The following is a 56,513-nucleotide window of genomic DNA, read 5'->3' as shown; positions in this document are numbered from 1 at the left end:
GGGTGCCGGTGGCCTACGGCTACCGCTGGCCGACCGGTGCCGAGAACGCCGGTGCCGAGGCGTCCGCCCAGGCCATCGACCAGATCAGCAAGCAGATCGGCGCCGAGAACGTCGCCGCGATCATCATCGAGCCGGTTCTGGGCGAGGGTGGTTTCATCGAGCCGGCCAAGGGCTTCCTGCCGGCCATCGCGCAGTTCGCCGAGGACAACGGGATCGTGTTCGTCGCCGACGAGATCCAGTCCGGTTTCTGCCGTACCGGCCAGTGGTTCGCCTGTGAGGACGAGGGCATCGTCCCGGACCTGATCACCACCGCCAAGGGCATCGCGGGCGGTCTGCCGCTGGCGGCCGTGACGGGCCGCGCCGAGATCATGGACGCCGCGCACGCGGGCGGCCTCGGCGGCACCTACGGCGGTAACCCGGTCGCCTGCGCCGGCGCGCTCGGCTCCATCGAGACGATGAAGGAGCTGGACCTCAACGCGAAGGCCCGGCGTATCGAGGAGGTCATGAAGGCCCGCCTCGCGGCGATGGCCGAGAAGTACGAGGTCATCGGTGACATCCGGGGCCGCGGCGCGATGATCGCCATCGAGCTGGTGAAGGACCGCGCCACCAAGGAGCCGGCCGCGGCGGAGGCCGGGGCGCTCGCCAAGGCCTGCCACGCCGAGGGCCTGCTCGTGCTGACCTGCGGCACCTACGGGAACGTGCTGCGCTTCCTGCCGCCGCTGGTGATCGGCGAGGACCTGCTCAACGAGGGCCTGGACATTCTGGAGCAGGCGTTCGCCGCGCTCTGAGCGGCCGGCCCCGGACCGCCGGCCCCGATGCGCTGTCGGTACCCGGTCCACCGGCCCCGGAACGGCCGCCGGTCATGGGCCGGCCGCCCCGGCCCCAGGCCGTGGGCGTCCGGCGGACAGCCCCGTGACCAGCGGCTGAAGGCCCTGGCGAGCCCCGCTCGCCAGGGCCTTCGCCACGGCCGCGCCCGCCGCGGACCGCAACCGTCAGGGCCTGTGAAGAAGCTGTGGCGGGATCGCGATCCGCCTGTCCCCCGTCCGACCACTGCCGTACGGTTTCTGCAGGATGAGAGAAACACCCCGCCCACGGTTCTCCGCGGGCGACCCGGGAACGGCGCATCCCCAGCACCGTTTCCCGCGTGCCTCTGCGCACGGCACCGGAGCCCTCGGTTCCGGGACTCCTCACCGATCGGATGGCCGCTCGCCCCAAACCCCCCGGGGCGCGCGGCGGCCCGGTCCGGCCGGCTGTTTCGGAACTACCCCCCCTGTTCCGAGGCAGCCGGCCTTTCCGCGTCTGCCGCAGCTGCCGCGCCTCCCCGGTCTCCCGGGTGCCTCCCGGCCCCGGCGCCTCGCCGCCGCCCTGGCGCTGCTGCTGCTCTTCGCCGTGGTCACCTGGCAGGTCGCGGCCGGCGGGCCGCTGCGCTCGCTGGACGAACGGATCTCGCGGGCCGTCGCCGGGCGCGGGCCGCGCCCGCTCACCGAACTCCTCGCCGACCTCGGCAGCCTCGGGATCGCGCTGCCGGTGCTCGCCGCGGCCCTGCTGTACACCGCGTGGCGCCCGCACCCCGCCGCCCCCGGGCACACGGCACCGCACGGAGGCCGGAGGCACGGGATGCCGCGCGGCGAGCAGGGGTACGCGATGCTCCGCGCCGTCCTCGCGATCGCCGCCGTACCGGCCCTGGTCGTCCCGCTGAAGGCGCTCCTCGACCGTCCCGGGCCGCTGACCGAGTCGACCGGCTACTACCCCTCCGGGCATGCGGCCACCGCCCTCGTCGCCTTCGGCGCCGCGGCCCTGCTGCTGCGCCCCGCGCTGCCGCCCGCGGCCCGGGCAGTGGCGATGCCCGCCGCCGGGCTGCTGACCCTGGCGACGGGCATCGGTCTGGTGCTGCGCGGCTATCACTGGCCGCTGGACGTCATCGGCAGCTGGTGCCTGTTCGGCGCGCTGCTCCTGCTGCTGTTCCCGCCGGCCGACCCACCGGCCGACCCGCCGCGTTCAGGGGGTCAGCTCCAGCGGTAGGCGTCGAAGTTCCGGGAGAACTCGAACTGGTTGAAGCGGTCCCAGTTGATCGACCAGGACATCAGTCCGCGCAGCGCGGGCCAGGTGCCGTGGGTCTGGTAGGAGCCGCAGTTGACCCTCTTGGTGAGGCAGTCGAGGGCCTTGTTGACCTCGCCGGGCGGGGTGTGTCCGTTGCCCGCCTGGGTGGACGCGGGCATCCCGATGGCGAGCTGTTCGGGCCGGAGCGGCGGGAAGACCCGCGCGGTGTTCCCCGCCACCGGGAAGCCGGTGAGCAGCATGTCGCTCATCGCGATGTGGAAGTCCGCGTTGCCCATGGTGTGGTACTGGTTGTCGAGCCCCATGATCGGGCCCGAGTTGTAGTGCTGGACATGGAGCAGGGTGAGGTCGTCGCGCAGGGCGTGGATGACCGGCAGGTACGAGCCGGCCCGCGGGTCCTGGCCGCCCCAGGGTCCGGAGCCGTAGAACTGGTAGCCGAGCTGGACGAAGAAGGTCTCCGGCGCCATGGTGAGCACGAACTTGGCGCCGTACCTCGCCTTCAGCGTCTTGACTGCCGAGATCAGATTGACAATCACGGGGGTGGTCGGGGCGCGGAAGTCGGTGTCCCCGGTGTTCAGCGAGAGGGAGTGGCCCTCGAAGTCGATGTCGAGGCCGTCGAGGCCGTACTCGTCGATGATCCGGGAGACGGAGGTGACGAAGGCGTCCCGGGCGGCGGTGGAGCCGAGCTGCACCTGGCCGTTCTGGCCGCCGATGGAGATGAGGACCTTCTTGCCCGCGGCCTGCTTCGCCTTGACGGCGGTCTTGAAATCGGCGACGGACTCCACGTTCGGGCACTCGGTCACCGGGCAGAGGCTGAAGCGGATATCGCCGGAGGTGACGGAGGTCGGCTCACCGAAGGCGAGGTTGATGACGTCCCACGAGTCGGGGACGTCGGCCATCCGGGTGTAGCCGGAGCCGTTGGCGAAGCTGGTGTGCAGATAGCCGACGAGCGCGTGCGGCGGGAGTCCGCCGTCGCCGCCCCCGCCGCTGGTGGTGGTCACCCGTACGGCCGCCGACCGCGGGGATTCACCCGCGCTGTTGACGGCGGTGACCTCGAAGTCGTATGTCGTGGCGGGCGTCAGCCCGGTGACGTAGGCGGAGGCCGAAGCGGAGGACGCGACCCGGTCGGCGCCCCGGTAGACGTGGTAGCCGGTGGCTCCGGAGACGGGGTTCCAGGCCAGGGGTACGGAGGTGGAGGCGGGCGATCCGGCGGTCAGGCCGGTCGGGGCGGTGGGGACCGTGACCGGCCCGCCGGAGGGGCCGAAGAGGGAGATGTCGTCGGCGTGGTAGGCGGGCGTGCCGTACCAGCCGTGGGTGTAGAGGGTGACGGAGGTGGTCGCCGGGCCGGTGCGGAAGGTGGTGGTGAGCTTCTGCCAGCTCGCCGCGGCGGGGGTCCAGGTGGATACGTCGGTGGTTCCGGTGCCGGTGACACCCAGGTAGACGTAGCCGCCCTGGACCCAGCCGCTGAGCGAATACTGCGAGCCCGGCTGGACGTTGACGGTCTGGCTGCACCGGGCGTTGTCGGAGCCCGCGGGGGTGGCCTTGAGGGCGGCAGCGCCCGTACGGACCGGGGTGGCGACGGTGGTCCCGGTGTTAGCGGAGCAGGTCCAGTTGCTGAGTCCGGCCTCGAAGCCGCCGTTGACGGCGAGTTCGGCGTCGGCCGCGCGGGCCGTGGTCGCCGAGGTGACCAGGGCGGTGACGGTGAGGGCGGCCGCCGTGGTGGCGGCGAGGAGTCTGCCGAGCCTGGTGCGGGCCCGGCGTCTGGCGCGACTGCTCCCGGTGGTTCCGACGCGTGCGCGTACCACAACTGCCTCCAAGGAGTGGGGGGATGGAAGCGGGGCGAGGGAGGGCCAATTTGGTCCAGACCAATAGTCTTGTCAAGGCCTCCGGCACGAAGGGCCCGAAGTCGACCCGCGATCAGGGGGCGGCAGGGGGAGCGGTACGGGGCGGCCGCACCCACTCGGGACCGCACCCGCTCAGGACTGCCCCCGGGATCACGCCCGTCCGGACCCGCACCCGCACCCCGGGGCGGCCGCCCGGCCCGCACATGCCGCGCCGCCCCGCCCCCCTTCTCACCTCTCTTCCCGCTCCTGCCCGGGCGCCGACGGCCCCGGCACCCGGCCCGGCTTCCCCTCCGCCGCCTCCCGCCCGCCCCGGGCGAGCGCCGACGCCGCCTCGCCCACCGCGAGTTCGAGCAGCTCCGGATCGTTGAGGGCGCCCGAACCGTCCGGCCGTACCAGCCAGCGCATCCCGCCGCCGGTGCCCCGTGCCGGGTGCGGGACGACGATCCACGTTCCGCGGCCGGCGCCGCGCATTCCGCTGCCGACCCAGCGCCCCGAGGTCCCGGCGGGCACGAAGAACCCCATCCGGACGTCTCCGAAGTCGGCGAGTACGGGTCCCGGCCGGTCCGTCAGCCGGACGAGTACGTCGAGGGCCGGACGGCCCAGCTCCCCGGGGACGATCAGCACGTCCCAGCGCCGCCCCGCGGGCAGCAGCGCCACTCCCAGCGGGTTGCGCTCCCACTCCCAGCGGCAGACCTCGGGGTCCGGTGCCGCCGACACCAGCCACTCCACCGCCGTTTTGTCCCGTGAATCGGTCATCGTGCCGCCTTCCTCTCGTCTGCGTCGTCCGGGCGGACGCTGTTTCACGAGGGAGAAGGGGACGGGCCCCGGCTATGACGCGACTTTGGCTACCAATCAGTAGTGAACTGCGTCACCCGGCTCGGAATCGGCTTCGGCGGCGGCCGTACCGTCAGCTGTCGAAGCCGAGTCCGAGCCGGTCCATGGTCCGCAGCCAGAGATTGCGCCGCCCGCCCCGGGCGTCGGCCCGCGCCAGCGACCACTTGGTGAGCCCGATCCCGGCCCAGGCCACCGGCTCCGGCGGGAACGGCAGCGGCTTCGTGCGCACCATCTCCAGTCCGGTCCGCTCGGTCCGCCGCCCCGAGAGCAGGTCGAGCATCACCTCCGCGCCGAAGCGGGTGGCCCCCACCCCGAGGCCCGTGTACCCGGCGGCGTACGCCACCCGGCCGCCGTGCGCCGTGCCGTAGAACGCGGAGAAGCGCGAGCAGGTGTCGATGGCCCCGCCCCAGGCGTGGCTGAAGCGGACCCCCTCCAGCTGCGGGAAGTACTGGAAGAAGTGTTCGGCGAGTCTGAGGTACGTCTCCGGCCGGTGGTCCATCTCGGCGCTGATCCGGCCGCCGTACGGATAGACCGCGTCGTAGCCGCCCCACAGGATCCGGTGGTCGGCGGTGAGCCGGAAGTAGTGGAACTGGTTGGCCGCGTCACCGAGCCCCTGGCGGCCGCGCCAGCCGACCGAGGCGAGTTGCTCCTCGGTGAGGGGCTCGGTGGTCAGGGCGTAGTCGTAGACCGGGACGGTGTACGGGCGCACCCGCTTGACCAGCGAGGGGAAGACGTTGGTGCCGAGGGCGATCCGCCGGGCGAAGATCCGGCCGTACGGGGTGCGGACCGCCATCCGGGGGCCGGAGCGGGCCGGGGCGAGCCGGAGGCCGGGGGTGTTCTCGTAGATCCGTACACCCGCCTCCAGGCACGCCCGCTTCAGCCCCCATGCCAGCTTCGCCGGGTGGAGCATCGCCGTACCGTCGCGGTCCCGCAGCCCGCCGAGGAAGAGCGGGGAGTCGACCTCGGCCCGTACCGCCGCCGCGTCGAGCAGTTCCAGTCCGCCGATGCCGTGCCGCCGCGCCTCCTCGTACGCCTGCTCCAACTCCTCGACCTGGTACGGCTCGGTGGCGACGTCGATGGAGCCGGTGCGTTCGAAATCGCAGTCGATGCCGTATCTGCCGACGGCCTCCTCGATGGCGTCGAGGTTGCGGGCGCCCAGCTCCTCCAGCCGGTGGATCTCGCCCGGCCAGCGGGCGATTCCGTTGCCGAGGCCATGGGTGAGGGAGGCGGCGCAGAAGCCGCCGTTGCGGCCGGAGGCGGCCCAGCCCGTCTCCCGGCCTTCGATCAGGACGACGTCCCACTCCGGATCGCGCTCCTTGGCGATCAGCGCGGTCCACAGCCCGCTGTAGCCGCCGCCGACGACCAGCAGATCGCACTGTTCGTCGCCGGTGAGCGCCGGGAGGGCGGCGGGCCGGGCCGGATCGTCCAGCCAGTACGAGACGGGCCGGGCGCCGGCCAGGGACCGGGCCGCCCGCGCGGTGGCGGCACGGTCGCCGGGGGCGGCCTGGGGTACTGCGGTCATGGCACCAGGGGCCATGGTTTCCACTCCTTAGGGAACATCAGACGGTTTTACGCCGCCGGCCGGCGACGAACTGGCCGACGACGACGATCAGTACGGCGATGGCGAACATGGCCGTACCGATGACGTTGATCTGGACCGGCGTACCGCGCTGGGCCGATCCCCAGACGAACATGGGGAAGGTCACGGTGTTGCCGGAGTTGAAGTTGGTGATGATGAAATCGTCGAAGGAGAGCGCGAAGGCCAGCAGGGCGCCCGCCGCGATACCGGGCGCGGCGATCGGCAGGGTCACCCGGAGGAAGGTCTGCACCGGCCCGGCGTAGAGATCGCGGGCGGCCTCCTCCAGTCTCGGGTCCATCGACAGCACCCGGGCCTTGACCGCGACGACCACGAAGCTCAGGGCGAACATGGTGTGGGCGATCAGGACGGTCAGCGGTCCCAGCTCCGCCCCCAGGTTGAGGAAGAGGGTGAGGAGCGACGCGGCCATGACGACCTCGGGCATCGCCATCGGCAGGAAGATCAGGGAGTTGACGGCGCCCCGGGCCCGGAAGCGGTAGCGCACCAGGGCGAAGGCGATCATCGTGCCGAGGACGGTGGCGCCGAGGGTGGCGAAGAACGCGATCCGCAGCGACAGGGTGAGCGAACCGCAGAGGCCGGCCACGCCGCACGGGTCCTGCCAGGCGTCGGTGGAGAACTCGCGCCAGGAGTAGTTGAACTTCCCGGCGGGCTTGTTGAACGAGAACACCATCACGACGACGTTGGGCAGGATCAGATAGCCGAGGGTGGCCAGGCCCGCGAGGACCACGGCGTTCCGCCGCAGCCAGGCGCCGATCGCCCTGGGGCCGCCGCCCGTCTTCCGGGGGGTCGTCACAGCAGGTCCTCCGTTCCGGCCCGCCTGATGTAGACCGAGACCATGATGAGCACGACGGCCATCAGCAGGAACGACAGCGCGGCCGCGGTCGGGTAGTCGAGCACCCTCAGGAACTGCGACTGGATGACGTTGCCGACCATTTTGGTGTCGGTGGAGCCGAGCAGTTCGGCGTTGATGTAGTCGCCGCTGGCGGGGATGAAGGTGAGCAGGGTTCCGGAGACCACGCCCGGCAGGGACAGCGGGAAGGTGACCTTGCGGAAGGTGGTGGCGGGGGTGGCATAGAGGTCCCCGGCGGCCTCGTGGAGCCGGGTGTCGATCCGTTCCAGGGAGGTGTAGAGCGGCAGGATCATAAACGGCAGGAAGTTGTACGTCAGACCGGTGACGACGGCGAGCGGGGTGGCGAGGACCCGGGAGCCGTCGGTCATCCCCAGCCAGTCGGTGACGGCGAGGAAGCCGACGGTGTCGAGGACGTCCACGACCGGGCCGCCGTCGGCCAGGATCGTCTTCCACGCCAGGGTGCGGATCAGGAAGCTGGTGAAGAACGGGGCGATGACGAGGACCAGCAGCAGATTGCGCCAGCGGCCCGCCCGGAAGGCGATCAGATAGGCGAGCGGGTAGCCGAGCAGCAGACAGAGCAGGGTGGCGGTGCCCGCGTAGAGCACGGAGCGCACGAAGTGCGGCCAGTACTCGCCGAACGCGTCCCAGTAGGTCGCGAAGTGCCAGGTGACCCGGAAGCCCTCTTCGAGGGAGCCGGTCTGGACGGAGGTGGAGGCCTGGTAGACCAGCGGCAGGGCGAAGAAGACCAGCAGCCAGAGGATGCCGGGGAGCAGCAGCCAGTACGGGACGAGCCGGCGGCGTACGGACGGCTTGTGGACAACGGGCCCCGGGTCCGCGGCGGGGTCTCCCGGCGGCGCCCCGGCTGCGGAGGGTGCGGTGGTGGCGCTCATCCGGCGGCCTCCGCCGCCTCGACGGTGCGGGAGGTGCCCTCGTCGGTGCCCCGGTCCGGGTCGAGCCCGAAGGTATGGGCCGGGTTCCAGTGCAGGACGACCTCGGCGCCCGGGGTGAGCCGGGTGTCGTGTTCGAGGTTCTGGACGTAGACCTCCAGGGTGCCGCCCGCCGGGCTGTCGACGATGTACTGGGTGGAGACCCCGATGAACCCGGCCGCCCGGATGGTTCCGGTGAAACGATTCCGCGAAGCGTCGATCCCGGCCGCGTCGTCGGCGTGGACCAGGGACATCTTCTCGGGCCGCACACCGACCAGCAGCCGCTCCCCCGCGGTGGGTGCGGCGGAGCAGCGGTCGGCGGGCAGGCGCAGCTTCGTTCCTCCGGCGGTGACGGCGATCTCGCCGCCCGCCGTCGAGGTGACCTTCGCTTCGATCAGGTTGGAGCTGCCGAGGAAGTTGGCGACGAAGGTGGTGCGCGGCAGTTCGTACAGCTCGGCGGGGGCGCCCAGCTGTTCGACCCGGCCGCCGTTCATCACCGCGACGGTGTCGGCCATGGTCATGGCCTCCTCCTGGTCGTGGGTGACATGGATGAAGGTGATCCCGACCTCGGTCTGGATGCGTTTGAGCTCCAGCTGCATCTGGCGGCGGAGTTTGAGGTCGAGGGCGCCCAGCGGTTCGTCGAGGAGGAGCACCCGGGGATGGTTGATCAGTGCGCGGGCGACGGCGACGCGCTGCTGCTGGCCGCCGGAGAGCTGATGCGGTCTGCGGGCGGCGAAGTCACCGAGCTGGACGAGTTCCAGCATCTCGCCGACCTGCTTCTGCACCGACCGGATCCCGCGGCGGCGGAGGCCGAAGGCGATGTTCTCGAAGATCGTCAGATGCGGGAAGAGGGCGTAGCTCTGGAAGACGGTGTTGACCGGGCGCTTGTGCGGCGGGAGGCCGGTGACGTCCCGGTCGCCGAGCCGGATGGTGCCGGTGGAGGGGTCTTCCAGTCCGGCGATCATCCGCAGGGTGGTGGTCTTCCCGCAGCCGGAGGCGCCGAGGAGGGCGAAGAAGGAACCGTTCGGGACGGTCAGGTCGAGCGGGTGGACGGCGGTGAAGGAGCCGTACGCCTTGCTGATCCCCGTCAGGCGGACGTCGCCGCCGGTGGTGTCGGTGGTGTCTGTCATGGGTCGCGGTCCCAGGGGTCGTCGGAGAGCGGGTGGTTCGGGGCCGGGTGTTCGCCGGGGCCGTCGGCGGTCCGGGGGCCGTCGGCCGGGGCCGGGGCCCGGGAGCCGTCGGCCGGGCCGGGGTGCGCCGGGGCCGGTCGGCCCGGGAGCCGGGGCGCCCGGGTGCGGCGGCGGGCGTCAGGCGCCGATGAGCTTGGCGAACTTCTCCTCGTACGCCTTCTCCTCCTCGCTGCTGAGGGAGCGGAAGGCCTGGGACTTGGCCGCCATGGCCTTGTCCGGGACGATCAGGGTGTTCGCGGCCAGCGCCGGGTCGATCTTCGCCAGCTCCTCGCCGACGCCCTCCACCGGGCAGACGTAGTTGATGTAGGCGGCGAGCCGGGCGGCCACGGGGCGTTCGTAGTAGTAGTCGATCAGCCGGGTGGCGTTGGCCCGGTGGGTGGCGCCCGCCGGGACCAGCAGATTGTCGGTGGAGGTGATGTAGCCGGCCGCGGGGATGGAGAACCGGATGTCCGGGTTGTCGGCCTGGAGCTGGATGACGTCACCGGCCCAGGCGACGCAGGCGGCGAGATCGCCCTTGGACAGGTCGGCGGTGTAGTCGTTGCCGTGGAAGCGCCGGATCTGCTTCCGGTCGACCCCCTTCTGGAGCCGTCCGACGGCCTCGTCGAAGTCGGCGTCGGTGAAGCTGCCGGGTTTCTTGCCGAGGTCGAGGAGGGTCATGCCGATGGTGTCGCGCATCTCGGTGAGGAAGCCGACGCGTCCCTTGAGTGCCGGGTCGTCCAGGAGCTGGCTCACCGAGTCGACCTTCTTCCCGCCGGTCGCCTTGTTGTTGTAGGCGATGACGGTGGAGATACCGGTCCAGGGGTACGAGTGGGCCCGGCCCGGATCCCAGTCGGGGCGGCGGAACTGCGGGGAGAGGTTGGCGTAGGCGTTGGGCAGCAGCGCGGGGTCCAGCTTCTGCACCCAGCCGAGCCGGATCATCCGGGCAGCCAGCCAGTCGGTGACGCTGATCAGATCGCGGCCGGTCGGCTGGCCTGCGGCGAGCTGCGGCTGGATCTTGCCGAAGAACTCGACGTTGTCGTTGATGTCCTCGGTGTACTTGACCGATATCCCGGTGCGGCGGGTGAAGGCGTCGAGGGTGGGCCGGGACTTCTTGTCGTCGCCGATGTCCATGTACTCGGTCCAGTTGGAGAAGACGACGGTCTTCTCCTTCGCCGAGCGGTCGTCGGTGTCCTCCGCCCCGCCTTCCCGTTTGGCGGGCGGGATACCGCAGGCGCCGAGGGCGGCGGCGCCGCCTGCGGTGAGTACTCCGGCGCCCAGTGCCCGGAGCGTCGAGCGCCGGGTCAGGGCGCCCCGGCCGCTGCTGAGCGTGCGCCGTATCGCCGCCAGTTGAGGGGCGGACAGGCCCTCGGGCTCGTGGTGGTTCATACGCTGTGCCCTTTCCCATGGGTCAGCCGGGCTCGGAACCCGGCTATCTGTCCCCGAAGACCGTGCGGTGCCAGTCCTTCGCCGCAACCGCCGTGTTGTCGAACATGACGTGTTTGACCTGGGTGTACTCCTCGAAGGAGTACGACGACATGTCCTTGCCGAAGCCGGAGGCGCCGAAGCCGCCGTGCGGCATTTCGCTGATGATCGGGATATGGTCGTTGATCCAGACGCAGCCCGCCCTGAGGTCCCGGGTGGCCCGGTTCGCGCGGAAGACATCGCGGGTCCAGGCGGAGGCGGCGAGCCCGTAAGGGGTGTCGTTGGCGAGGGCGATGCCCTCGTCGTCGGAGTCGAAGGGCAGGATCGCCAGCACCGGTCCGAAAATCTCGGACTGGACGATCTCGCTGTTCTGCGGCGCGTCGGCGATCAGCGTCGGCAGATAGTAGGCGCCCTCGTTCTTGGGTGCCTCGCCGCCCGTGACGACGGTGGCGTAGGCGCGGGCACGGTCCACGAAGCCCGCGACGCGGTCGCGCTGGATGTGGGAGACCAGGGGCCCGAGATCGGTCGCGGGGTCGAAGGGATCACCGAGGCGGACCCCGGCCATGGTGTCCGCGATGCCCTCGCGGAGCTGCTCGTACAGCGGGCGCTGGACATAGACCCGGGTGGCGGCGGTGCAGTCCTGGCCGGAGTTGATCAGGGCTCCGGCGACGGCTCCCTGGATCGCGGCCTCGGGGTCGGCGTCGTCGAAGACGACGAACGGGGCCTTGCCGCCGAGTTCGAGGTGGAGCCGTTTGACGGAGGAGGTGGCGAGTTCGGCCACCCGCCTGCCGACGGCGGTGGAGCCGGTGAAGGACACCATGGCGACGTCCGGGTGGCCGACGAGATGTTCACCGGCGTCGCGGCCGGACCCGGAGACCACATTGACGACACCCGGGGGAATACCCGCTTCGGTCGCGGCCCAGGCGAACATCAACGAGGTCAGGGGGGTGATCTCGGCGGGCTTGAGCACCACGGTGTTGCCCGCGGCGATCGCCGGGAGGATCTTCCACGCGGCCATCTGGAGCGGATAGTTCCAGGGGGCGATCGAGCCGATGACCCCGATGGGTTCCCGGCGGACGTACGAGGTGTGGTCACCGCTGTACTCACCGGCGGCCTGGCCCTGGAGGTGCCGGGCGGCGCCCGCGAAGAACGCCGTGTTGTCGATGGTGCCGGGCACGTCGAACTCGGTGCAGAGTTTGATGGGCTTTCCGCACTGGAGGGACTCGACCCGGGCGAAGTCGCCCGCCCGCTCGGTGAGGACGGCGGCGAAACGGTGCAGTGCGTCGGAGCGCTCCGCGGGGGACGCGCCCGCCCAGACCGGCAGCGCGGCGCTCGCGGCGGCGACGGCGGCGTCGACGTCGGCGGGCCCGGCGAGCCCGTACCGGTGGACGGTGTCTCCGCTGGCCGGGTCGACGATCTGCTGGGTACGCCCTGAGCTGCCGGGCCCGCACTGCCCGCCGATGTACTGCGCGCCGTCCGCGAAGCGGTCCAGCACCTGGAATCGGTTACCCATGACGCTCTCCGTAAGTCCCGGCCCGAATGCCGTCGAGTGAATACCGTCGTATGTCGCTGGCGTGCAATTGCACGCGCTCCGTCCGCCGTTGTCCACTCCATCACCGCTCGAATGTTGAACAAGCGGGAGGTGAGTGCCGATCCTGACAGAGCCATACGTCGCCAACAAGGGATTCCGTAGTTGCCTTTTGATTACGCGACGGAATCGGTCGACCATGTGTCGTGTCCCGCGCGTAATACCGCTACGCACTGTCCGTGGTGTCCGGCAGACTTGCGTGCATGGACAGGGACAAGCTGATCGCGCAGGTCAGAGCAGGTGAGCAGGTCAAGTACATGTTCTTCTGGGGTGCCGTACCGCGCCCCGACGGGCAGGTGTCGGCGAGCTGTCTCAGCCAATGGGCGCACTCACCCTTCGTGGTCGACGGAGTGCGTTACGCAACCGCGGAACATTGGATGATGGCGTCGAAGGCCCGGCTGTTCGGGGATCCGGAGGCCGAGCGGATGGCGCTGGACGCCTCGCATCCCGCGGAGGCGAAGCGGGCCGGCGGGCTGGTGCGCGGTTTCGACGAGGGGGTGTGGCGCCGTGAACGCTCCGGCATCGTCCGTGACGGCAATGTGCACAAGTTCGCCCAGCACCCCGGGTTGCGGGCCTTTCTGCTGGGCACCGGGGAGCGGGTGCTGGTGGAGGCGAGCCCGAAGGACCGTATCTGGGGCATCGGGCTGACGGCCGACGACGAGCGCGCGGCGGATCCCGTGCGCTGGCGCGGGCTCAATCTGCTCGGATTCGCGCTGATGGAGGCCCGGGAGGAGCTGCGCGCGCGGCAGCCCGCGGCCTGACGTACGCGGGGCCGCTCTCTTCCGGGACGCCGCGGCCGGAGCCGGAAGGGGCCGCGGGGGCGCGCAGGGCCGGTGGGGCCTGCGGGCCGTGCGCCGCGCCGCGGGCTCCGCCGCCCGACTCCGGCGGCCGTCCGTGTGATCACACCGATCGGACGCGACCCGCATCCGCCCGCGGCCTACGATGAACCCGGCCCCGCCGGGGCCCGTACCACCGATCAGCCGATCACAGGAGAAGATGCGCCGATGTCCGATCTGCGCCCGTTCATCGCCGGGCTCCCCAAGGCCGAGCTGCACGTCCACCACGTGGGTTCGGCGTCACCGCGCATCGTCGCCGAACTCTCCGCCCGGCACCCGGACTCCCGGGTCCCCACCGACCCCGAGGCCCTCGCCGAGTACTTCACCTTCACCGACTTCGCGCACTTCATCGACGTCTACCTCTCCGTCGTCGACCTGGTCCGCACCCCCGAGGACGTCCGGCTGCTGACCTTCGAGGTCGCCCGGGACATGGCCCGGCAGAACATCCGCTACGCCGAGCTGACGATCACCCCCTACAGCTCGGTCCGCCGGGGCATCGACGAGAAGGCCTTCATGGCCGCCATCGAGGACGCCCGGACGGCCGCCGAGGCCGAGCTGGGGGTCGTCCTGCGCTGGTGCTTCGACATCCCGGGCGAGGCCGGTCTGGAGGCCGCCGAGCTGACCACCCGGCTCGCGGTCGACCTGCGGCCCGAGGGGCTGGTCTCCTTCGGTCTCGGCGGCCCCGAGATCGGGGTGCCCCGCCCCCAGTTCAAGCCGTACTTCGACCGGGCGATCGCGGCCGGTCTGCGCTCGGTTCCGCACGCGGGCGAGACCACCGGCCCGCAGACGGTCTGGGACGCCCTCAGGGAGCTGCGCGCGGAGCGCATCGGCCACGGCACCAGCGCGGTCCACGACCCGGAGCTGGTCGCCCATCTCGCGGAGCACCGCATCCCGGTGGAGGTCTGCCCCACCTCCAACATCGCCACCCGGGCCGTCACCGATCTCGAACTCCACCCGATCCGGCAGCTCGCCGAGGCCGGGGTGCTGGTGACGGTCAACAGCGACGATCCGCCGATGTTCGGTACGGATCTCAACACCGAGTACGCGGTGGCCGCCCGCCTCCTCGGCCTCGACGAGCGCGGTGTCGCCGAGCTGGCGAAGGACGCGGTCACGGCGAGCTTCCTGGACGAGGCGGGCAAGGCCGGGATCGCCGGGGAGATCGACGCCTACACCGCCTCCTGGCTCGCGGCCCCCCGCGTCTGACCCGGGCCGGCGGCAACCGATGACGACCAGCACCCGGCCGCCGGGGACCGCGGACGGAGCCCGGCGGCGCGCCGTGGCCGCCGTCGCGCACCGGGGCGACCCGTACCGCGTCCGTGAGAACACCCTCCTGTCGCTCCGCTCCGCCGTGGCGCACGGAGCGTCGGCCGTGGAGGTCGATGTGCGGCTCACCTCGGACGGGGTGCCCGTGCTGCTGCACGACGCCACCCTGAAGCGCCTGTGGCGGCACGAGGTCCGGCTCGCCGGGCTGACCCGGGCCCGGGTAGCGGAGCTGACCGGCGGCGGGGTGCCAGCGCTGGCCGAGGCGCTGGAGCTGCTCGGGGCGGACGGCGGCTGCCGGGTGATGCTGGACCTGCCGGGCGCCGACCGTGCCGCGGTGCGCGCGGTGGTGGACACCGTGCGGGCCTGCGGTGCGGCGGAGCGGGCGTACTACTGCGCGGGCCCGGCGACGATGCTCGCGGTCCGGGAGGCGGATCCGGCCGCGGAGATCGCCCTCACCTGGACCTCGCTCGCCCCGCCGCGCCGGGTGCTGCTGGACGCGCTCCGGCCGCGGACCCTGAACTACCGCTTCGGTCTGGTGAGCCGGGCGCTCACGGACCGGGTCCATGCGGACGGGCTGCTGGTCTCGGCGTGGACCGCGGACACCCGCCGGACGATGCGCGCGCTGGTCGCGGCGGGCGTGGACTCGATCACCACCAACCGGGTCGCCGTGCTGCGGTCGGTTCTCGACGGCCCCCCGCCGGGCGCCGTGGACCGCCGCGGTACGCGATGATCACAGCACCGTAGGGACAGGCACCGTAGGGACAGGCACCGTAGGGACAGGCACCGTAGGGACAGGCACAGTACGGACAGCACCGCACAGCGGGACAGAGCAGGACAGAGCAGGAGAAGGACCGGCCCGGGACCCCGCGACGGCCCCCGGGCACCGCAGCCAGCAGCCGACAGCCAGCAGCGAGGAGCACGATGAGCCCGAACAGCCCCCAGGTCCCGCAGAACCCCGGCGGCGACCCGCGGATCCGTACCGATGTGGCGCACAACGCCCGGGTGTGGAACCACTGGCTGGGCGGCAAGGACAACTATCCGGTCGACCGTGCGGTCGGCGACCGTGTCACGGGCCTGTATCCGAGCATCGGCGAGGTCGCCCGCGCCGACCGGGCGTTCCTCGGCCGGGTGGTGACCTTCCTGACCGCCGATGCGGGCATCCGCCAGTTCCTCGACATCGGTACGGGCCTGCCGACGGCCAACAACACGCACGAGGTCGCCCAGGGCATCGCCCCGGACTCCCGGATCGTGTACGTCGACAACGACCCGATCGTGCTGACGCACGCCCGCGCCCTGCTGACCTCGTCGCCCGAGGGACGTACGGAGTACCTGGACGCGGACGCGCACGATCCGCGGTCCATCGTGGGTTCGATGCGCCCGACGCTGGACCCGGACCGGCCGATCGCCGTGATCATGCTGGGGATCCTCAACTTCGTGCTGGACACGGAGGTGGCGCGCGAGGTCGTGCGGACCCTGATGGACGCGGTGCCCCCGGGCAGCTATCTCGTGCTGACGCATCCGACGCTGGAACTCGGCGGCGAGGGCAACGCGGAGGCGATGGCGTTCTGGAACGAGAACGCGACCCCGCCGATCCGGGCCCGCACGGGGGCCGAGATCGGGTCGTTCTTCGACGGTCTGGAGCTTCTCGACCCGGGTCTGGTGTCCTGCTCCCGCTGGCGCCCGAGGCCGACCGCCGACGGCTCGCTGCCGCCGGTGGTCGCCCAGTACGGCGCCGTCGGCCGCAAGCCCTGACCAGGGGACGGACAGCGGTGGAGCGGGCGGGGCGGCTCGGAGGGCACGATCTGAGCCCCCGGGCGGTGGACGCGGGCGCGGTGCTGCTGGTGATGGCGGCGACCACGATCCCGTTCGTCGTCCCGCGGGCACCGCATCTTCCGGCGGCGACGTGGACGGCGTATCTGGTCACCCTGCTGACGGCGGTCCCGCTGCTGTGGCGGCGCCGCCGTCCGGTGGGGGCGCTGGCCGGGGTGCTCGCCGTGGGGGCGGTGTACGGTACGGCAGTCGACGGCCCGGGGCAGCCCTTGCCGTACGCCGTGCTGATCGCCTTCTACACGGTCGCCGCGCTCTGTCCGCCGCGGGTCCGTCTGGTGACGGCCGCCGCCACGGCCGCGGCGGTGGTGGCGTCGGTGGCGGTGCTGCGCGGGGGTGATCCCCGCGAGTTGCTGTTCACCCTCTTCGTGCTGGGGGCGGCCTTCGTCTTCGGCCGGTTCGCGGACACCCGCCGGGCGTATCTGGCGGCGGTGGAGGACCGGGCGGCCCAGTTGGAGCGGGCCAACCGCATCGAGGCGGAGCAGGCGGCCGCCCGGGAGCGGGCCCGGATCGCCCGGGAGATGCACGACATCCTCTCCCATGCGGTGAGCCTGATGGTCGTTCAGGCCGAGGCGGGGCCGGTCGCGGTCCGTACGGCCCCGGAGCGCGCCGAGGCGGCGTTCGATGCCATCTCCGGGACGGGGCGGGACGCGATGGTGCAGTTGCGGCACATGCTGGGGGTGCTGCGGGACGGGCCGGACGGCGGACCGCGGGCGCCCCTGCCCGGTGCGGGCGCGCTGCCGGAGCTGGTGGCGCGGGTCCGGGAGAGCGGACTGCGGGTGTCGTACGAGGACGGGGGTGCGGCCGCGGGGCTGCCGGCCGCGGTCGGGGCGACGGTGTACCGGGTGGTGCAGGAGGCCCTGACGAACACGGTCCGGCATGCGGGGGCGGCCTCGGCCGTGGTCCGGCTGGTGCCGGCCGGACCGCTCTTGACGGTGACGGTCACCGACGACGGCCGCGGACCGTCGCCGGGCGGCGGCGGGCAGGGCCTGATCGGGATCCGGGAGCGCGCGGCGGCCCACGGCGGCACCGTCCGTACCGGGTCCGGCCCCGGTGGCCGCGGTTTCGAGGTACGGGTGCGGCTGCCGCTGCACCCCGCGGAGGAAGGGGTGCCGGGGTGACGATCCGGGTGGTGGTCGCCGACGACCAGGAGCTGGTGCGCAGCGGGTTCGCGATGATCCTGGAAGCCCAGCCGGATATCGAGGTGGTCGCGGAGGCGGGTGACGGAGCGGCCGCGGTGGCGGCGGTCCGGGCCCACGGCGGTGACGTGGCGCTGCTGGATGTGCGGATGCCGGGCACGGACGGCATCGCCGCCTGCCGGGAGATCGTTTCGGGCACGGATTGCCGGGTCGTGATGCTGACGACCTTCGATACGGACGAGTACGTGTACGAGGCACTGCACGCGGGTGCGAGCGGATTCCTGCTGAAGGACGTCCGGCGGGACGATCTGGTGCAGGCGGTACGGGTGGTGAGCGCGGGCGAGTCGCTGCTGGCGCCCTCGGTGGCCCGCCGTCTGGTCGAGGCGTATACGCGTGTGCCGGGGCCGGGCGGGCCCGCCGCCGGGGCCGGCCGGAGGCTGGCGGCGCTGACCGTCCGGGAGCGGGAGACTCTGCTCCGGCTGGCCCGCGGGCTGTCGAACGCGGAGATCGCGCGGGAGCTGTCGGTCAGCGATCACACCGTGAAGACGCATGTGGGGAATGTGCTGGCGAAGCTGGGGCTGCGGGACCGGGTGCAGGCGGTGATCTGCGCCTATGAGACGGGGCTGGTGCGGGCGGGGACGGCGGGGGTGCCCTCGGCTCCCCCGGGCGGGTGAGCCGCGGACGCAGGGTCTCCCCCGCGCGGGCGAGAGGATCCCCCGCGCAACTCCCCCGGAGCGGGGATCCGTACGGGCGCTCCGGTCAGCAGGATGGTTCCGACCGCGGAGAGCGGTCCCGGACCCGTCCTGAAGCCGTCCCGAAGCAAGGAGTCGCCCATGAATCCCGTCCGTCCGCGGCCCGGCCGCGGCTCGACCCGCCGGACCGTGCTCGCCGGTGTGCTCGCCCTCGCGGTCGCGGGCGGTACGGCGGGGGCACCGCCCGTATCGGCGGCCGCCGGTCCGCCGGTGGCGGTGGGCCGGGCTTCCCCTCCGGACGGCGCCGCGCTCTCCGCCGCGCTCCGTGGTCTCCCGGCGCCGCATACGACGGCCGCGCTGGTCCGCGTCGGCGGCCGGGGCGGGGTCTGGTACGGCGGCGCGGGCGTCCGCGATCTGGAGAGCGGACGGTCCGCCGATCCCGGGGGCCGGTTCCGGGCCGGGTCGGTGACGAAGGTGTTCGTCGCCGCGGCCGTCCTCCAGCTGGCCGGGGAGGGCCGGATCGGCCTGGACGCCCCGGTCCGCACATATCTGCCGGAGCTGATCCCCGCGGGATACGGGACGGTGACGGTACGGCAGTTGCTGAACCACACCCATGGCATCCCCGGCTCCGGGGAGGGTCCGGGCACTCCGGAGGAGGCGTACGCGCGCCGCTTCGAGGTGCGCGATCCGCGGGAGGAGGTCCGCCGGGGTGTGGCGCAGCGGCCCGAGTTCGCCCCGGGGACCCGGCAGAAGTACCACAACATGGGGTACACGATCGCCGGTCTGCTGATCGAACGGGTCACCGGTGACAGCTATGAACGGCAGGTCACCCGGCGGATCATCCGGCCGCTGGGGCTGCGGGACACCTATCTCCCCGGGGACGACGTCCGGATACGGGGGCCGCACAACCGCGGCTACCAGACCCTGCGGACCGGGGCGGGGGCGGCGGAGCTGCGGGATGTGACGCTGTGGCATCCGTCGGACAGCTGGGCGGCGGGTGATCTGATCTCCACGACGGGCGATCTGGAGCGGTTTCTGGTGGCTCTGTTCCGGGGCCGGGTGGTGCGGGGGCCGCTGCTGGAGGAGATGTTCACGCTGCCCCGGGTGCCGGACCACGCGACCTGTGCCCCGGCGGCGTTCGGCGCGGGCCTGTCGGTGGTACGGCTCGGCGGGCGGGAGGTCTGGGGGAAGTCGGGCGGCCGGTACGGCTACGGCACGCTGGTCGCGGCGGACCGGAAACTGTCGCGGACGCTGGTCCTGAGCGTGAACGCGACGGACGCGAAGTCGACGCGGCGGAATCCGGTCTCGGACGGTGTGGCCTTCGCCGCGTTCGGTGCACCGGAGCCGCCGGTGCCGGGCGGCTGCCCGGCCCCGGCGGCGCTCCGCTGACGGACCGTTCCGGAGCCCGGCCGGGGGCATAGGGTGTTCCCGTGCCCGGCCGCCCGGCCCCGGACGCCGCGAGGGGGCGCGGACCGCAGTCGGCCCGCGCCCCCTCGTATCCGCGGCGCACGCACCCGCGCACGGGTGCCCGCGACTGCGGCTACGCGTCCAGGGACGTCATGACGTGCTTGATGCGCGTGTAGTCGTCGAAGCCGTAGCCCGACAGGTCCTTGCCGTAGCCCGACTTCTTGAAGCCGCCGTGCGGCATCTCGGCGACCAGCGGAATGTGGGTGTTGATCCACACACAGCCGAAGTCGAGCGCCTTGGACATCCGCATCGCGCGGCCGTGGTCCTTGGTCCAGACGGACGACGCCAGCGCGTACTCGACGCCGTTGGCCCACTCCAGCGCCTGCGCCTCGTCGGTGAAGGACTGGACGGTGATGACCGGGCCGAAGACCTCGTTCTGGACGATCTCGTCGTCCTGCTTGAGGCCGGAGACGACGGTCGGGGCGTAGAAGTAGCCCTTGTCGCCGACGCGGTGGCCGCCCGCCTCGACCTTGGCGTGCGCGGGCAGCCGCTCGATGAAGCCGGAGACCTGCGCCAGCTGGTTGGCGTTGTTCAGCGGGCCGTAGAGGACGTCCTCGTCCGGGGCGCCGGTCTTGGTCTCGGCCGCGGCGGCGGCGAGGGCGGCGACGAACTCGTCGTGGATGGACTCCTGGACCAGGACGCGGGTCGCGGCCGTGCAGTCCTGACCGGCGTTGAAGTATCCGGCGACGGCGATGTCCTCGACGGCCTTGGCGATGTCGGTGTCCTCGAAGACCACGACGGGCGCCTTGCCACCCAGCTCCAGGTGAACGCGCTTGACGTCCTTGGCGGCGGACTCGGCGACCTGGATTCCGGCGCGTACGGAGCCGGTGATGGAGGCCATCGCGGGGGTCGGGTGCTCCACCATCGCGCGGCCGGTCTCCCGGTCGCCGCAGAGGACGTTGAAGACGCCCTTGGGGACGATCGCACCGATGATCTCGGCGATCAGGGTGGTGGAGGCGGGGGTGGTGTCCGACGGCTTGAGGACGACCGTGTTGCCGGCGGCGAGCGCCGGGGCGAACTTCCACACGGCCATCATCATCGGGTAGTTCCACGGTGCGACCTGCGCACAGACGCCGACCGGCTCCCGGCGGATGATGGAGGTCATGCCCTCCATGTACTCACCGGCGGAGCGGCCCTCCAGCATCCGGGCGGCACCCGCGAAGAAGCGGATCTGGTCGACCATGGGCGGGATCTCTTCGGTACGGACCAGCTCCAGCGGCTTGCCGGTGTTCTCCGACTCGACCGCGATCAGCTCCTCCGCCCGCTCCTCGAAGGCGTCCGCGATCTTCAGCAGCACCTTCTGGCGCTCGGCGGGGGTGGCGTCGCGCCAGGCGGGGAACGCGGCGGCGGCGGCCTCCATGGCGGCGTCGACGTCGGCCTGGCCGGAGAGCGGCGAGGTCGCGTAGACCTCGCCGGTGGCCGGGTTGACGACGTCGATGGTCCGCCCGTCGGAGGCGTCCCTGAACTCCCCGTTGATGTAGTTGCGCAGTCGACGCGGCTCGGTGGTCACTGTTGCCACCCCTCCAGATCTGACGGCCTTGTCAGGCGGCTGTTTTCCGTGCCCGGGTGAGGGTCCACCCAGTGCAGTCCACCCTAAACCGTCCAGTGATGCTTTCGACAGCCCCGACCCACGCCACCTTCGGATTTAGTTCTCACGAGGTCGCTGAACAACGAATTTCATCAGTGAAGGGCTTGCGTGACGGAGGAGTCCCGTGCATTGTGAAGCTGTGGCCAGTCGAAGCGCAGACTCCAGGAACGGGTCCGCCGGGAACATCCAGTCCCCGGCGATCGACGCCGTGTCCCTAGCGATCATCGAACAGCTCCAGGAGGACGGACGCCGTCCTTACGCCGCGATCGGGAAGGCCGTCGGCCTCTCCGAAGCGGCGGTGCGCCAGCGCGTACAGAAGCTGCTCGACCAGGGCGTCATGCAGATCGTCGCCGTGACGGACCCGCTCACCGTGGGTTTCCGCCGCCAGGCGATGGTCGGCATCCGGGTGGAGGGCGACCTCGACCCCGTGGCGGAGGCGCTGACGGCCATGGCCGAATGCGAGTACGTGGTGATGACCGCGGGCTCCTTCGACCTGATGGTGGAGATCGTCTGCGAGGACGACGACCACCTGCTCGAAGTGATCAACAAGCGGATTCGTGCACTCCCCGGTGTGCGGTCCACCGAGAGCTTCGTCTACCTCAAGCTCAAGAAGCAGACCTACATGTGGGGAACCCGATAGCCGTGAGCGACCGCAGCGACCTCTCCAAAACTGCCTACGACCACCTGTGGATGCACTTCACCCGCATGTCGTCGTACGAGAACGCCCCCGTCCCCACCATCGTCCGCGGTGAGGGCACCTACATCTACGACGACCAGGGCAAGCGCTACATAGACGGCCTCGCCGGCCTCTTCGTGGTCAACGCCGGACACGGCCGGGTCGAGCTCGCCGAGACCGCCTACAAGCAGGCGCAGGAGCTGGCCTTCTTCCCGGTCTGGTCCTACGCCCACCCCAAGGCCGTCGAACTGGCCGAGCGGCTGGCGAACGAGGCCCCCGGCGACCTCAACAAGGTCTTCTTCACCACCGGCGGCGGCGAGGCCGTGGAGACCGCGTGGAAGCTGGCCAAGCAGTACTGGAAGCTGCAGGGCCAGCACACCAAGTACAAGGTCATCTCGCGTGCCGTCGCCTACCACGGCACCCCGCAGGGCGCCCTGTCCATCACCGGCCTCCCGGCCCTGAAGGCCCCCTTCGAGCCGCTGGTCCCCGGCGCGCACAAGGTGCCGAACACCAATATCTACCGCGCCCCGATCCACGGCGACGACCCCGAGGCCTTCGGCCGCTGGGCCGCCGACCAGATCGAGCAGGAGATCCTCTTCGAGGGCCCGGAGACCGTCGCCGCGGTCTTCCTGGAGCCGGTGCAGAACGCCGGCGGCTGCTTCCCGCCGCCGCCCGGCTACTTCCAGCGGGTCCGCGAGATCTGCGACCAGTACGATGTGCTGCTCGTCTCCGACGAGGTCATCTGCGCCTTCGGCCGCCTCGGCACCACCTTCGCCTGTGACAAGTTCGGCTACATCCCGGACATGATCACCTGCGCCAAGGGCATGACCTCGGGCTACTCCCCGATCGGCGCCTGCATCGTCTCGGACAAGATCGCCGAGCCGTTCTACAAGGGCGACAACACCTTCCTGCACGGCTACACCTTCGGCGGCCACCCGGTCTCCGCGGCCGTCGGCATCGCCAACCTCGACATCTTCGAGCGCGAAGGCCTCAACCAGCACGTCCTCGACAACGAGAGCGCGTTCAAGGCCACCCTGGAGAAGCTGTACGACCTGCCGATCGTCGGCGACGTCCGCGGCAACGGCTTCTTCTACGGAATCGAACTGGTCAAGGACAAGGCCACCAAGGAGACCTTCACCGACGAGGAGACGGAGCGCGTGCTCTACGGCTTCCTCTCCAAGGCGCTCTTCGACAACGGCCTGTACTGCCGGGCCGACGACCGCGGCGACCCGGTGATCCAGCTCGCCCCGCCGCTGATCGCCGACCAGTCCACGTTCGACGAGATCGAAGGCGTGCTCCGCACGGTCCTCACCGAGGCCTGGACCAAGCTCTGACCCTCTGACGGCCCCGCGCCGCCCGGACAACGGCCCGGGTACGCCCATCCGAGTGGATGGCGCGTACCCGGGCCGTGTGGTTCCCCGGACCCCGCGGCCCTCTGCCCAAGGGTTGTTCCCTGGCGTGCGTGCCGGGGACCGCTCCCACGGCCTCGTCCGCCCGTACGGGGCAACCGGGCCGGCCGGGGCCGCCGCAACCGATCAGAGGCGAGGGGTACGCCATGGAGACTCCGACTCCGCCGGACGGCGACGTCCTGTGGGCACGCTCGCTGCACCACAGCCACCGGGGCTCCCCCGCCCTCACCGGCATCGACGCCGGGGTGCGGGAGGGCGAGATCCTCGCCGTCGGCGGCCCGCGGGGCGCCGGGAAGACCACCCTGCTGCGCTGTCTGTCCGGGCAGTCGGTCCCCACCGGGGGCGAGGTCTGGTTCAACGGCACCCCCCTGCACACCCTGCCCGCCCCCCAGCGGGAACGGCTCCGCCGGGAACGCTTCGGCTGGATCGGCCCGGAGCCGTCCCTCGTCCCCGAGCTGACCGCCTGGGAGAACGCGGCCCTGCCGCTGCTGCTGCGCGGCGTCCCGCACCGGCGGGCCAAGGCCGCCGCCCTGGAGTGGCTGGAACGGCTCGATATCGCCGCGGCCGCCCGCCTCCGCCCGCACGCCCTGACCCAGGCCCAGCGCCAGCGGACCGCGACCGCCCGCGCCCTGGTCGCCGAACCGGCCGTGCTCTTCGCCGACGAACCGACCGCGGCCCTGCACCGCGCGGACGCGGCGCAGGTCCTGCGGACGGTACTGGCAGCGGCCCGCTCGCACCGGATCACGGTTCTGCTCGCCAGCCACGACCCGCAGGTCACAGCGGTCGCCGACCGGGTGATCACCCTCCTCGACGGGCGGCGCGCCGACACCCCGTCCGCCGCCGGCACGGAAGGCCTCGCCGCGTGCTCACTCTCCGTCTAGCCCGCGGCTCCGGACCCCTCGCCCTGCTGCGCCGGCTGCTCGTCGCCGCCGCCTCGGCCGGGGTCGGATTCCTGCTGCTCAGCGCCCTGACCTACGCACTCGCGCACCCGGGCGACCCGGCGGCGCTGCCCCGGCTGTCGTGGTGCCTGGTGCCGCTGGCCGCCGCCGTGCACTTCGCGGTCGCCGTGGCCCGTACCGACCCCGGTACCCGGCCCCGTACCGGACTGTCCGCCGTCGGTCTCGGCCCCGCCGGGCTCGCCGCGCTCGCCGCCTCGTCCACCGCGCTCGCCGCCACCCTGGGCAGCACCGTCGCCCTGCTCCTGGTCCTCCATCTGCGGGGCGATCTGACCGGGCTGCCGTTCGACGGAGCGGGCGCCGAACTCCTCGCCGCCGACCGGCCGCTGCCGCTCGCCGCCGCGCTGACCCTGCTGGCACTGCTCCCCCTGACGGCGACCGTGGCCGCCGCCCTCGCCCTGCGGGCCCGCGCCACTGCCGACACCCCCGACCCGGCGGAACCACCCGTACCCAAGACGGCGCCCGGCGGGCTGCCCTGGGGCTGCGCCCTGACCACGGCCGGGCTGGCGATCGGCACCTACGCGGCCCGCACCGGCGCGGACGGCGCCGGCTCCGACCCGGCGGGCGTGCTGGCCGGCTGGGCGCTCACCGCGGCCGGGCTGGCCGTCGCGGGCCCTGCGCTCACCCATGCCGCGGGCCGGCTGCTCCAGACCGCCCGCCCCGGCGCCGTACGCCTGCTCGCGGGGCGGGTCCTGATGGCGGAGGCCCGCCGGATCGGCCGCCCGCTCGGGGTGGTGTGCGCCGTCGCATCGGCAGCGGCGGCCGCCGTGGCCCTGGCCGGCGGCGGCTCCCGCCCGTTCGGCCCGCTCACCGGACTCGGCGCGGCCCTGGTCATCGGCTGTACGACGGCGACGCTGCTGGTCGCCGCGGCCGAGGCCCGCGCCCTGCGCACCCCGACCCGTACCGAACTGCGCCGTCTCGGTACCCCGGCCGGTGCCCTGCGCTCCGCCGCGGCGCTGCGGGCCCTGGCGCTGCTGGCCGTCTTCGCCCCTCTGACCTGGACGGTGGCGACCCTCGCGGCGGTCCCGCTGGAAGGGTGATGACCCCGGAGGTCATCGACCCTCCGCGCACCGCCCGGCAGGATCGTTCCCACCGGACCCGGCCGCCCGGCCCGCCCGAAGGGAAGACCATCACCATGACCCGCACCGACACCGCCGCCGTCACCGCTGCCACCCGTGCCGTCGTCGAAGAGTTCCTGGTCCGGCTCGCGGAAGGCTCGCCGGAGCACATCGCGGAGCTGTACGCCGGGGAGGCCGACTGGTACATCGCGCCGAATCCCGCCGTGCCGTGGATCCGGCCCCGGTCCACCCGGGCCGATATCGCGGACCACTGGCGCGAGCTGGCCGCGGGCCAGGAGAACGACCCCGCGGGCACCCGGATCGACGCGGTCGTCGTCACCGGCCCCGACGCGGTCGTCACCGGCACCCTCGCGGGTACGGTCCGGGCCACGGGTATCCGGTTCACCTCGCCGTTCGCCCTGCACTTCACGGTTGCGGACGGACTGATCGTCCGCTTCCGGGTCATCGAGGACAGCCTCGCCGTCGCGGCGGCCTGCGCCCCCGGGGCGGCGGCCGGCCGCTGAAGGCGGCTCCCGCCCCCTTACGGGCGGCCCGTCAGCCGTGGCCCAGCACCACGATCTCGTCCGGGGCGAATTCCACGCCCACCCGTGCACCCTGCTCCGGGGCGTCCCGGGGCCCGGTCTCGGCCTCCAGCACCGGGCCGTTCTCCGGGCGCAGCCGCAGGGCGACATGGCTGCCCCGGAAGGTCCGGGACTCCACGGTGCACTGCGGCCCGCGGCCCGTACCGGGGTCGGCCGGCCGCACCCCGGCGGGTCTGACCAGCAGTTCGTACCTGCCGTCCGGTACCCCGGCGGGCAGCGGCAGCCGGCCCCAGACGGTATCGGCGGTCCCGTCGCGGACCACCGCGTCCACGATGTTGTCGAAGCCGAGGAACCGGGCGACGAACGCGTCCGCCGGGCGCTGCCACACCTCCAGGGGCGTCCCGGTCTGCGCGATCCGCCCGTCCCGCATGATCACCACCCGGTCGGCGAGCGCGAACGCCTCGCCCTGGTCGTGGGTGACCGCGAGGACCGTCGTCCCGAGCCGGCCGAAGAGGGACCGCAGTTCGACGACGAGCCGCTCCCGCAGTCCGCGGTCGAGCTGGCCGAGGGGTTCGTCGAGCATCAGCAGCTTCGGCTCCGGGGCCAGGGCCCTGGCCAGCGCCACCCGCTGCTGTTCGCCGCCGGACAGGGAGGACACCGTACGTCCCCCGGCACCCGGCAGCCCCACCAGTTCCAGCAGTTCGGTGACCCGGCGGTGCTGTGCGGCCCGGCCGGTGCCGCGCATCCGCAGCCCGAAGGCGACGTTTCCGGCGACGTCGTGCTGGGGGAAGAGCTGGTGGTCCTGGAACATCAGGCCGACGCCGCGCCGGTGCACCGGTACGCCGGTCTGGTCCTCGCCGCCGAGGAGGACCCGGCCGCGGTCGGCGTGGCGGAGCCCGGCGACGACCCGCAGCAGGGTGGACTTGCCGCTGCCGCTGGGGCCCAGGACGCAGACGGTCTCATGGGCCGCGACGGTGAGGTCCACGGCGTCGAGGGCGGCCCGGTCCCCGAACCGTACGGTCACATCGTCGAGTCCGAGCATCAGAACTCCCCGGTCGCTGCGGTCGTGGTGGTCCTGGAGCGGATCCGCTCCAGTGACAGCAGTGCGACCGCGCACACCACCATCAGGATCGTGCTGAGGGCCATCGCCTGCCCGTAGTTGAGTTCGCCGGGCCGGCCGAGGAGCCGGGCCACGGCGACCGGCAGGGTCGGTTCGTCGGGCCGGGCGATGAACACGGTCGCACCGAACTCCCCGAGGGAGACGGCGAAGGCGAAGCCCGCGGCGATCAGCAGGGCCCGCCGGACCAGCGGGAAGTCGACCTCCCGCCACGCCCGCAGGGGGGACGCCCCGAGGACGGCCGCGGCCTCCCGCAGCCGTCCGTCGACGGCGCGGAGCACCGGCAGCATGGTCCGGACCACGAACGGCGCTCCGACCAGTGCCTGGGCCAGCGGTACCAGGATCCACGAGGCCCGCAGGTCGAGCGGCGGTTCGTCGAGGGTGATCAGGAAGCCGAAGCCGACGGTGACCGCCGAGACCCCGAGCGGCAGCATCAGCAGCGCGTCGAAGCCCCGCAGCAGCCGTCCGGCACCGCCCGCGCCGCCGCGCCGGGCGAGCGCCGCGGCGGCGAGACCGCCGATGACGACGGCGATCGCGGTGGCGGCCAGCGCGTACTGAAGGGAGTTCACCACGGCGTGCGCCGGGGGGACGAGGAAGGCGCCGCCGCTCGCGTCGAACCGGCCGAGCGCCCGGTAGTAGTCCAGGTTGTAGCCGCGGGGGGTGGCCAGGGAACGTTCCACCAGGACCCCGAGCGGCAGCAGCACCAGCAGGGCGACGGTGGTGAGGACGGCGCCCAGCAGCGTCCACTGGCGGGCACCGCGGGGCCGGCGGGCGGTATGCCGCGGGTCGACCAGCCGGAGGGCGGTCTCCCGTTTCCGTACGGTCCGGGCGTGGACGGTGAGCACCGCGCCGACGGCCGTGAACTGCACCAGGGTGAGGACGGCGGCGGTGCGCAGGTCCAGCAGGTGTGCGGTCTGCCGGTAGACCTCGACCTCCAGGGTGGCGAAGCCGGGGCCGCCGAGGATCTGCACGATGCCGAAGGAGGTGAAGGTGAACAGGAAGACCATCAGGGCGGCGGAGGCGACGGACGGCGCGAGCGCGGGGAGTGTCACGGTGCGCCAGGCGGTGAACCGTCCGGCGCCGAGGACCCGGGCGGCCTCTTCCTGGCGGGGGTCGAGCTGGGCCCAGAGCCCGCCGACGGTCCGGACGACGACGGCGTAGTTGAAGAAGACATGGGCGATCAGGATCGCCCACACCGTGGTGTCGAGCCGGATGCCCCAGGCCTCGTCGAGGAGTCCGCCGCGGCCCAGCAGGGCGAGGAATGCGGTGCCGACGACGACCGTCGGCAGCACGAACGGCACGGTCACCACGGCCCGCAGCAGCTTCTTCCCGGGGAAGGCGTAGCGGGCGGTGACATAGGCGCAGGGCAGGGCGATCAGCAGGGTCAGCGCGGTGGAGGCGAGCGCCTGCCAGGCGGTGAACCAGAGGACCCCGGCGATATCGTCCCGGCCGAGGACTTCGGTGATGTGCCCGAACTGCCAGCTGCCGCCGGAGCGCAGTCCGCGGCCGACGATGGCGGCCACGGGGTAGGCGAAGAAGACCGCGAAGAACACGGCGGGCAGGGCGAGCAGGGCGAGCCGCGCCGCGGTCCCGGTGCGGAGGGCGCGCACCGCACGGCCGGTACGGCGGCCCTGTGCCGCCGCCCGGTCCGTGCGTTCCGGTCCTCCGGCCGTCACTTGACGACGGTCGACGACCACTTCTGGATCCACTGTTCCCGGTTCTTCGTGATGGTGTCCGGCGGCAGCGTCGCCGGGTCGGTGATCGTCGCGCCGTGGCGGGTGAACAGTTCGGGGAGTTTGGTGCCCTCGACGACCGGGTTCACGAACATGTTCAGCGGCAGATCCTCCTGGAACGGCGCCGAGACGAGGAAGTCCAGCAGCGCCTTGCCGCCGGCCTCGTTCTTCGCGCCCTTCAGCAGTCCGGCGAACTCGACCTGCCGGAAGCAGGTGCCGGCGGCGACCCCGGTCGGTGCCTCCTTGGGCTGCGGCTCCGCGAAGAGGACCTCGACGGGCGGGCTGGAGGCGTAGGAGACGACCAGCGGCCGGTCGCCGCCTTCCTTCTTTCCGCCCGCGGAGCCGGAGAACTCGCGGTTGTAGGCCTCTTCCCAGCCGTCGACGACCTTGAGGCCGTTGGCCTTGAGCTTCTTCCAGTAGTCCTGCCAGCCGTCCTCGCCGTAGCGGGCGACGGTGCCGAGGAGGAAGCCGAGGCCCGGCGATGACGTGGCCGCGTTCTCGGCGACCAGCAGGTTCCGGTACTCGGGCTTGAGCAGGTCGTCGAAGGTGACGGGCGGCGCGAGCTTGCGGTCGGCGAAGTACTTCTTGTCGTAGTTGACGCAGATGTCGCCGGTGTCGACGGGGGTGACCCGGTGCTTGTCGCCGTCGAGGCGGACCGCCGCGGGTATCCGGTCGAGGCCCTTCGCCTCGTGGGGGGTGAAGATGCCGTTGTCGAGGGCGCGGGAGAGGAGGGTGTTGTCGACGCCGAAGAAGACGTCGCCCTGCGGGGAGCCCTTGGTGAGGATCTCCTTGTTGAGCGCGACGCCCGCGTCACCGCTCTTGAGGATCTTGACGGTGTAGCCGGTCTGCCGGGTGAACTCCTTGAGGACGTCCTCGGAGGCGGCGAAGGAGTCATGGCTGACGAGGGTGACGGTCTTCGAGGCCTTGCCGCCGCCCTGCTCCTTCTCGGCGGAGGAGTCCCCGCCGCAGGCGGCGAGCACGGTCACACCGAGTGCGGCGGCCAGCGCGGCCGCCGCGCCCCTTCTGATACTGCTACTGCTCACTGGTCGAAGTCCTCCTGGTGAAGGCCAGGAAGAGACGCGGCCCTGCCCGGATCCCCGAGGGAATCCGGGCAGGGCGCAACAGCTTGAGTGAAAGACCGAACTTCCTACCCGGAATGACCCGGGCGAGGTTCAGAGGGTCTGCGGCCCCGTGGGTACCGCACTCTCAGCGCTGTGGCGCTCCCCTGTCGGAAATATGCAAATGTTCAGGCCAGACTACAAGGCTCGGATCCCGCCATGGCAGGGGCGGTCCCGGAATGTGTCCGGTCCGTCACCGCTCGGCGGCGGCGAGCTGTCCGCAGGCCCCGTCGATCTCCTGACCGCGGGTGTCCCGTACGGTCACCGGCACCCCGTGGGCGGCGATGGCCTCGACGAACGCCTTTTCGTCCTCCGGCCGTGAGGCGGTCCACTGGGAGCCGGGGGTGGGGTTCAGCGGAATGAGATTGACATGGACCCGCTTGCCCTTCAGCAGCCTGCCGAGCAGATCGCCCCGCCACGCCTGGTCGTTGATGTCGCGGATCAGCGCGTACTCGATGGAGACCCGGCGGCCGGACTTCTCCGCGTACTCCCAGGCCGCGTCGAGGACCTCGCGGACCTTCCAGCGGGTGTTGACCGGCACCAGGGTGTCGCGCAGTTCGTCGTCGGGGGCGTGCAGCGAGACGGCGAGCCGGCATTTGAAGCCCTCGTCGGCGAAGCGCTGCATGGCGGGGACCAGACCGACCGTGGAGACGGTGATCCCGCGCTGCGAGAGCCCGAGGCCGTCCGGCTCGGGGTCGGTGAGCCGGCGGATGGCGCCCACGACCCGCTTGTAGTTCGCCAGCGGCTCGCCCATGCCCATGAAGACGATGTTCGACAGCCGGGCGGGCCCGCCGGGGACCTCGCCGTCCCGCAGCGCCCGCATACCGTCGACGATCTGGTGCACGATCTCCGCCGTCGACAGGTTCCGGTCGAGACCGGCCTGTCCGGTGGCGCAGAACGGGCAGTTCATCCCGCAGCCCGCCTGGGAGGAGATGCACATCGTCACCCGGTCCGGGTAGCGCATCAGGACCGATTCGACGAGGGTCCCGTCGTGCAGTCTCCAGAGCGTCTTGCGGGTGGTGTCGTCGTCGCACGAGATATGCCGCACCACCGACATCAGCTCGGGCAGCAGCTCCGCGGCGAGCTTCTCCCGCGCGGCGGCCGGGATGTCCGTCCACTGCGCCGGATCGTGGGCGTACCGCGCGAAGTAGTGCTGGGAGAGCTGGCGGGCGCGGAACGGCTTCTCGCCGATCGCGGCGACGGCGTCCTTGCGCTCGGCCGGCGAGAGGTCGGCGAGATGCCTCGGGGGCTTCTTGGCTCCGCGGGGCGCGATGAAAGTGAGTTCTCCGGGCTTGGGCATGGTCCATCCAGTGTCGCAGAGATACGGAGAAGGGCCCGCCATCCTGTGGATAACGGGCCCTTCCCGGCGAAACAGCAGGTCACCGGGGCCTGCCGGGGGTACGGCCGGTCCGGCCGTACCTCTGAACGGTGCGCGGCCCCGGTTCCGGGCCGCGCACGGTGCGGCCCCTAACCGGCCCCGACGAACACCACCAGCAGCAGCCACACTACCGGCGCCGTCGGCAGCAGCGAGTCCAGGCGGTCCATGATGCCGCCGTGGCCCGGCAGCAGGGTGCCCATGTCCTTGATGCCGAGATCCCGTTTGATCATCGACTCGCCCAGATCGCCCAGGGTCGCCGTGACGGCGACCGCGAGGCCCAGCAGGATCCCCTGCCACCAGGCGCCGCCGTCGATGAGGAACTGCATGCACAGGGCGCCCGCGACCATGGCGAAGCCGACCGCGCCGAGCAGGCCTTCCCGGGTCTTCCCCGGGCTGATCCTCGGCGCCAGCTTCCGCTTGCCGAAACGCCAGCCGACCGCGTACGCGCCGGTGTCGCTGACCACGGTGAGGAGAAGGAACGTCAGCACCCGCTGCGCCCCGTCGTCCGCGGTGAGCATCATCGACACGAAGGTCGCCAGGAACGGCACGTAGAAAGCGGCGAAGACACCCGCCGTGACGTCCTTCAGATACCCCTCGGGGGGCTCCGTCATCCGCCACACCAGGACCGCGAGGGCGGTGAGGGCCGTGGCGACCCAGGCGCCCTCGGCGCCGCGCACATACCCGGCGACGACCATCGCCGCGCCGCCGACCGCGAGCGGCACCAGCGGGGCCTTGATGCCCTTGCGCTCCTGGAGGCGGGAGGTCAGCTCCCACAGCCCGACCACGACGGCGACCGTTATCACGCCGAGGAACACGGCCTTGACCACGAAAAGCGACGCGACGATCACCGCGCCGAGGCCGACTCCGACCCCTATCGCCGCACGCAGATCACGGCCGGCCCGCTTCTTCGCCTTCACCGCCCCGGCGGCGTCCGCAGGGCCCGCCGCTGCCGGACCTCCGGCGGCACCGGGTGCGCCGGATGCGTCCGGACCGCCGGGAGCCTGCCCGCCGCCGCGGGGGTCCCCGGGGCCGCCGGCCGGCGGGGGCTGCGGCCCGGCCGGTGCGGGCTCCCGAGGAAGCTCATCGCGGAACAGGGGGCGGCCCGGCTCGGCGGCCCCCCGGCCACTGTCGTTCCGGCGGTCACGGTCACCGGGACCGCCGGCGTCTCTACCTGCGTCGGGAAAGTCCGGCACGATGGGCATGGGCCGAGTCTGCTGTGCGTCGTGCCCGTCGTACGCGGGACCCGCCGAAAGCGGGCCCCGGTCCTGCGGACGCCACCCCCCGACGTAGTCGGCCCGCTGCGGGGCCCCCCAGGAAGCGTCGTTCATCAGACTTCGAGCAGCTCGGCTTCCTTGTGCTTCAGCAGCTCGTCCACCTGCGCCACGTACTTCGCGGTGGTGTCGTCGAGCTCCTTCTCCGCACGGCGGCCCTCGTCCTCGCCGACCTCGCCGTCCTTGACGAGCTTGTCGATGGTCTCCTTGGCCTTGCGGCGGACCGCGCGGATGGAGATCTTCGCGTCCTCGGCCTTGGTCTTGGCGACCTTGATGTACTCGCGGCGGCGCTCCTCGGTCAGCTCCGGGAACACCACACGGATGATGTTGCCGTCGTTGCTCGGGTTGACCCCGAGGTCGGAGTCGCGGATCGCCTGCTCGATATTGCGCAGCGCCGTCTTGTCGAAGGGCGTGACCACGGCCATCCGGGGCTCGGGCACCGAGAAGGACGCGAGCTGATTGATCGGGGTCAGCGCACCGTAGTAGTCGGCCACGATCTTGTTGAACATCGCCGGGTGCGCGCGTCCGGTGCGGATCGCGGCGAAGTCGTCCTTGGCAACCAGGACGGCCTTCTCCATCTTCTCCTCGGCCTCAAGGAGGGTCTCTTCGATCACCACTTGCTCCTGCGTGTCTTGAGTAGGCCCGGCTGACAACTGCCCGGTCGGGCGGAACCTGTCGCGTCTTCCCTGCACGGTGTCCGACCGGCAGGGCTTTGTCCATCCCCGGATATCGTCGGACGTCCGTTCCGGGACGCCCGGGACACCCCCCGGGTTCAGGCTCGGGTGCCCTTGCTGTTGACGAGCGTGCCGATCTTCTCACCACGTACCGCACGGGCGATATTGCCCGCGGCCAGCAGTTCGAAGACGAGGATCGGCAGGGCGTTGTCACGGCAGAGGGTGATCGCCGTGGCGTCGGCGACCTTGAGGTCCCGGGTGATGACCTCGCCGTACTCCAGCGCGTCGTACTTGACCGCCCCGGGGTTGGTCCGCGGGTCGGCGTCGTAGACCCCGTCGACCCCGTTCTTCCCCATCAGCAGGGCCTCGGCGTCGATCTCCAGGGCGCGCTGGGCGGCGGTGGTGTCGGTGGAGAAGTACGGCATGCCCATACCGGCGCCGAAGATGACCACACGGCCCTTCTCCAGATGGCGTACGGCCCGCAGCGGGATGTACGGCTCGGCGACCTGGCCCATGGTGATGGCGGTCTGGACCCGGGAGTCGATGCCCTCCTTCTCCAGGAAGTCCTGGAGCGCGAGGCAGTTCATCACGGTGCCGAGCATGCCCATGTAGTCGGAGCGGGCCCGGTCCATGCCGCGTACCTGCAGCTCGGCGCCGCGGAAGAAGTTGCCGCCGCCGATGACGACCGCGATCTGGGCGCCGCTCCGGACGACGGCCGCGATCTCGCGGGCGATGGCGTGCACGACGTCGGGGTCCACTCCGAGGCCCGTCCCGCCGGAGAAGGCCTCTCCGGAGAGCTTCAGCATGAAGCGTCCGGCACCGGGCTCGTTCACGTCGTGCTTCCCGTCGTGGTCGTGGTCGCTGTTGTCGCCAACTGCCTGGGTGGCGTCCGCGCCCTTGTTCATGGAGATCTCCTCGTGCACATACGAGGAAGGCCATCGCCGGTGGGTACTGGTGTCCCTGTCGGCAATGGCCTCCTCGTCAGATCTGCGGTCGTCCGGCGCTCCGGGCGCAACGGCGCCGCCCGGGGCCCACGCGGCCTGTGACTGCGTGGGAAACCCTAGCGGGCCGACGGATCGACCGCGTACTCGGCGTCCCCGTGCCGCCGTTCCGGGCGGCGCCGGGGACGCGGGTACCGGCGTTCCTGCGTCCGGGTCAGGCGCCGACGCGGATACGGGCGAAGCGCTTCAGCTCCACACCGGCCTCGTCGAGAACCTTCTGGACGGACTTCTTGTTGTCCTTCGCGAAGGCCTGCTCCAGAACGGTGACCTCCTTGAAGAAACCGTTCACCCGGCCCTCGACGATCTTCGGCAGGGCAGCCTCGGGCTTGCCCTCCTCACGGGAGGTGGCCTCGGCGACCCGGCGCTCGTTCTCCACGACCTCGGCCGGGACGTCCTCGCGGGACAGGTACTTCGGCGCGAAGGCGGCGATGTGCTGGGCGACGTCCTTGGCGACGTCCGCGTTCGCGGCGCTCAGCTCGACGAGCACGCCGACCTGCGGCGGCAGGTCGGGCATGGTGCGGTGCAGGTAGACACCGACGAACGCACCGGAGAACTGCGCGAAGCGGTCGAGGACGATCTTCTCGCCGAGGTTGGCGTTGGCCTCGTCGACATACGCCTGAACGGTCTTGCCTGCCTCGATCTCGGAGGCGAGCAGCGCGTCCAGGTCCGCCGGGGAGGTGGCGGCGACGTGCGCGGCGAGCGCGTTGGCGACGGCCTGGAACTTCTCGCCCTTGGCGACGAAGTCCGTCTCGCACTTCAGCTCCAGCAGCACACCGGTCGTCTTGTCCTCGGAGATGAGGGAGACGACGGCGCCGTTCGAAGCGGTGCGGGACTCGCGCTTGGCGACGCCCTTCTGGCCCTTGACGCGCAGCAGCTCGACGGCCTTGTCGACGTTGCCGTCGGCCTCGTCCAGAGCCTTCTTGCAGTCCATCATGCCGGCGCCGGTCAGCTCACGGAGCTTCTTGACGTCGGCGGCGGTGTAGTTCGCCATGTCCTTGAATCTTTCCTCGAAAGGTCGGAAGTCGAAGTCGAGACGGATCCGGTACGGGCCGGGCGGCGCGAGCCGCGCGGCCCGGACACCCGGCCCTGGGCGGGGCGGTACGGATCCGGGGGCGGACGGCGGGGCCGGTGCCGCCTGGCACCGCCCCCGCCGTCCTCACCTGCCGTGCTCTGCGGCGGTCAGGCCTGCTCGGCGTCCGCGGCCGGCTTCTCGGCCTCGGGGGCCTCGGCGGCGGGGGCCTCGGCGGCGGCCTCGGCCGGCTTCTCGGCCTCGGCGTCGTCGGCCTTCTTCTCGCCCTCGAGGAGGTCGCGCTCCCACTCGGCGAGCGGCTCACCGGCGGCCTTGTCGCCCGGCTTGGAGTCACCGGTGGCGACACCGGAACGGGCGATCAGGCCCTCGGCGACGGCGTCGGCGATCACACGGGTCAGCAGCGTGACGGAGCGGATCGCGTCGTCGTTGCCGGGGATCTTGTAGTCGACCTCGTCCGGGTCGCAGTTGGTGTCGAGGATCGCGACGACCGGGATGTGGAGCTTGCGCGCCTCACCGACGGCGATGTGCTCCTTCTTGGTGTCGACGATCCAGACGGCGCTCGGCACCTTCTGCATCTCGCGGATGCCGCCGAGGGTCTTCTCCAGCTTCGCCTTCTCACGGGAGAGGACGAGCAGCTCCTTCTTGGTCAGGCCGGAGGCGGCCACGTCCTCGAAGTCGATCTGCTCCAGCTCCTTGAGGCGCTGCAGACGCTTGTAGACGGTGGAGAAGTTGGTCAGCATGCCACCGAGCCAGCGCTGGTTGACATACGGCATGCCCACGCGGGTCGCCTGCTCGGCGATCGCCTCCTGGGCCTGCTTCTTGGTGCCGACGAACATGATGGAGCCGCCGTGCGCGACGGTCTCCTTGACGAACTCGTAGGCGCGGTCGATGTACGACAGCGACTGGAGCAGGTCGATGATGTAGATGCCGTTGCGCTCGGTGAAGATGAAGCGCTTCATCTTCGGGTTCCAGCGACGGGTCTGGTGACCGAAGTGGACGCCGCTCTCCAGCAGCTCCCGCATCGTGACGACGGCCATGGCCGTATCTCCTTGGATTCTCGGTTGATGTCCTGACGCCCCGATGCGCCTGCCGCGAAGGACCGAGGGGCGCGGCCACCGACCCGGATGGGCTGCACGGTGGCGGGGCGTGCGAAGTCGACCCGGTGACCCGGATCGCCAGAAGAAGTGTACGGGACCCGGACGGTCCCGGGTGACGGCGTTGTCCACAACCGAACGGCTGTCCACAGAACCACGCCATGATCCACCCACCTCCCACCCCCGGGTGCACCCTCATCCCATGCCCTACACCTCGCCGTACACCTCACTGACCGCCCTTGCCCTGCTCCCCGCCCTGCTGTCACCTTCCGTGATCGCCGGCCCGGCCACCACCCGCCGCCCCCCACCCGACCCTCCCCGCACCACCCACCACTCGGTCACCGTAAGTAACGAGCGAGTCTGGCCCGTGCCCCGCCCCAGGATCCTCCGCGGCTGGACCCCACCCGCCTCCCCCTACGGACCCGGCCACCGCGGAGTGGACCTCGCCGCACCTCCCGGCACCGAAGTACGGGCCACCGGATCGGGCCGGATCTCCTTCAGCGGCCGCATCGCAGGCCGCGGAGTACTCGCCCTCACCCTGGACGGCACCGGCGACCCACCCCTGCGCATCACCCACGAACCCGTCGACACCCTCCACCCCGCCGGCACCCGCGTCACCGCGGGCCGGACCGTCGCCCGGGTCTCCGCCGCCCCACGCCACTGCCCCACGTCCTGCCTCCACTGGGGACTGCTCCGCGCCCGCGACTACCTCGACCCGCTCTCCCTCCTCCACCGCCCACCCTCCCGACTACTCCCCCGCACACCACGCCACCACCCCCGGACCGGCCACCCGGGACACCGCACACACCCATGACCACATCCACCGGGACACCCCGCGCCGACGGACACCACCCACCGGCGCGGATCCCCCACGCACGGCACCACTGACAACCGACACGACGAACAGAACGGGGGCGGGGAGGGGCGGGGGGGGAGGGGGAGGGGGAGGGGGAGGGGCCCCCGGAAGGGAAAGTCAGGGGTGGACACCGTGGAGGGCGAGGGAGACCGCCGCGTCGGCGATCACCGCGGGGTCGTCCGCCATGCCGAGTTCGATCCGGCGGACGGCGGCGTCCACGACGCCCTGCAGCAGCATGGCGGCGAGCCGGGGCTGTTCGTGGCCGAGTTCCGCGAGGGCCTCGACGATCATGGCGATCAGGCCGCCGTGGGCGGCACGGATCTTCTCCCGGGCGCCGTCGTCGAGTTCACCGGCGGAGATGGCGACGACGGCCCGGTGGCGGCGGTCCCCGACCAGGTTGAGCTGGCTGCGGACGTAGGCCTCGACCTTGCCTTCGGGGCCGTCCGCCCGTTCCATGGCGGCCTCGACCTCGGCCGCCCAGACGGGGAAGTCCACGGCGCACAGTTCCTCGACGACGGCCGCGCGGGAGCGGAAGTACTCGTACACGGAGGACCGAGCGAGGCCGGTGCGCTCGGCGAGGGCGGGGAAGGTCAGCGCTTCCGTGCCGCCTTCGGACAGCAGGGAGCGCGCGGCGTCGAGCAGTGCGTCGCGCTGCATGGTCCGGTGCTCGGCCACGGAGGCCGCTCGAATCCTGGGCACCCTTCCACTTTACGGATGCGGCGCAAGAGGATGGGCCGATTCGCCGTCAGCGTCCGACGTCGGCCAGTTTCGCCCGCAGCTGGAGGACGGATTTTGTGTGGATCTGGCTGACTCTGCTCTCGGTGACGCCGAGCACATTGCCGATTTCGGCGAGGGTGAGGCCCTCGTAGTAGTAGAGGGTGACAACGGTCTTCTCCCGGTCCGGGAGGGTGTTGATGGCACGGGCGAGCAGCCGGCGCAGTTCCCGGTCCTCGGCGACCTCGACGGGGTTGTCGGCTGCGGTGTCCTCCAGGGTGTCCATGAGGCTGAGCCGGTCGCCGCTCTCGCCGCCCACATGGAGAAGCTCTTCGAGGGCGACGACGTTCGCCAGGGACAACTGGCTGAAAACGGCATGCAGTTCGTCGATGCCGATGCCCATCTCGGAGGCGACTTCGCCTTCGCTGGGCGTTCGGCGGAGCTGGGCTTCGAGGGTGGCGTAGGCGCGTTCGACGGCGCGGGCCTTCTGGCGGACGGAGCGCGGGATCCAGTCGAGGGCGCGCAGTTCGTCGATCATCGCGCCGCGGATGCGGGTGATGGCGTACGTCTCGAATTTGATCGACCGCTCGATGTCGAACTTCTCGATGGCGTCGATGAGTCCGAAGACTCCGGAGGAGACGAAGTCCGCCTGTTCGACGTTGGAGGGCAGGCCGACGCTGACCCGGCCGGCCACGTACTTCACCAGGGGCGAGTAGTGCAGGATCAGCTGTTCGCGCAGGCGCTCGTCCCCGGTGGCCTTGTACGACTGCCACAACTCCTCTAGCGACGAGGGGGCGGGGGGGCGCGCGGCGCCACGGGCAGCGGGGGGCGTTGGCGCGCGATCAGACCCGGGGGTGTGCTGGGGCATGCGTTGCCTTGAGCCGTTCTGCTGTTGAGGGGACTCGGTGCGAGGGACGGACGGTGGAGCGGGCGGAGCGGGGAGAGGCCGGGCGGGTAGGGCGGTTGGTGCGGGGGAGGCCGGGCGGGTGGTGCGGGGAGTGGGGGTGCGGGCGCCGTGGGGGTACGGGTGCCTTGGCCGGAGGTGGTGAGCGTAGCGTGACTGAATGGTCGCAGTGGGCGAAGGCCGGTGGGCGACCGCGCGCAAAGGGTTCCGCCGTTCCGGTGTCCGGGTGCCGGCGTTGCGACGGCGTACGCCGGTCTTGGGATGCGGCGGACGGCCCGGCTGGGGTCGCCCCCATCACTTTTTCACCCGAATGCCCCGGATCAAGGACCGCCTCGCCGCGTGTTCGACTCGCGATGCGCGCGGGGGGCCAGGGTCCAGCTCTCCCCCGTGCGTTCGACGAATCCCAGCGCGTGGAGTTCGTACAGTTTGGCGAGCGTTCTGTCGGTGGTCGTTCCTGCGACGGTGGCGAGATGTGCGGGGTGGGCGCTGCCGCGGGCGGGGAGTGCTTCGAGGACTCTGGCGCTTTCGGGGTCCAAAAAGTCCTGCGGGTGGACGGGGCCGCGTCGCCGGGGTGTCAGTTCGCCGATCCGGCCGGTCATTTCGACGATGTCGTCCGCGTCGGTGACCAGGGTGCCTTCGGTGCGCAGCAGTTCGTGGACTCCGGCGGAGAGGGTGCTGGTGGCGGGTCCGGGCACGCCCATGACGTGGCGCCCGAGTTCGCGGGCGTGGCGGGCGGTGACGAGGGAGCCGCTGCGGTAGGCGGCTTCCACGACGACCGTGCCCCGGGTGAGTGCGGCGATGACGCGGTTGCGGAGGACGAAGCGGCTGCGGGTGGGGTGATCCCCTGGTGGTAACTCGCCGATGACGATGCCTTGTTCGCTGATGCGGCGGAGGAGTTCGGTGTGTCCGGCGGGGTAGCAGACGTCGACGCCGCAGGCGAGTACGGCGGCGGTGGCACCGTCGGCGGCCAGGGCGCCGCGGTGGGCGGCGCCGTCGATTCCGAAGGCGGCTCCCGAGACGACGACCCAGCCGCGTTCGGCGAGGCCGGTGGCGAGGGTGGTGGCCATATGGGTGCCGTAGGGGGTGCAGGCGCGGGCTCCGACGACGGCGACGGAGCGCAGGGCCCAGGTTCTGAGGGGGGCCGGCCCTCTGGTCCACAGGCCGATGGGGCGGGCGGGGCCGAGGTCGTCGAGTTGGGTGGGCCAGTCGGGGTCGCCCGGGCAGATGAACCGGCCGCCGGTGGTGGTGATGGTGTCGAGGTCGCGGTGGGGGTCGGCGGCGGCTGCGCGGGCCCGGTAGGCGGCGAGTCTGCGTGGGCCGGCGCCGGGCAGTGGGGGTTCGCCGCGGGGGCTGTCGGTGGAGGTGGTGATCCGGTCGAGCAGTTCGCCGGCGCCGAGCCGGTCGAGCCACTGTCCGGCTCGGCGGTCGCCCGGTTCGATGATGCGGGTGAGGGCGGCGCGGGCGATGCGGTCCCGGTCGTCGGGCGGCGGCCGGTGGATGCCGGTGTCCGGCGGGTGCGGATGTCCGGCGACGGGTCCGGGTCCGGTCGGGGTGGTGGGGGCGGGGTGGTGGGTGTCGTGGCCGGTCATCGGGGGCCTCCCCCGGTGGGGATGGTGGTGCCGCGGGGTACTCCGGTGCGGAGTTCGAGGGCGAGGTCGACGTCCTGGGGTTCCGGGCGGTCGCGGCCCGCGAGGTCGGCGACGGTCCAGGCGACGCGGAGGACGCGGTCGAGTCCGCGGGCGGTGAGGAGTCCCCGTTCCATATCGCGTTCGGGGCCGTTCAGGGCGCCGGGCTGGACGGGCCAGCGGGTGCGGAGTTCATGGCCGGGGATTTCGCTGTTGACGGTCCAGGGGGTGTCGCGGAGACGGTCGGCGGCGCGGTGGCGGGCCTGTTGGACGCGGTCGGCGACGGCGTCGCTGGACTCTCCGCGGCCTCCTCGGCCCATCAGGTCGGCCCGGTGGACGGGGTCGACCCGGACCCGGAGGTCGACCCGGTCGAGCAGGGGTCCGGAGAGCCGGGCCTGGTAGCGGCGGATGACGGCGGGTGGGCATTCGCAGCCTCCGCCCTGGGTGGAGTGGCGGCCGCAGGGGCAGGGGTTGGCGGCGAGGACCATGAGGAAGCGGGCGGGGAGCCGGACGACTCCGCCGCTGCGGGCGATGACGACCTGGCCGGACTCCAGGGGTTGCCGGAGCGCATCGAGGGCTTTGACGGTGAATTCGGGTGCTTCGTCGAGAAAGAGAACCCCGCGGTGGGCGAGGGATACGGCTCCGGGGCGGGGCAGTCCGTTGCCGCCGCCGACGAGGGCGGGCATGGTCGCCGAATGGTGCGGGGCGCAGTAGGGGGCGCGGTGGACGAGCGGCTGGCCGGGCGGGAGGATGCCGACGACCGAGTGGACGGCGGTGACTTCCAGGGATTCGCGCCGGGTCAGGGGCGGGAGGAGGCCGGCGAGCCGTTCGGCGAGCATGGTTTTTCCGGCGCCGGGCGGGCCGGAGAGCAGGAGGTGGTGTCCGCCCGCGGCGGCGATTTCCAGGGCGGTGCGGGCCAGGTGCTGGCCTGCGACGTCGGCGAGGTCGGGGTGGCCGTGGGGGCAGTGGGCGAGTCCGGTGCCGACTCCGGCTCCGGGGACCATCAGTCCGGCGAGCATGGGGTCGGGGCCGTCGGAGACGGGTTCTTCGGCGGGGACGGGTTCGTCGTTGAGGACGGCGATGAGCTGGCGGAGGCTGCGGACCCCGAGGACCGAGATGCCGGGGACGAGGGCTGCCTCGGCGGCGGTCTGTTCGGGGACGACGATCTGGCGGTAGCCGGCTTCGGCGGCGGCCAGGACGGCGGGCAGGACTCCGCGGACGGGCCGGACGCGTCCGTCGAGTCCCAGTTCACCGATGAGGACGAGGTCGGCGATGGCGCGGGCGTCGACGCGTTCGGAGGCGCCGAGGACGGCGCAGGCGACGGCGAGGTCGAATCCGCTGCCGCCCTTGGGTACGGAGGCGGGGCTGAGGCCGACGGTCAGTTTCTTCTGGGGCCATTCGGCTCCGGAGTTCACGACGGCGGCCCTGACCCGGTCGCGGCTCTCGGTCAGGCTCTTGTCGGGGAGTCCGACGAGGGTGAAGGCGGCGATGCCGGGTTCGAGGTCTGCCTGGACCTCGACGACGACGCCTTCGACGCCGACGAGGGCGACGGAGCAGGCGCGGGCGAATCCCATCAGGCCACCCCCCTGGCGTGTTCGACGACGGGGGCTCCGCGCCGGGGCAGCAGGACCCCGACGAGGTCGATGCGGATGCCGCCCGGTGGTGGTCCGCCGTGCCGTTCCAGCCAGCCTTCGGCGAGGCTTCGCAGCCGGGCGGCTTTGGTGGGTGTGATGGCCTGCATCGGGTGCTCGAAGGGGCCGGCCCTCCGGGTCTTGACCTCGCAGACCACCACGGTGTCGCCGTCGCGGGCGACGATGTCGATCTCACCGGTGCGTCCGTAGCGCCAGTTGCGGGCGAGGACCGTCATTCCGGCATCGGCCAGCAGCCGTACCGCGAGGTCCTCGCCGTACTGTCCGAGTGCCCCTGTGGCGTTCATCTCGGCACCACCTCCTGGCACCGAGGGTGACGTGCCGTCCGCCGGCGTGTGGATCTTGGTGGACAACCGGCGGGTTGTGGAGAACCTGCTCACCCGTGCGGGTGAGCCGACGGCAGTACGGAGGGGCCGGGAGGGCCTGCGCCGGGAGCCGGCCGAGGGCCCGTGGCCGGGCCGGGTCCGCGGATATGCGGGCCCGGCACGATCCGGGAGAAGGGATCTAGCCGCCCGGGAGTTCGAGGTCGCTCTTGTTGAGTTCTTCGATGTTGACGTCCTTGAACGTGAGGACCCGGACCTGCTTCACGAACCTCGCCGGCCGGTACATGTCCCACACCCAGGCGTCGGCCATGGAGACCTCGAAGAAGACCTCTCCCTGCACCGAGTGGACCTGCATCTCGTAGTCGTTGGTGAGGTAGAAACGGCGCTCGGTCTCGATCACGTATTTGAACAGCCCGACGACGTCCCGGTACTCCCGGTAGAGCTTCAGCTCCATCTCGGTCTCGTACTTTTCGAGGTCCTCGGCGCTCATGGCATGTTCCCCTTCAGCCGTGCGTCCCCCCATTGTGCGTCAGCGGCTCCCGCCCCTAGGCGATTTCGGGGTCGAGGACCACCGGCGTCCGCGGAGGGCCCTCGTCGAGCATGGTGCGCAGCAGCTCGGCGAGCCTGGTCGGGTACACCGTCTCATGCGCCGCGGACAGTTCGGCGGAGGTCCACCACCTGAGCCCGGTGACACTGCGCCGTTCCAGGTCGGTCAGGGCCCCGGGGCGGAGGGTGGTCTGCGCCGTACGGGCGAGGAAGTACCACTCGTCCTGTTCCCAGCGGCGTCCGTCGAAGGGGAAGGAGCAGTGCCGCAGCCAGATGACGGGGCCGAGCCGTACCTCGGTGATTCCGGTCTCCTCGGCCAGTTCCCTGAGGGCGGCCTGCTCATGGGTCTCGCCGCTCTCCAGCCCGCCGCCGGGGGTGAACCACCAGCTTGTGCCGGGGTGGTCCGGCTCATGTGCGTGGATCAGCAGAATGCGGTCGTCGGGGTCGAGGAGGACGATACGGGCGGCCCGCCGCGGCCCGCCCGGGGTGTCCCGGACGTCGGGGGTGCCGGGATGACCTGGAGCGCCGGGGGTGCCCGGGGCCGGGTTCGCTTCAGCGGACACCGGTCGCCGCCTCGTTCCGCCGCTTTCGGCCGAGTCCTGCGGCGGCCAGGCCGTACGCCGATCCGCCGAAGATCAGTACGGTGCCGGTGGCCATGGCCCACAGCAGCGGCTCCAGCGGCCCGGAGCGGGAGATTCCGCCCGGCAGGTCCGCGAAGGCCTCGGGCCGCTCCGGGAAGGATCCGGGCAGGGGCCAGACGACGGCGTCGACCCGGGCTTCCACCGCGGAACGGGGTACCGCTCCCCCGGCGGCGTCCTGGAGGTGGGTGCGGGAGTCGAGGGAGCTGCCGCGTTCGTCGCCGAGGAGGAAGAGTTTTCCTTCGGGGACGGTGGTACTGAAGCCGGTGGGCGAGGCGGGTCCGCCGCCGCGGACGTACGGTTCGTCGACGGCCGTCCCGTTGACCGTGAGCCGCCCGTCCCGGCCGCAGCAGGCGACGGTGTCACCGCCGACGCCGACCACCCGTTTGATCATCGGTGCGTCGCCCCAGGCGGCCTCCCGGAACACCACGATGTCCCCGCGCCGTACCTCGTCCCCGTCGATGCGCTCGGCGAGCACCCGGTCGCCGACGCGCACGGCCGGGGTCATCGAGTCCGTGGGCACCAGATACGGCTGGTAGAGCAGGGCACCCCAGGCGAAGCCGCCGAGGAAGAGCACACAGCCGACGGCCACGGCCAGCCCCGACAGTCTGCTGCCGAGCCGGCCGTGGCCGTCGTCCGTACGTCCTGTTGCCATCCCGGCACTCCCCCGGCTCGCGAGGGCGACCGCGCGCCCTGCCCCGGGACGGCACCCTACCGGGCGGTATCGCGGGCCGCGTCCCCCTTACGGGGCTTCCTGCGTCCTTCCCGCGGTGATCTGCGCCGGGGTCTCGCGGGCGATCAGCCGGCGCCTGCGCCACAGCACCAGCGGTACGGCGCCGAGCGCGCCCATGACCAGCGGTGCGGAGGAGGCCGTCAGGGCGGCGGCCTGCTCGTTGATGCCCTTCTGGTCGTACGTCGAGGGGATCGGCAGGGTCGCCCAGCGGTTCAGCGGCCAGGCGATCACCACGGCGCGTCCGACGACCTTGTCGACCGGGACGAAACCGCCGTTGATGTCCTCGGTGTGGTAGCGGGAGTCCCGGGAGTTGGAGCGGTGGTCGCCCATCACCCAGATCTTGTCCTTGGGGACCGTCAGCGGACCGAAGGGCTGGTCGTCGCAGGGGGTGTCGCCGGGGAAGATGTACGGTTCGTCGAGCGCGACGCCGTTGACCTTGACCGGTCCGCCCTTCTTGCACTCCACGGTGTCGCCGCCGATGGCGATCGTCCGCTTGATCAGGTCCTTCTCCTCGGCCGACGGCATCAGGCCGATGAAGCTGAGGAATTTCTGCATCACATTGGGCTCGGGCGTGGGCTCGCCCTCCAGCCAGCCGCCCGGGTCGTGGAAGACGACGACTTCGCCGCGCTCCGGTTCGGAGCCGAACCACGGGGTCAGCTTGTCCACCAGCACCCGGTCACCGCGCTGGAGGGTGTTCTGCATGGAGTCCGAGGGGATGGAGAACGCCTGGACCAGGAAGGTCTTGATCAGCAGGGCCAGCACCAGGGCGATACCGATCAGGATCGGCAGTTCCTTCCAGAACGACCGCTGGGCGCGGGGGCGGGCCTCGCCCTCGTCGTCGCCGCCTTCACCCGTACCGGAGGAGCCTCCCGACGAGGAGCCGTCCGACGACGGGGGTAGCGGGGCGCCGCCGCCGGAACCGCCCGCGCCGCCGTCACGCGGCGCGCCGGGGCCCAGCGGGCCGCCGGGGCCGCTCGCACCGCCTGCCGTGTGCTCTCCGTCGTCGCTCTTCAGCGAAGCGGCCACGGAGGACGTGGCCACCGGAGGCGCGGCGGACGCCGACGCTGCCGGGGCCCCGGCAGCTCCCGGGGCCCCGGGGGGCCCGTCGGGGCCCTCGGGCCTGTCCTCCGGCTGCTCGTGTCCGGACCGCGCGCCGACCGCCACGTCCCCCACATCAACTCCTCAGTCTGTGTGAACCGTCCACCCGCAGGCCCCGGAAGTCTCCGCAGGACGAGCAGACCCGTCACTCCCATAACGAGCGAGAGTTCCGCAGGGCTCGGGAGGACGGCCATTCCTTTGTGGTCCTGGGACGACAGGGTATGCGACGGATCTGTGGCCGCCCCCTCGTCCGCATGCGCGTTCGGTACGGAGGAGTAGACCTCCTGCCCGTCGAGCCGGGTCCAGTGGCGTACGGGCCAGGCGATCACCACGGCCCTGCCGACGACCTCGTCGACCGCGACCGTACCCTGCCCCTCCTCGTCGAGATGGGCCCGGGAGTCCGCGGAATCCGCCCGGTGGTCGCCCATCACGAACAGCCGTCCCTTCGGCACCTTCACCTCGAAGGCCCGAGCCGAAGGAACGTTTCCCGGATTGATGTACGACTCGATGAGCGGGACGCCGTTGACGGTGACGCGCCCGTCCCTGTCGCAGCAGGCCACGGTGTCGCCACCGATCGCGACGACCCTTTTGATCAGATCCTGCTCGCCCTCCGACGGCAGCAGCCCGATAAAGGTGAGCCCCTGTTTGATCTGTTTGACGACGACCGGGTCGTCCTTCTTCGCGGGCAGCGCCTGATCGCCCGCGAGCCAGCCGCCGGGGTCCTTGAAGACGACCACGTCCCCGCGCTCCGGTTCGGAGCCGAACCACGGGGTCAGCTTGTCCACCAGCACCCGGTCGTCGATCCGGATCGTCTGCTCCATCGACCCGGAAGGGATCACAAAGGCCTGGACGAGGAAGGTCTTGAGCACCAGCGCGATCAGCAGGGCCACGCCGACCAGCAGCGGGATCTCCTTCAGCGCCGACCGGCGCCGTCTCCGCCGTACCCGGCGGGCGAGCCGGCGCCGCTCGGCCCGGCCGGGCAGGGCGGGTGAGCCGGGCAGGCCGGGCGAACCGTCGGCGGGGCGGGTTCCGGTGGGCAGCGGGGCATCCGTACGGCGGCCGGGGGGCCGCCCCCGCCTACCCATGGGGCCGTCCGCCGACCGCTCCCCCGCCGGGTGGCGGCGCACCGGGCGTCTCCGGTGCGCCCGGAGCGCCGGGTCCGCCCCCGCTCCAGCTGCCCGGCGCGTCCGGCGCGGACCCCTCGGGCGCGTCCGGGACCCGGGCGAAGGCATCCGTAACTCCCGGGGAGCCCCAGCGCCCGGCGGGCCATACGATCCAGTCGGCCCGCCCGATCACGTTCTCCACCGGCACCATGCCGCCGCCGGGGTCGCCCAGATGGTCGCGGGAGTCGCGGGAGTCGCTCCGGTGGTCGCCCATGACCCACAGGGTGCCGGGCCGGACGACGATGTCGAAGGCCACATCGGAAGGCGCGTCGCCGGGGTGCAGATACCGCTCGTCGAGCGGGGTGCCGTTCACCGTGATCCGGCCCTCCTGATCGCAGCAGACCACCCGGTCGCCCCCCACGCCGATCACCCGCTTCACGAAGTCGGTCTCGTCGGGCTCGGCGAGCCCCACGGCCGCGAAGGCGCCGCGGACCGCTTCCCGGACCGGATGGGCCGCCGCTCCCTCCCGTACGAAGGAGCCCGTACCGTCGAAGACGATCAGATCGCCGCGCTCCGGTTCCGCGTCCGCTCCGTACGCCAGCTTGTTCACCAGCACCCGGTCCCCGGTCCGCAGCGTCGGCTCCATCGAACCGCTGGGGATATGGAACGGCTGCGCCACAAACCGGCTGACCAGCAGGACGGTCCCCAGACAGACGACCGCCAGCAGCGCCGACCGGCGCCAGGTGCCGCCCAGCAGACCCGCCACCCGGGCCGGGCCCGGAAAACGCCCGGAGCGCGACCCCTCTTCCACGGTCCCGGCGGCAGTGCCGGGCTCCGCCGCCGGGACGGGGTCCGGGCGGTCGGTTGCGGAAGAGCGGTCGCGCTCCGTGCGTGTGTTCTCGGTGTCCATCGCGGACGAGCCTATCCGGCCGCGCTGTGGACCCCTGCGAGGCGTGAGCCCCGGCCCGCCGGTCCCTCGGGGACCGCCGGGCCGACGGTTCAGCGGTCGCGCTTCTCCTTGATCTTCGCGGCCTTGCCGCGCAGCTCACGGAGGAAGTACAGCTTGGCGCGGCGGACGTCACCACGGGTGACCAGCTCGATCTTCTCGAAGATCGGGCTGTGGACCGGGAAGGTCCGCTCGACACCGACGGAGAAGGAGACCTTGCGGACCGTGAAGGTCTCGCTGACGCCGGCGCCCTGGCGGCGGATGACGACACCCTTGAACTGCTGGATGCGGGAGCGGTTGCCCTCGATGACGCGAACGTGGACGTTCACGGTGTCACCGGGGCGGAAGGCGGGGAGGTCGGTCCGCAGGGAGGCGGAGTTGACCGCGTCGAGCACGTGCGACATGTTCGTCTGCTTTCTTCACCGATGCCACAGGTCATCGGCGGGAGAGGGATGAGTTCAGGGGCCGTCCCGTCGGAGCGGGCGTCGTGTCCCCCTGTGGCAGGGGCGCACGCCGGACGTACGGCAGCGGCCTATTCTTCCACGGCCTCCGGCCCGCGCCAAAATCGGCCGTCGGGCTCGGGCGCCCAGCCCAGCAGGGAGAGGATCTCGCGGTCCTTGCGGTCGAACTCCGCGGGGTCGCAGCGTTCCAGCAGATCGGGCCGGTGGGCGGCGGTACGGCGCAGCGCCTCGTCCCGGCGCCAGCGGGCGACCTTGCCGTGGTGGCCGCCGGTCAGCACCTCGGGGACGGCCCGGCCCCGCCAGACCGGGGGCTTGGTGTAGACGGGCCCTTCCAGCAGGTTGGCCATGGCGCCGGGCGCGAAGGAGTCGTCGCGGTGGGATTCGGCGTTGCCGAGGACGCCGGGGAGCAGCCGGGCCACCGCCTCGGTGATCACCAGGACGGCTGCCTCGCCGCCCGCGAGGACGTAGTCGCCGATGGAGACCTCGTGGACCGGCATCCGGGTGGCGTATTCGTCCGTGACCCGGCGGTCGATGCCCTCGTAGCGGGCCGGGGTGAAGATCAGCCAGGGCTGCCGGGCGAGGGCGACGGCGGTCTGCTGGGTGAAGGGGCGGCCGCTGGGGGTGGGGACGACGAGGACGGGGTCGTGGGCCCCGGACTCGTAGCCGTCGGCGAGCGCGGAGTCGAGGGCTTCGCCCCAGGGCTCGGTCTTCATGACCATGCCGGGGCCGCCGCCGTAGGGGGTGTCGTCGACCGTGTTGTGCCGGTCGTAGGTCCAGTGGCGCAGATCGTGGACGTGGACGTCGAGCCGGCCGCGGGCGCGGGCCTTGCCGACGAGGGAGACGTCCAGCGGTTCCAGGTACTCGGGGAAGATCGTGACGACGTCGAGGCGCATCAGGCGCCGTCCTTCGCGGGCCCCTGACCGTGACCGCCGGGGCCGTCGGCCGGGTCGGTCCCGGCGTCGCGGGCCGAGGCGATCTCCGCGCGGTCGTCGAGGAGCCCGGGCGGCGGGTCGACGACGATCCGCTGTTCGCCGAGGTCGATGGTGGTCACGATCTCCTCGACGAAGGGGATCATCACCTCGTCGCCGTCGGGCCGCTCCACGATGAACAGATCCTGCGAGGGCAGATGGCTGATCTCGGTGATCCGGCCGACGGGGGTGCCGTCGGCGAGGACGACGTCGAGGTCGACGAGCTGGTGGTCGTAGTACTCGTCGGGGTCCTCGGGGGTCTCTTCCGGGTCCACGTCCGCGATGAGCAGGGTGTTGCGGAGGGCCTCGGCGGCGTTGCGGTCGTTCACTCCCGTGAAGCGCAGCAGCAGCCTGCCGCTGTGCACCCGTCCGGTCTCGATGGTCAGCGGGCCCGTGCTCGCCGGATCGGTGGCCAGTACGGCTCCGGGGCCGAGCCGCAGCTCCGGCTCGTCCGTCCGCACCTCGACGGTGACCTCGCCCCGGATGCCGTGGGCACGGCCGATCCGGGCGACTACCAGATGCACTTCGTTGCCTCTCCTGTGGTTGAGCCCCGGGCCGGGGCCGGGGGTCCGCCCGGGCACGGCCGGGCGGGCGCCGGAGCACCGCGGTATCGGCGGTACGGCACTGAATCCGACACTACGGCCGCTGCGGCCGGTCCGCCGGTACGGCCTGCGGTACGGCCCCGGACAGCGAGACGGCTCGGGCCGGGGGAGGTGGTGGTCCTCCCCCGGCCCGAGCCGGTACTGCTCTTGTTCAGCGGACCTGGTCCACGTCGACGAGGTCGACGCGGATACCACGGCCGCCGATGGCGCCCACGACGGTGCGCAGAGCGCGCGCGGTGCGGCCGTTGCGGCCGATCACCTTACCGAGGTCGTCGGGGTGGACCCGGACTTCGAGAACGCGCCCGCGACGCAGGTTGCGCGAGGCGACCTGGACATCGTCGGGGTTGTCGACGATGCCCTTGACGAGGTGCTCAAGAGCCTCCTCGAGCATGCTCAGGCCTCGGTCGACTCGGCAGCGTCAGCCGCCTCGTCCGCCTTCTTGTCGGACTTCTTGGCCTTCTGGGTGATGGCCTCGCCCTTGGGCTCGCCGTCCTCCAGAGTCTTGGCGAACTCGTCGAACGCGGCGCGCTTGTCGGCCTTCGGCTCGGCCACCAGCAGCGGCGCCGGGGCCGGCAGGCCCTTGTGCTTCTGCCAGTCGCCGGTGAGCTTCAGGATCGCGAGGACCGGCTCGGTCGGCTGGGCGCCGACGGACAGCCAGTACTGGGCGCGGTCCGAGTCGACCTCGATGCGCGAGGGGTTCTGCACCGGGTGGTACAGGCCGATCTCCTCGATGGCCCGGCCGTCACGGCGGGTACGGGAGTCGGCGACGACGATGCGGTAGTGAGGCGAACGGATCTTACCGAGACGCTTCAGCTTGATCTTGACTGCCACGGAAGTGGTGTCTCCTGGTCTTGACGTGGTTGGGCACAACGGGATGCCACGTGGGGTTGCGGTACTCGGGGTGCCCGATGGACGCGTCAGCCGGAGGAGAGAGGGGTCCTGTGCGGCCGTCGAGTACAGCTTGCCATTGTGCCACACGCCGATGACGCGCTGCCCCCCGGACCTGCGCCGCCCCCGTCAGGCGGCCGGCCGGGGTCAGCTCGCCGCGGCGACCGGTTCGGGGATACGGAAGGGTTTGCCGCAGCCGCCGCAGACGATCGGCGCCTGGGCGAGGACCGAGGGGACGACCCGGACGTTGCGGCCGCAGTCGCAGACGGCCTTCACCCGGACGCCGCCGCCCGAGGAGCCGTGCCGGGCGGCCGGTCCGCGGAAGGAGCGTTTGGTGTCGGACGCCGTGGCGACGGTGTGCGCCTTGAGGGCGCGCTGCAGCCGTTCGATCGTGGGGCGGTACCGCCTCTTGGCCTCCGGGCTGAGCACGACCAGCGAGAAGCCGCTGCTGGGATGCGGCTCGTCGGCGTGGTCGAGGCCCATCTCCTCGGCGATCGCCAGGAATCTGCGGTTGTGGTAGCGGCCGGCGCGGGAGGTGTCGCGGACACCTCGTGCGGCGGCGATGCCGTGGACTGCCTCGTGGAGCAGTCGCTCGAAGGACAGCTCGCCGCCGCAGGCGGACGACGACTCTCCGATCAGGGACTCTGGCGCGGCGAGATCCGGCAGCTCGGCGTGGTGCCGTTGAATGTCGGCCCATGCCTGTGCCAGCTCTGCGGCGAGAACAGGTGGTGTCGTGCTCACGTCGTGATAACGAGCCTGGGCGGCCCACGGTTCCATTACGGGGCATCCCAAATATTTTGCACGTACCCGTCAGTTGGCATTGATGCGTCCCGACGAGGGCGGGTACGCCGATCTGCGGAGAAGGCTCCCAGTGGGCACCAAGGTGGTACGTAGCACCTCGTACGGCGGTACATGCCGAACTGGTGCGAAACATTGCCCCACGGGCTTACGCCCCGGGCTCCCCGGACGTCCGGGCCCGGCACGGGCCCTCGCCGGTCCGGGTCGGCCGCCGGCGGGCTTCCCGGCCGGGCCGCAGGTCCGACCGCGTCTCCGGCTCCATGGCGGGCTGTGTGTCCGACTGCGGGTCCGGCTTTGCGTCCGGACTGCGGACACCGTACCGAAACGGCCCGCCCGAAAAGGCCCTTTCTCCGTTTCTCCCCCGTGTCCCGGCTGTTTCCGTGCCGTGTACGGCCTGTATACGGGCCGTACACGGCCTGTGTACGGGCCGTACACGGCCTGTGTACGGCAGGTGTCCTGCCGTGAACGGCGCGTCCAAGGCCCCGGCGCGGTCCGCGCCGCCGGGGGCGGGTGCGGTATCGCTCAGGTGTCGCCCTTGGCGAGCCGGGGGATCCCCGCGGCCTGGTAGGCCGCTTCCTCCTCCAGCGTCTCGTGCTCCAGCAGAGCCTGGGCCAGCGCGTCCAGCCGGTGGCGGTTCTCCCGCAGCAGCCGGCAGGCCTCCTCGTAGCACTCGTCCACGATCCGCCGCATCTCGTGGTCGACCGAGTCCAGGGTGGCGGGCGCGGCGGAGAGTCCGTACGGCACCTGGGGATCGCCCGGGACCGCGGTCAGCCGCCCCACCCGTTCGCTCATCCCCCAGCGGCCGACCATGCCTCTCGCCAGCCCCGTGACCTGCTCCAGGTCGCTCTCGGCGCCGGTGGTCACCACCCCGTAGACGATCTGTTCGGCCGCCATTCCGCCGAGGGCTCCGATGATGCGGCCGCGCAGATACTCCTCGGTGTACGCGTACTTGTCGGCCTCCGGGGTCGAGAGCGTGACGCCCAGGGCCCGGCCGCGGGGCACGATCGTCACCTTGCGGACCGGGTCGGCCCCGGGCTGGAGCATCCCGAGGAGGGCGTGGCCGCTCTCGTGGTACGCCGTGCGCCGCCGGTCCTCGGCGCTCAGCACCAGGGGCCGTTCGGCGCCGAGCTGGACCTTCTCCAGCGCCGTGGTGAGATCGGACTGGGTGACGGCGTCCTCGCGCCGCTTCACCGCGAGGAGGGCCGCCTCGTTGGCGAGATTGGCGAGATCGGCCCCGGTCATTCCGGGGGTGGCGGCGGCGATCCGGGCGAGGTCGACATCGGGGGCGAGCGGGATCTCGCGGGTGTGGATGGTGAGGATGGCTTCCCGGCCGGGGCGGTCGGGCGGGGAGACCTGGACAATCCGGTCGAAGCGGCCGGGCCGGGTGAGCGCCGGGTCGAGGACGTCGGCGCGGTTGGTGGCGGCCAGCACGACCACCCCCTCCGATCCGGTGAAGCCGTCCATCTCGGTGAGGATCTGGTTGAGGGTCTGTTCGCGTTCGTCGTGGCCGCCGAGTCCGGCACCGCCGCCGCGCACCCGGCCGATGGTGTCGATCTCGTCGATGAAGACGATCGCGGGGGCGACCTTGCGGGCCTCGGAGAACAGCTCCCGGACCCGGCCGGCGCCCACTCCGACGATCATCTCGATGAACTCGGAGGCGGAGGCGGAGAAGAAGGGCACCCCGGCTTCCCCGGCGACGGCTCTGGCGAGCAGGGTCTTGCCGGTGCCGGGCGGTCCCGCCAGCAGGACACCGCCGGGCATCCGGGCGCCCATCCGGCGGTAGGCCCCGGGGTTCTTGAGGAAGTCGACGACATCGTTCAGCTCGCCCTCCACCTCGTCGATACCGGCCACATCGGCGAAGGTGGTGCGTTTCTTGCCGGGGAGCAGTTCGACGGGTTTGGGCGGCTCCTTGCGGCCGAGGAGCCCGCCACCGCCGCCGAGGGCCGCGCCCATCCGGCGGGCCGCGAACACCCAGACGGCGATGAGGAGGAGGATCGGGAGGAAGGCGAAGAGCAGGGAGGACCAGATGCTGGTCTTCTGGACGACCGGCTCGGCGGTGACCGTGACGCCCCGCCGGGTCAGCTCGCCCCAGAGGTCGTCGGTGGCGAAGGCGGGCCGCTGGGTCCTGAACTTGGTGTAGTCGCCGTCGCCGCCGGGGACCGGGGCCTTCTTCTTCAGCTCTCCTTCGATCGCCTCGTCCTTGGAGTAGATCTTGGAGATATTGTCCGCGGTGACCTGTCTGCTGAATTCCGTGTACGAGACGGTGGGCTCTTCGCCGCTCTTGCGGAACTGGGAGAGCACCAGGCTCGCGATGAGATAGACCACCGCCGCCGTCACGAGCAGCCCCCACCAGCCGCCGGGCATTTTCCGCCGCGGCGGCGGGGTCGGCGGGGTGCCTTCGGAGCGCCAGGGGTCGTCGGGCGCCCGGCGCGGCGGCGCGGGGTTGCTCATACGGGGACGTTAAGACAGAAGGACGTCGTCGGCATCCCCTGTGGAAAACCACCTGTGGACAACCCCGCGGGGCTGCCGGCCGTCACCGGCCGGGATGCGGACGCCGTCCTTCCGTCCGGGCGGTGCCCGGACGGACCGGTCGGCCGCCGCGGGCACGGGCCCTGGGCCCGGCCGACGGGGCGCGGGCCCGGCCCACCCGGGGGGTGGTCAGCGCATGAACTTCTTGAACTCGTCCGGCAGCTCGAAGGACTGGTCCGTGTCCCCGGCCGGAAGGCCGAAGGCCCCGCCCTGGGTCGCCTGCTCGCGGCGCTCGGCGGCGGCCTGCTCGTCCGCCTTGCGCTTCATCGGGTTGCCGCTGCGGCGCTTGCCCTTGGCCTGCTTCTGCTGCTTCTTCTGCCGGCCGGGCCCGCCACCCATGCCCGGCATCCCCGGCATGCCGGGCATTCCGCCGCCCTGGGCCATCCGGGACATCATCTTGCGGGCCTCGAAGAACCGCTCGACGAGGCTCTTGACGGCGCTGACCTCGACACCGGAACCGCGGGCGATCCGGGCCCGGCGGGAGCCGTTGATGATGGTCGGCTCGGCCCGCTCGGCGGGGGTCATCGACTTGATGATCGCGGCGGTGCGGTCGACGTCGCGTTCGTCGATGCTGTTGATCTGGTCCTTCATCTGGCCCATACCGGGCAGCATGCCGAGCAGCTTGGAGATGGAGCCCATCTTCCGGACCTGCTCCATCTGGGCCAGGAAGTCGTCGAGGGTGAAGTCCTTGCCCTTGCTGCTCGCCAGCTTGGAGGCCATCTTGGCGGCCTCTTCCTGGCTGAAGGTCTGCTCGGCCTTCTCGATCAGCGAGAGCACATCGCCCATACCGAGGATGCGGGACGCCATACGGTCCGGGTGGAACGCGTCGAAGTCGTCCAGCTTCTCGCCGTTGGAGGCGAACATGATCTGGCGGCCGGTGACGTGCGCGATGGAGAGCGCGGCACCGCCGCGGGCGTCGCCGTCGAGCTTGGAGAGCACGACGCCGTCGAAGCCGACGCCGTCGCGGAAGGCCTCGGCGGTGTTGACCGCGTCCTGGCCGATCATGGCGTCGACGACGAAGAGGATCTCGTCGGGCGATACGGCGTCGCGGATGTCCGCGGCCTGCTGCATCAGCTCCTGGTCGATGCCGAGGCGGCCGGCGGTGTCGACGACGACCACGTCGTACTGCTTGGCGCGGGCGTGTTCGACGGAGTCCTTGGCGACCTGGACCGGATCGCCCACGCCGTTGCCGGGCTGCGGCGCGTACACGGCGACACCGGCGCGCTCGGCGACGACGGAGAGCTGGTTGACCGCGTTGGGGCGCTGGAGGTCGCAGGCGACCAGCAGCGGGGAGTGGCCCTGGGCCTTGAGCCAGCGGCCGAGCTTTCCGGCCAGCGTGGTCTTACCGGCGCCCTGGAGACCGGCGAGCATGATCACGGTCGGGGGCTGCTTGGCGAACCGGAGCCGGCGGGTCTCGCCGCCGAGGATGCCGATCAGCTCCTCGTTGACGATCTTGATGACCTGCTGGGAGGGGTTCAGCGCCTTGGAGACCTCGGCGCCGCGCGCCCGCTCCTTGATGTTGGCGATGAACGCCCGGACCACGGGGAGGGCGACATCCGCCTCCAGCAGCGCGATCCGGATCTCGCGGGCCGCGCCGTCGATGTCCTCCTCGCTGAGACGACCCTTGCCCCGCAAGGTTTTGAAGGTGTTCGCCAAGCGGTCGGAGAGAGTATCGAACACGGCGCTCGTCGGTCCTCAAGGTCGGGGGCAACAGGGAATCGCCCTCCAGGGTATCCGGCCCCGGCGGGTGCCCGCCCGCTCCGGTGCCCCCGGCCCCGGTCCGCCCGGGACCGGGACCGTCCGCAGAGGGGCCGGAGCCGGTCCCGCGGGGCTCAGCGCAGGGCTCGCGCGAGGGTCCGCGCGAGGTCTTCCGCGGCGTCGGCGGAGAGCGGGCCGCCGCCGTCCGCGGTGAGGTAGAAGGCGTCGACCGCGTTGGCGCCGAGCGTGCTGACGTGGGCGCTGCGGACCCGTACACCCGCGTCCTCCAGGGCGAGCCCGATGCGGTGCAGCAGTCCGGGGGCGTCCGGGGCGCGGACTTCGAGCACGGTGGCGCGGCGGGAGGCGTCGGCGGCGACGGTCACCCGGGGCGGGGGCGGCTCGGCGCCGCGGCGGCGGGGCCGGGCTGCGTCGCGTTCGGCGAGCCTGGCCCGGAGGCCGAGGGAGCCGTCGAGGGCGCGGACGAGGTCGGCGCGGAGCCGGGCCGGCTGCGGCAGGGCGCCGTAGGCCGCGGCCACCCGCCAGTTGAGGACGAGGACGGCGTCCGTTCCGGCGGCGGGCAGGGCGAGTTCGCGCAGGTCGGCGGAGCGGACGGTGAGCCGGTGCAGGGCGAGCACCCCGGCGACGGCGGGCAGGACACCGGGCCGGTCGGGGAGGGCGATCAGCAGTTCGGCGCCGACGGGTTCGGGTGCTCCGCCGTCCTCGGCTGCCCGGCTGCCGCTGTCGTCGCCGTCGCCGTGGCTGCGGAGGGCGAGCACGGGCCCGCCGGTGCGCAGGGCCTCGACGGCGAGCCGCTCCTCCTCGGCGCCGGGTGCGGAGGCGGCGGCCGGGGCGGCGCCGTCGAGGACGGCGCCGGTGCGTTCGGCGAGGTCGTCGACGAGAAGGGCCCGCCAGCCGGACCAGGCCGCGGGCCCGGTGGCCAGCGCGTCGGCCTCGGTGAGGGCGACCAGGAGCTGGAGCGTCCCCATGGTCCCGACGGCATCGGCCACGGTCCGTACCGTGGCCGGATCCTCCGGATCGCGCCGGGTCGCGGTCTGTACGAGCAGCAGATGGTGGCGTACGAGGGCGGCGACGACGGCCGCGTCGGCGGCGTCGAAGCCCATCCGGGCGGCGGTGTCCCGGGCGATGGTCTCCCCGGCCTCCGCGTGGTCGCCGGGCCAGCCCTTGCCGATGTCGTGCAGCAGGGCCGCGACGAGGAGCAGATCGGGGCGGTCGACGCGGCGGGTGAGTTCGGCGGCCCGGACGGCGGTCTCCACCAG

The 56,513-nt window shown here is 72.0% G+C and carries 52 protein-coding genes, 1 pseudogene and 1 riboswitch (2 of these 54 running past the window's edge); of the genes and pseudogenes, 15 read left to right on the top strand and 38 right to left on the bottom strand.

Features of this window, described 5'->3' with window-relative positions:
• Positions 1-788 carry the 3' portion of a 4-aminobutyrate--2-oxoglutarate transaminase gene (gabT, locus tag ACIQ9E_RS28175; RefSeq protein WP_403711731.1) on the top strand. The gene continues 547 nt to the left of window position 1, outside the view, so 788 of the gene's 1,335 nt are visible here — the last part of the coding sequence; the start codon falls outside the window, past its left edge; the stop codon is at positions 786-788.
• Positions 789-1,389: 601 nt separating this feature from the next.
• Positions 1,390-2,022, top strand: coding sequence for a phosphatase PAP2 family protein (locus tag ACIQ9E_RS28170; RefSeq protein WP_403711729.1), 633 nt, complete (start codon positions 1,390-1,392; stop codon positions 2,020-2,022).
• Here the strand turns inward: ACIQ9E_RS28170 and ACIQ9E_RS28165 are convergent.
• From ACIQ9E_RS28165 to ACIQ9E_RS28130, 8 genes are all read right to left on the bottom strand, one after another.
• Entirely contained in the window at positions 2,007-3,863 is a 1,857-nt protein-coding gene (locus ACIQ9E_RS28165) for a chitinase (protein WP_403711727.1), read from the bottom strand. The genes ACIQ9E_RS28170 and ACIQ9E_RS28165 overlap by 16 nt on opposite strands.
• Positions 3,864-4,130: 267 nt before the next feature.
• Positions 4,131-4,658 (bottom strand): hypothetical protein, encoded by a 528-nt coding sequence (locus ACIQ9E_RS28160; protein ID WP_403711725.1) that lies wholly within the window; start codon positions 4,656-4,658, stop codon positions 4,131-4,133.
• Between the two features lie 151 nt (positions 4,659-4,809).
• Positions 4,810-6,258: an NAD(P)/FAD-dependent oxidoreductase gene (locus tag ACIQ9E_RS28155; protein WP_403711723.1), complete on the bottom strand. Its 1,449-nt coding sequence runs from the start codon at positions 6,256-6,258 to the stop codon at positions 4,810-4,812.
• 37 nt (positions 6,259-6,295) lie between these two features.
• Positions 6,296-7,126: an ABC transporter permease gene (locus tag ACIQ9E_RS28150; protein ID WP_403711721.1), complete on the bottom strand. Its 831-nt coding sequence runs from the start codon at positions 7,124-7,126 to the stop codon at positions 6,296-6,298.
• Positions 7,123-8,073 carry an ABC transporter permease gene (locus ACIQ9E_RS28145; RefSeq protein WP_403711719.1) on the bottom strand — a complete coding sequence of 317 codons (951 nt, stop codon included), beginning with the start codon at positions 8,071-8,073 and terminating at the stop codon, positions 7,123-7,125. The genes ACIQ9E_RS28150 and ACIQ9E_RS28145 overlap by 4 nt, the downstream gene beginning before the upstream one ends.
• Positions 8,070-9,239 (bottom strand): ABC transporter ATP-binding protein, encoded by a 1,170-nt coding sequence (locus tag ACIQ9E_RS28140; protein WP_403711717.1) that lies wholly within the window; start codon positions 9,237-9,239, stop codon positions 8,070-8,072. The genes ACIQ9E_RS28145 and ACIQ9E_RS28140 overlap by 4 nt, the downstream gene beginning before the upstream one ends.
• A 177-nt stretch (positions 9,240-9,416) precedes the next feature.
• On the bottom strand, positions 9,417-10,664 hold the full coding sequence (locus ACIQ9E_RS28135) for a spermidine/putrescine ABC transporter substrate-binding protein (protein ID WP_403711715.1): 1,248 nt from the start codon (positions 10,662-10,664) through the stop codon (positions 9,417-9,419).
• 43 nt (positions 10,665-10,707) lie between these two features.
• Positions 10,708-12,213, bottom strand: coding sequence for a gamma-aminobutyraldehyde dehydrogenase (locus ACIQ9E_RS28130; protein ID WP_403711713.1), 1,506 nt, complete (start codon positions 12,211-12,213; stop codon positions 10,708-10,710).
• A 278-nt stretch (positions 12,214-12,491) separates the two neighbouring features.
• Between ACIQ9E_RS28130 and ACIQ9E_RS28125 the strand changes: the two genes are divergently transcribed.
• The 7 genes from ACIQ9E_RS28125 to ACIQ9E_RS28095 all read left to right on the top strand — a co-directional run bounded on the left by ACIQ9E_RS28125 (position 12,492) and on the right by ACIQ9E_RS28095 (position 19,434).
• The gene (locus ACIQ9E_RS28125) at positions 12,492-13,049 is read left to right on the top strand and encodes an NADAR family protein (RefSeq protein ID WP_403711711.1); all 558 of its coding nucleotides are present in this window, start codon (positions 12,492-12,494) and stop codon (positions 13,047-13,049) included.
• A gap of 243 nt (positions 13,050-13,292) precedes the next feature.
• On the top strand, positions 13,293-14,327 hold the full coding sequence (locus tag ACIQ9E_RS28120; protein ID WP_403711709.1) for an adenosine deaminase: 1,035 nt from the start codon (positions 13,293-13,295) through the stop codon (positions 14,325-14,327).
• A 19-nt stretch (positions 14,328-14,346) separates the two neighbouring features.
• Positions 14,347-15,117: a glycerophosphodiester phosphodiesterase gene (locus ACIQ9E_RS28115; RefSeq protein ID WP_403711707.1), complete on the top strand. Its 771-nt coding sequence runs from the start codon at positions 14,347-14,349 to the stop codon at positions 15,115-15,117.
• A 191-nt stretch (positions 15,118-15,308) separates the two neighbouring features.
• A complete protein-coding gene (locus ACIQ9E_RS28110; RefSeq protein WP_403711705.1) occupies positions 15,309-16,139 on the top strand; it encodes an SAM-dependent methyltransferase in 831 nt (276 codons plus the stop codon).
• A gap of 92 nt (positions 16,140-16,231) precedes the next feature.
• Positions 16,232-17,335: a sensor histidine kinase gene (locus ACIQ9E_RS28105; RefSeq protein WP_403711827.1), complete on the top strand. Its 1,104-nt coding sequence runs from the start codon at positions 16,232-16,234 to the stop codon at positions 17,333-17,335.
• Positions 17,332-18,027, top strand: a complete 696-nt coding sequence (locus tag ACIQ9E_RS28100; protein ID WP_403711703.1) for a response regulator — start codon at positions 17,332-17,334, stop codon at positions 18,025-18,027. Before ACIQ9E_RS28105 ends, ACIQ9E_RS28100 begins: the two co-directional genes overlap by 4 nt.
• A 159-nt stretch (positions 18,028-18,186) precedes the next feature.
• Positions 18,187-19,434: a serine hydrolase domain-containing protein gene (locus ACIQ9E_RS28095; RefSeq protein WP_403711701.1), complete on the top strand. Its 1,248-nt coding sequence runs from the start codon at positions 18,187-18,189 to the stop codon at positions 19,432-19,434.
• A gap of 151 nt (positions 19,435-19,585) precedes the next feature.
• Here the strand turns inward: ACIQ9E_RS28095 and ACIQ9E_RS28090 are convergent, their stop codons facing one another.
• A complete protein-coding gene (locus tag ACIQ9E_RS28090) occupies positions 19,586-21,022 on the bottom strand; it encodes a gamma-aminobutyraldehyde dehydrogenase (RefSeq protein ID WP_006346273.1) in 1,437 nt (478 codons plus the stop codon).
• Positions 21,023-21,224: 202 nt separating this feature from the next.
• On the opposite strand from ACIQ9E_RS28090, the gene ACIQ9E_RS28085 reads away from it, so the two are divergent.
• The 5 genes from ACIQ9E_RS28085 (at position 21,225) to ACIQ9E_RS28065 (ending at position 25,723) form a co-directional block, all read left to right on the top strand.
• A complete protein-coding gene (locus ACIQ9E_RS28085) occupies positions 21,225-21,740 on the top strand; it encodes an Lrp/AsnC family transcriptional regulator (protein WP_040913932.1) in 516 nt (171 codons plus the stop codon).
• The gene (locus tag ACIQ9E_RS28080; protein ID WP_403711698.1) at positions 21,725-23,110 is read left to right on the top strand and encodes an aspartate aminotransferase family protein; all 1,386 of its coding nucleotides are present in this window, start codon (positions 21,725-21,727) and stop codon (positions 23,108-23,110) included. The genes ACIQ9E_RS28085 and ACIQ9E_RS28080 overlap by 16 nt, the downstream gene beginning before the upstream one ends.
• A gap of 221 nt (positions 23,111-23,331) precedes the next feature.
• On the top strand, positions 23,332-24,066 hold the full coding sequence (locus tag ACIQ9E_RS28075; protein ID WP_403711697.1) for an ABC transporter ATP-binding protein: 735 nt from the start codon (positions 23,332-23,334) through the stop codon (positions 24,064-24,066).
• Positions 24,048-25,181 (top strand): hypothetical protein, encoded by a 1,134-nt coding sequence (locus ACIQ9E_RS28070; RefSeq protein ID WP_403711696.1) that lies wholly within the window; start codon positions 24,048-24,050, stop codon positions 25,179-25,181. The genes ACIQ9E_RS28075 and ACIQ9E_RS28070 overlap by 19 nt, the downstream gene beginning before the upstream one ends.
• Positions 25,181-25,723 (top strand): nuclear transport factor 2 family protein, encoded by a 543-nt coding sequence (locus tag ACIQ9E_RS28065; RefSeq protein ID WP_403711694.1) that lies wholly within the window; start codon positions 25,181-25,183, stop codon positions 25,721-25,723. Before ACIQ9E_RS28070 ends, ACIQ9E_RS28065 begins: the two co-directional genes overlap by 1 nt.
• Positions 25,724-25,754: 31 nt before the next feature.
• On the opposite strand, the gene ACIQ9E_RS28060 is transcribed toward ACIQ9E_RS28065, so the two are convergent.
• From ACIQ9E_RS28060 to rpsB, 9 genes are all read right to left on the bottom strand, one after another.
• Complete coding sequence (locus tag ACIQ9E_RS28060) at positions 25,755-26,783, bottom strand: ABC transporter ATP-binding protein (protein WP_403711692.1); 1,029 nt, start codon at positions 26,781-26,783, stop codon at positions 25,755-25,757.
• Positions 26,783-28,468, bottom strand: coding sequence for an ABC transporter permease (locus ACIQ9E_RS28055; RefSeq protein WP_403711825.1), 1,686 nt, complete (start codon positions 28,466-28,468; stop codon positions 26,783-26,785). The genes ACIQ9E_RS28060 and ACIQ9E_RS28055 overlap by 1 nt, the downstream gene beginning before the upstream one ends.
• A 62-nt stretch (positions 28,469-28,530) precedes the next feature.
• Positions 28,531-29,634 (bottom strand): thiamine ABC transporter substrate binding subunit, encoded by a 1,104-nt coding sequence (locus tag ACIQ9E_RS28050; RefSeq protein WP_403711690.1) that lies wholly within the window; start codon positions 29,632-29,634, stop codon positions 28,531-28,533.
• A gap of 83 nt (positions 29,635-29,717) precedes the next feature.
• Positions 29,718-29,828, bottom strand: a riboswitch (TPP riboswitch).
• Between the two features lie 74 nt (positions 29,829-29,902).
• Positions 29,903-31,009 (bottom strand): 23S rRNA (adenine(2503)-C(2))-methyltransferase RlmN, encoded by a 1,107-nt coding sequence (rlmN, locus tag ACIQ9E_RS28045; RefSeq protein ID WP_403711688.1) that lies wholly within the window; start codon positions 31,007-31,009, stop codon positions 29,903-29,905.
• 167 nt (positions 31,010-31,176) lie between these two features.
• Positions 31,177-32,415, bottom strand: a complete 1,239-nt coding sequence (locus ACIQ9E_RS28040; RefSeq protein WP_403711686.1) for a phosphatidate cytidylyltransferase — start codon at positions 32,413-32,415, stop codon at positions 31,177-31,179.
• Positions 32,415-32,972 (bottom strand): ribosome recycling factor, encoded by a 558-nt coding sequence (gene frr, locus ACIQ9E_RS28035; RefSeq protein ID WP_403711684.1) that lies wholly within the window; start codon positions 32,970-32,972, stop codon positions 32,415-32,417. Before frr ends, ACIQ9E_RS28040 begins: the two co-directional genes overlap by 1 nt.
• 158 nt (positions 32,973-33,130) lie before the next feature.
• Positions 33,131-33,937, bottom strand: coding sequence for a UMP kinase (gene pyrH, locus ACIQ9E_RS28030; protein ID WP_403711682.1), 807 nt, complete (start codon positions 33,935-33,937; stop codon positions 33,131-33,133).
• A 250-nt stretch (positions 33,938-34,187) separates the two neighbouring features.
• Complete coding sequence (gene tsf, locus ACIQ9E_RS28025; RefSeq protein WP_403711680.1) at positions 34,188-35,024, bottom strand: translation elongation factor Ts; 837 nt, start codon at positions 35,022-35,024, stop codon at positions 34,188-34,190.
• Between the two features lie 188 nt (positions 35,025-35,212).
• On the bottom strand, positions 35,213-36,100 hold the full coding sequence (rpsB, locus tag ACIQ9E_RS28020) for a 30S ribosomal protein S2 (protein WP_403711678.1): 888 nt from the start codon (positions 36,098-36,100) through the stop codon (positions 35,213-35,215).
• 259 nt (positions 36,101-36,359) lie between these two features.
• On the opposite strand from rpsB, the gene ACIQ9E_RS28015 reads away from it, so the two are divergent.
• Positions 36,360-36,971: a peptidoglycan DD-metalloendopeptidase family protein gene (locus ACIQ9E_RS28015; RefSeq protein WP_403711676.1), complete on the top strand. Its 612-nt coding sequence runs from the start codon at positions 36,360-36,362 to the stop codon at positions 36,969-36,971.
• A 159-nt stretch (positions 36,972-37,130) separates the two neighbouring features.
• Here the strand turns inward: ACIQ9E_RS28015 and ACIQ9E_RS28010 are convergent, their stop codons facing one another.
• The 20 genes and pseudogenes from ACIQ9E_RS28010 to ACIQ9E_RS27915 all read right to left on the bottom strand — a co-directional run.
• Positions 37,131-37,688, bottom strand: a complete 558-nt coding sequence (locus ACIQ9E_RS28010) for a TetR/AcrR family transcriptional regulator (protein ID WP_403711823.1) — start codon at positions 37,686-37,688, stop codon at positions 37,131-37,133.
• 70 nt (positions 37,689-37,758) lie between these two features.
• Positions 37,759-38,595 (bottom strand): RNA polymerase sigma factor WhiG, encoded by an 837-nt coding sequence (whiG, locus tag ACIQ9E_RS28005; RefSeq protein ID WP_403711674.1) that lies wholly within the window; start codon positions 38,593-38,595, stop codon positions 37,759-37,761.
• Positions 38,596-38,951: 356 nt separating this feature from the next.
• Positions 38,952-40,220 (bottom strand): DNA-processing protein DprA, encoded by a 1,269-nt coding sequence (gene dprA, locus ACIQ9E_RS28000; protein ID WP_403711672.1) that lies wholly within the window; start codon positions 40,218-40,220, stop codon positions 38,952-38,954.
• Entirely contained in the window at positions 40,217-41,830 is a 1,614-nt protein-coding gene (locus ACIQ9E_RS27995) for a YifB family Mg chelatase-like AAA ATPase (RefSeq protein WP_403711670.1), read from the bottom strand. Before ACIQ9E_RS27995 ends, dprA begins: the two co-directional genes overlap by 4 nt.
• A complete protein-coding gene (locus ACIQ9E_RS27990; RefSeq protein ID WP_403711668.1) occupies positions 41,830-42,192 on the bottom strand; it encodes a YraN family protein in 363 nt (120 codons plus the stop codon). The genes ACIQ9E_RS27995 and ACIQ9E_RS27990 overlap by 1 nt, the downstream gene beginning before the upstream one ends.
• 217 nt (positions 42,193-42,409) lie before the next feature.
• Complete coding sequence (locus ACIQ9E_RS27985; protein WP_003965949.1) at positions 42,410-42,718, bottom strand: DUF2469 domain-containing protein; 309 nt, start codon at positions 42,716-42,718, stop codon at positions 42,410-42,412.
• Positions 42,719-42,773: 55 nt separating this feature from the next.
• Positions 42,774-43,337, bottom strand: a complete 564-nt coding sequence (locus tag ACIQ9E_RS27980) for an NUDIX hydrolase (RefSeq protein WP_403711666.1) — start codon at positions 43,335-43,337, stop codon at positions 42,774-42,776.
• Positions 43,327-44,067, bottom strand: a complete 741-nt coding sequence (gene lepB / locus ACIQ9E_RS27975; RefSeq protein ID WP_403711664.1) for a signal peptidase I — start codon at positions 44,065-44,067, stop codon at positions 43,327-43,329. Before lepB (ACIQ9E_RS27975) ends, ACIQ9E_RS27980 begins: the two co-directional genes overlap by 11 nt.
• An 87-nt stretch (positions 44,068-44,154) precedes the next feature.
• Entirely contained in the window at positions 44,155-45,309 is a 1,155-nt protein-coding gene (gene lepB / locus ACIQ9E_RS27970; protein ID WP_403711821.1) for a signal peptidase I, read from the bottom strand.
• Positions 45,230-46,328, bottom strand: a pseudogene (lepB, locus tag ACIQ9E_RS27965) (signal peptidase I); the annotation flags it as partial. The gene lepB (ACIQ9E_RS27970) and the pseudogene lepB (ACIQ9E_RS27965), both read right to left, overlap by 80 nt.
• On the bottom strand, positions 46,321-47,256 hold the full coding sequence (gene lepB, locus ACIQ9E_RS27960) for a signal peptidase I (protein WP_403711662.1): 936 nt from the start codon (positions 47,254-47,256) through the stop codon (positions 46,321-46,323). The gene lepB (ACIQ9E_RS27960) and the pseudogene lepB (ACIQ9E_RS27965), both read right to left, overlap by 8 nt.
• 89 nt (positions 47,257-47,345) lie before the next feature.
• Positions 47,346-47,696 (bottom strand): 50S ribosomal protein L19, encoded by a 351-nt coding sequence (gene rplS / locus ACIQ9E_RS27955; RefSeq protein ID WP_146482539.1) that lies wholly within the window; start codon positions 47,694-47,696, stop codon positions 47,346-47,348.
• Between the two features lie 128 nt (positions 47,697-47,824).
• Positions 47,825-48,646: a tRNA (guanosine(37)-N1)-methyltransferase TrmD gene (gene trmD / locus ACIQ9E_RS27950; protein ID WP_403711661.1), complete on the bottom strand. Its 822-nt coding sequence runs from the start codon at positions 48,644-48,646 to the stop codon at positions 47,825-47,827.
• Positions 48,646-49,245 (bottom strand): ribosome maturation factor RimM, encoded by a 600-nt coding sequence (gene rimM / locus ACIQ9E_RS27945; protein WP_403711660.1) that lies wholly within the window; start codon positions 49,243-49,245, stop codon positions 48,646-48,648. Before rimM ends, trmD begins: the two co-directional genes overlap by 1 nt.
• Positions 49,246-49,474: 229 nt before the next feature.
• Positions 49,475-49,714 carry an RNA-binding protein gene (locus tag ACIQ9E_RS27940; protein ID WP_005311361.1) on the bottom strand — a complete coding sequence of 80 codons (240 nt, stop codon included), beginning with the start codon at positions 49,712-49,714 and terminating at the stop codon, positions 49,475-49,477.
• A gap of 2 nt (positions 49,715-49,716) precedes the next feature.
• Positions 49,717-50,154: a 30S ribosomal protein S16 gene (gene rpsP / locus ACIQ9E_RS27935; RefSeq protein WP_006346303.1), complete on the bottom strand. Its 438-nt coding sequence runs from the start codon at positions 50,152-50,154 to the stop codon at positions 49,717-49,719.
• A 204-nt stretch (positions 50,155-50,358) separates the two neighbouring features.
• A complete protein-coding gene (locus ACIQ9E_RS27930) occupies positions 50,359-50,952 on the bottom strand; it encodes a hypothetical protein (RefSeq protein WP_040913943.1) in 594 nt (197 codons plus the stop codon).
• 579 nt (positions 50,953-51,531) lie between these two features.
• A complete protein-coding gene (ftsH, locus tag ACIQ9E_RS27925; protein WP_403711658.1) occupies positions 51,532-53,460 on the bottom strand; it encodes an ATP-dependent zinc metalloprotease FtsH in 1,929 nt (642 codons plus the stop codon).
• Positions 53,461-53,667: 207 nt separating this feature from the next.
• Positions 53,668-55,218: a signal recognition particle protein gene (gene ffh, locus ACIQ9E_RS27920; protein WP_403711656.1), complete on the bottom strand. Its 1,551-nt coding sequence runs from the start codon at positions 55,216-55,218 to the stop codon at positions 53,668-53,670.
• A 152-nt stretch (positions 55,219-55,370) separates the two neighbouring features.
• Positions 55,371-56,513, bottom strand: the end of a protein-coding gene (locus ACIQ9E_RS27915; protein WP_403711654.1) for a [protein-PII] uridylyltransferase. Its footprint extends 1,425 nt past the window's final position; only the last 1,143 of its 2,568 coding nucleotides appear in the window; its start codon lies beyond the right edge, outside the window; its stop codon occupies positions 55,371-55,373.

Origin of the sequence: Streptomyces sp. NPDC094448 (assembly GCF_044763775.1) — a bacterium.
In the GTDB taxonomy this organism is placed as follows: domain Bacteria; phylum Actinomycetota; class Actinomycetes; order Streptomycetales; family Streptomycetaceae; genus Streptomyces.
This window is presented reverse-complemented; position numbering and strand designations above follow the sequence as displayed.

Excerpts from the sequence above, each read along its gene's own strand:
- ACIQ9E_RS28160 (WP_403711725.1), bottom strand. The coding sequence starts at position 4,658 with ATGACCGATTCACGGGACAAAACGGCGGTGGAGTGGCTGGTGTCGGCG.
- ACIQ9E_RS28155 (WP_403711723.1), bottom strand. The coding sequence starts at position 6,258 with ATGACCGCAGTACCCCAGGCCGCCCCCGGCGACCGTGCCGCCACCGCG.
- ACIQ9E_RS28145 (WP_403711719.1), bottom strand. The coding sequence starts at position 8,073 with ATGAGCGCCACCACCGCACCCTCCGCAGCCGGGGCGCCGCCGGGAGAC.
- ACIQ9E_RS28140 (WP_403711717.1), bottom strand. The coding sequence starts at position 9,239 with ATGACAGACACCACCGACACCACCGGCGGCGACGTCCGCCTGACGGGG.
- ACIQ9E_RS28135 (WP_403711715.1), bottom strand. The coding sequence starts at position 10,664 with ATGAACCACCACGAGCCCGAGGGCCTGTCCGCCCCTCAACTGGCGGCG.
- ACIQ9E_RS28130 (WP_403711713.1), bottom strand. The coding sequence starts at position 12,213 with ATGGGTAACCGATTCCAGGTGCTGGACCGCTTCGCGGACGGCGCGCAG.
- ACIQ9E_RS28125 (WP_403711711.1), top strand. The coding sequence starts at position 12,492 with ATGGACAGGGACAAGCTGATCGCGCAGGTCAGAGCAGGTGAGCAGGTC.
- ACIQ9E_RS28120 (WP_403711709.1), top strand. The coding sequence starts at position 13,293 with ATGTCCGATCTGCGCCCGTTCATCGCCGGGCTCCCCAAGGCCGAGCTG.
- ACIQ9E_RS28115 (WP_403711707.1), top strand. The coding sequence starts at position 14,347 with ATGACGACCAGCACCCGGCCGCCGGGGACCGCGGACGGAGCCCGGCGG.
- ACIQ9E_RS28110 (WP_403711705.1), top strand. The coding sequence starts at position 15,309 with ATGAGCCCGAACAGCCCCCAGGTCCCGCAGAACCCCGGCGGCGACCCG.
- ACIQ9E_RS28105 (WP_403711827.1), top strand. The coding sequence starts at position 16,232 with ATGGCGGCGACCACGATCCCGTTCGTCGTCCCGCGGGCACCGCATCTT.
- ACIQ9E_RS28095 (WP_403711701.1), top strand. The coding sequence starts at position 18,187 with ATGAATCCCGTCCGTCCGCGGCCCGGCCGCGGCTCGACCCGCCGGACC.
- ACIQ9E_RS28075 (WP_403711697.1), top strand. The coding sequence starts at position 23,332 with ATGGAGACTCCGACTCCGCCGGACGGCGACGTCCTGTGGGCACGCTCG.
- ACIQ9E_RS28065 (WP_403711694.1), top strand. The coding sequence starts at position 25,181 with ATGACCCCGGAGGTCATCGACCCTCCGCGCACCGCCCGGCAGGATCGT.
- ACIQ9E_RS28060 (WP_403711692.1), bottom strand. The coding sequence starts at position 26,783 with ATGCTCGGACTCGACGATGTGACCGTACGGTTCGGGGACCGGGCCGCC.
- rlmN (WP_403711688.1), bottom strand. The coding sequence starts at position 31,009 with ATGCCCAAGCCCGGAGAACTCACTTTCATCGCGCCCCGCGGAGCCAAG.
- ACIQ9E_RS28040 (WP_403711686.1), bottom strand. The coding sequence starts at position 32,415 with ATGAACGACGCTTCCTGGGGGGCCCCGCAGCGGGCCGACTACGTCGGG.
- pyrH (WP_403711682.1), bottom strand. The coding sequence starts at position 33,937 with ATGAACAAGGGCGCGGACGCCACCCAGGCAGTTGGCGACAACAGCGAC.
- tsf (WP_403711680.1), bottom strand. The coding sequence starts at position 35,024 with ATGGCGAACTACACCGCCGCCGACGTCAAGAAGCTCCGTGAGCTGACC.
- rpsB (WP_403711678.1), bottom strand. The coding sequence starts at position 36,100 with ATGGCCGTCGTCACGATGCGGGAGCTGCTGGAGAGCGGCGTCCACTTC.
- ACIQ9E_RS28015 (WP_403711676.1), top strand. The coding sequence starts at position 36,360 with ATGCCCTACACCTCGCCGTACACCTCACTGACCGCCCTTGCCCTGCTC.
- whiG (WP_403711674.1), bottom strand. The coding sequence starts at position 38,595 with ATGCCCCAGCACACCCCCGGGTCTGATCGCGCGCCAACGCCCCCCGCT.
- dprA (WP_403711672.1), bottom strand. The coding sequence starts at position 40,220 with ATGACCGGCCACGACACCCACCACCCCGCCCCCACCACCCCGACCGGA.
- ACIQ9E_RS27995 (WP_403711670.1), bottom strand. The coding sequence starts at position 41,830 with ATGGGATTCGCCCGCGCCTGCTCCGTCGCCCTCGTCGGCGTCGAAGGC.
- ACIQ9E_RS27990 (WP_403711668.1), bottom strand. The coding sequence starts at position 42,192 with ATGAACGCCACAGGGGCACTCGGACAGTACGGCGAGGACCTCGCGGTA.
- ACIQ9E_RS27985 (WP_003965949.1), bottom strand. The coding sequence starts at position 42,718 with ATGAGCGCCGAGGACCTCGAAAAGTACGAGACCGAGATGGAGCTGAAG.
- lepB (WP_403711664.1), bottom strand. The coding sequence starts at position 44,067 with ATGGCAACAGGACGTACGGACGACGGCCACGGCCGGCTCGGCAGCAGA.
- lepB (WP_403711662.1), bottom strand. The coding sequence starts at position 47,256 with ATGGACACCGAGAACACACGCACGGAGCGCGACCGCTCTTCCGCAACC.
- rplS (WP_146482539.1), bottom strand. The coding sequence starts at position 47,696 with ATGTCGCACGTGCTCGACGCGGTCAACTCCGCCTCCCTGCGGACCGAC.
- trmD (WP_403711661.1), bottom strand. The coding sequence starts at position 48,646 with ATGCGCCTCGACGTCGTCACGATCTTCCCCGAGTACCTGGAACCGCTG.
- ACIQ9E_RS27940 (WP_005311361.1), bottom strand. The coding sequence starts at position 49,714 with ATGCTCGAGGAGGCTCTTGAGCACCTCGTCAAGGGCATCGTCGACAAC.
- ftsH (WP_403711658.1), bottom strand. The coding sequence starts at position 53,460 with ATGAGCAACCCCGCGCCGCCGCGCCGGGCGCCCGACGACCCCTGGCGC.